Below are 57,671 nucleotides of genomic sequence, written 5' to 3' on the forward strand. Positions count from 1 at the left end.
GTGACTACCTGGCCGGGCTGGCCGCCACCGGTCCGCTGAAGTTCCCCGTGGACCAGGCCGAACTGCTTCAGGACCCCTACCTGCAGGCGTTTGTGGGGGCCAAGGGCGTGGAAGCGGACGAACGCGGCGTCGCCCTCCGCATCGGGCCCGAAACCCTGGTCCGCGGCCAGGTCACGGAGGCCCAGGATGTGACCACGGTGCTGGGGAACCTGATCGACAACGCCGTCAACGCCGCCGTGGTAGGATCCTCGACGGACCGCTGGGTTGAGCTCGAGGTGCTGGATGAGCCGGGCGACGACGGCGGGACGCTGCACATCGTGGTGGCGGACTCGGGCGACGGGCTGGCGGACGGAACCGATCCCGAAGGCGTCTTCGTAGAAGGATTCACCACCGCTGCGGGCCCGGTGCGTGCCGGTGGCGGGCAGGGCTTCGGCCTGGCCCTGGCCCAGCAGCTGGCACGCCGCCGAGGCGGCGACGTCAAAGTACTGGATCGCGGCACCGCCGGCGGGCCGGGCGCCGTCTTCATGGCGGTCCTCCCGCACACGACGGCGGGAAACCCTGCCGCGAAGACCCCCGGGGCAGCCGGAAAGGACAACAATGGCTGATGATTTTCGGGTCCTGATCGTGGACGACGACTTCCATGTGGCCAAGCTGCACGCAGCCTACGTGGACTCCGTGGCCGGGTTCCTGGCCCTGGCCCCCGTTGGCACGGCCTCGCTTGCACTGCAGGCCATCCACAGCCTGCGCCCGGACCTGGTGCTGCTGGATGTCTACCTCCCCGATGCGTCCGGCCTGGACTTGCTGCAGCAGCTGGATGTGGACACGATCATCCTCAGCGCCGCCTCGGATGCCGCCTCCGTCCGGGTGGCGTTCCGCCGGGGCGCCTTGGGGTACCTGCTCAAGCCCTTCACCGCTGAGTCGCTGTCCCAGCAGCTTCGTTCCTATGCCAGGTACCGGCGCCTCCTGGGCCAGGCCGGGGCCCTGGACCAGGAGGCCGTGGAACGCGCAAAACGGTCGCTGATCCCCGGGGACGTCACGTCGTCGTCGAAACCCCGCTCGGCAACCGAAGCCGCGGTGCTGGAATCACTGGCTCCGGGCGAACAGTATTCCGCCGCCGAGGTGGCCGCCCGGGTGGGCGTCTCCCGCGCCACGGCGCAGCGCTACCTGTCGTCGCTGGCCGACGACGGCGCCGTGGACATCCAGCTGCGCTACGGCACCACGGGCAGGCCGGAACACCGCTACGGCCTGCCGGCAAGGTAGGGCAGGGAGAGCGTCAGGCAGCTTTCCGGGCGACCAGTTCGATCTCGACGAGCATGTTCGGGTCAAGGAACGGCAGCACATGGACCAGGGAGAGGGTGGGGCGGATCTCGCCGAATACTTCGCCGTGTGCCCGGCCGGCCTCTTCCCATTTGCTGATGTCCGTCAGGTACAGCTTGGACTGCACCACATCTTCGTACGCGAAGCCGGCGTCGGCCAGGACCTTGCCGAGCTTCTGCAGGATGTACTGGGTCTGCGTGTAGAAGTCGTCTCCCACGATTCCGTCGTCGCCGCTGGCCGCGGTGGCGGAGATGTAGAGGGTGTTGTCCACCTGGACGGCGCGGGAATAGCCGAGCGTCTGCTCCCAGACGGAGCCGGTGCCGAAGGTTTTACGCATGGGTGGGCCTTTCAAAGCTGGAATGGGTCGCCACCACTGTAGGGCCGCTACAGGTCGCGCCGGTAAACCAGCAGTTTTGTGTCGGTTCCGGGAACGAACCAGTCCCGTTCAGGCACCCGGTGGAAGCCGGTCCTGCGGTACAGGCCATGCGCGCTTTCCCAGTCTTTCCCCGTGGTCAGTGCCACCGCACGGATACCCGGCAGGGTTCGGGCATGGCTGATGATGGCTTCCACCATGGCGCGTCCGGCGCCGCTGCGCTGGACGGCAGGGTCCACCACCAGCATCCGGAATTCCAGTTCGTCCGGCAGGGCAATGTCAGCGTACGGTTCACCGGCAAGTGCCAGGGTGACCGAGCCAATGACCGACCCCTCCCGTTCAGCCACCCAGATGGTGGCCTGCTCCGCGCGCGCCGCAACGTCCATGACCTTGACCATGTACGGGTGGGCGGCGTCGTCGAAGTACCCTGCGGCGAGGTAGGAGTCGCCGGTGATGCGGGCGACGTCGCCGAAGTCGGCTTCGACGGCGGGACGGATGGTTAGCTGCGGCTGCACCCGTCAATGGTAGTGGCGGTTCGGGTCCCCGCGGGCCCAAACGGGGCTTTCCGTGATCGAACTATCAGTACCGGGAGGAGTTACCGCCGCACCCAGGCCGGCCGGCGGACAGCGCGCTTGGCTCGGTACACCTAGAGCGGAAACTTTCCTGACAGTTCCAGCCCGGCCGCGCAGGTCCAGGCGTCCAGGCGTTCGTCGTCGGAGGGACCGCCGTCGAGCGGACTGGTCAACCGCGGCCGGCGCACCCAGCAGCCTGCTTCCTCTGCGATCAGGGCACCGGCCGAGAAATCATGCTCGTTCAGGCCGCGTTCGCCGTAGGCGTCGTGTGTCCCGTCCGCCACCATGCACAGGTCCAGGGCAGCGGAGCCGAGCCGCCGCACGTCGGCGAAGCCATCCATCAGCGTGGCGAACGCTGCCGCCTGCTCGGAGCGGACGGCCGGCTCGTAGCTGAACCCGGTGGCCAGGATCTGCCCGGTACGGCCCGAAACCGGCCCTTCCAGCCGGGTGAGCGTTCCCCGCTCCTCCAGCCACGCGCCCTGGCCGCGGGCGGCGTAGTACACCCGCCCCAAGGCTGGGGCGTTGACGACGCCGGCCTGCCAGACGCCGTCGGCATCGGCCACTGCCACGGAGGTGGCGTAGTAGACGATGTTGCGGATGAAGTTGGTGGTTCCGTCCAGGGGATCGATGGACCAGCGGTACCCCGTGGATTCAGCGGGGCGCGTCGTTCCCTGTTCCTCCCCGGTGACAATATCGCCAGGGCGGGCGGCGGCGATCACGGCGCGCACGGCGTCCTCGGCGGCGATGTCGAAGGCAGTGACCCAGTCCCCGGCCGCACCCTTGTTGTTGGGGTCCAGGGCGTTGCCGTCACGGCCGGACAGTACCTGCGCACCGGCCGCGGCGGCCTGGCGGGCCACATCCAACAGTTCAGACGCGGATGTCATGCGCTTTCCTCCACAGTGGTGTCGTCGGGCGTGTTGTGGCGGGCGCTGCCTTGGTCCGGGCTGCCTTGGTCCGCGGCGTGGTGGTCCGCGGCGTCGGCGTCCGGTGTGGTGCCGTCGGGTGCGGCGTCGCCCAGGGCTGCCGGCCCGCCGTCGAGCAGCTGCCTGAAGCCGTCCTCATCCAGCACCCGGATCCCCAGCTGTTCGGCCTTGTCCAGCTTGCTCCCGGCGCTTTCCCCCGCCACCACGTAGCTGGTGTTCTTGGAAACGGAGCCCGCGGCCTTGCCGCCGCGCAGCAGGATGGCTTCCTTGGCTTCGTCGCGGCTGAAGTTGGGCAGCGAGCCCGTCACCACCACGGTGAGGCCCTCCAGGGTCCGCGGCATGGACTCGTCCCGTTCGTCCTCCATGCGGACGCCCGCAGCCGCCCAACGGTCCACGATCTCCACGTGCCAATCTTCGGCGAACCACTCTTTGAGTGCGGCGGCGATGGTAGGTCCTACGCCGTCAACGTGGGCGAGCTCCTCCTCGCTGGCTGCCCGGATGCGGTCCATGGTGCCGAAGGCCTGCGCCAGGGCGCGTGACGCCCGCGGGCCCACGTGCCGGATGGACAGCGCCACCAAGACCCGCCACAAGGGCTGCGTCTTGGCCTTCTCCAGTTCCTTGAACAGTTTCTGGGTGTTGGCGGTTGGCTTGGATGGCGATTTGGCGGTGCCCTTGCTGTAGAAGTACGGCACCAGCTCGAACTCCCCGGTGGGGACGCCCTTGGACTTCTTCTCCCGGCGGATCCGTACCTCGGCCAGGTCCTCGGGGGTGAGGTCGAACAGCCGTGCTTCGGACGTGAGCGGAGGCACTTCAGGTTCGGCCGGCTGGGTCAGGGCGATGGCCGCTTCCCAGCCCAGGGCCTCAATGTCGAACGCGCCCCGGCCGGCCACGTGGAATACCCGCTCGCGGAGCTGGGACGGGCAGGACTTGGAGTTGGGGCAGCGGACGTCCACGTCGCCCTCTTTGGCGGGGGCCAGCGGGGTTCCGCAGGAGGGGCATTCGGCGGGCATCACGAAGTCCCGGACCGGCGGATCCTGCTGGTCCCGGAGGGCCAGGACCGGGCCAACGATCTCGGGGATGACGTCCCCTGCCTTCCGCAGGATGACGATGTCGCCGATCTTCACGCCCTTGGCTTTCACCACGTCCTGGTTGTGCAGCGTGGCCATTTCCACGGTGGATCCGGCCACCTTGACCGGCTCCATGACGCCGAAGGGGGTTACGCGGCCGGTGCGGCCCACATTGACCTGGATGTCCAGCAGCTTGGTGTGGACTTCCTCGGGCGGGTATTTGTAGGCCACCGCCCAGCGGGGAACGCGGGTGGTGTTGCCCAAGGCGCGCTGGGTGGCGAAATCGTCCACCTTGATCACGATGCCGTCGATTTCGTGGAGCAGCTTGTGGCGCTGGTCCCCGTACCGCTGGATGAAACCCAGAACGTCGTCGCGGGCCGCCAGCACCTCGAAGTACGGGCTGACGGGCAGGCCCCATTCTTTGAGCTGATGGTAGGTTTCCGACTGGCTGCGCGCTTCAAGCCCCTCTCGGGCGCCGATGCCGTGCACGAACATTTTCAGGGGCCGCTTTGCGGTTTCGGCGGGGTCCTTCTGCCGCAATGAACCCGCCGCCGCGTTGCGGGGGTTCGCCAGCGGGGCCTTGCCGGCCTCGATCAGGGCGTCGTTGAATTCGGCGAACGCCTTGGAGGGAATGAAGACCTCGCCGCGTATTTCCATCTCGGCGGGAAAGCCGCTGCCGTGCAGTTCCTGCGGGATTTCCTTGATGGTGAGCAGGTTGTGGGTGATGTCCTCGCCGGTGGCACCGTCGCCGCGGGTGGCCGCGCGCACCAGCTTTCCGTCCCGGTACAGGAGGTTGACGGCGAGGCCGTCGATCTTGAGTTCAGTCAGCCATGCTGCTTTGGTGCCGCCGTCACCGATCTTCGCGATGCTTGCCTCCGCCCGGTTGAGCCAGGCTTCGAGTTCCTCAAGCGAGAAGACGTCCTCCAGGCTGTACATCCGCTGCAGATGCTCCACCGGGGCGAATGCGGCGGAAACCTCGCCGCCGACTTCCTGGGTTGGCGAGTCATTGGCCACCAGTTCCGGGTGCAGGGCCTCAATCTCTTCCAGGCGGCGGAAGAGGGTGTCGAACTCGGCGTCCGAGACCAGGGGCGCATCCTCCTGGTAGTAGGCGAACCGGTACTTCCGCACCAGGTCCGCGAGGTTTTCGTATTCCTCGCGGAGGGCTTCGGTGGGGATGGCCTCGGGCTCGTGCGGGGCCGCGGTCCGGGCGGCGGTCTGTTCTGCGGGTCCTGGTCCTGTACTCACAGACCTATCTTGCCCTACCCCTCCGACGATTTCCTTGGCAGGGCGGCGCGGCACGGGACAGGGCGGCGCGGAGCCGGCGTCAGTGCGACCGGAGCCGGTTGCGGTTCCACCAGGCGAACGCGCCGGCCGCTATGGCCAACAGCACCGTTCCCAGTGCGATGGGGAGGAGCGCCGGGCCGCCGGGGCCTTCGCCCCGGGCGGGAGAAACGGCAGCCAGCTGGGTTGGCGCCGCAGACCGGGTGACCGGGCTGTTCCAGTCCACCCCGCTGGAAGGACCGGTGGGCGGGCGGTACCCGGCGTCGGCCGATGGGACTGCGGTTGGCGCGCCGTCGGATGCTGCTTCCGCGTCTGCAGCCGGCACCGAAGCGTCGGCTGGTGGCGCGGTGGCGGCCGGGGGCCCGGCGGGCTGTGGCGGCTGGACCGGAGCTTCGGCGGCGGGAGGCGCGGGCTGGGCGGTCGGCGGTACGGGGTCCTTGGACTTGCGCGGCCGCCCGGTTTGGCCGGTGTCCGGACTGCTGGCAAGGACGGGCAGGCAGAGCAGCCCGCAGTCCGGCGTCGTTTGGGTTCCCGACACCTGGGTGGATGAAGGCTGGGCAGGTGAGGCCAGGGGGGCGGCGGCCGCCGCCCCGGCCGGGAAGATGCCGAGGGCCAATGCCATGACAGCTGCTGTTGCCGTCGTCGAAACAGTGCGGAGAACCGGTGCGGACGGGGCCATTGCTACCTTTCGCTGCGCGCAGTCCCCCCACCGCGGCTTTCTGGTGTCCCCGGTAGTCTTCTACAGCGCCGTGCGGGGCCGCAAATCCGCGGCTGCGGCGGCCCCGCACATCTCCGGGCTGCTCAGTCCCGGTTTTCGGGCGGCAACGCCACCTGGATCTTCCGTGCCTTGCCGCGTCCCACCACGTAGCCCCGGCCGGGAATGAAGTCCGGGCTGACCCGGCCCAGGGAGGTGTTGAGCAGGCCGTCCCCTTCGATATCCCCGGGGTTGAGCAGCAGTCCCCGCCGGCCGGATTTGAAGGGCTGGGCAAGCTGCCAGGCCGAGGACCAGGTGGAGGACTCGGACTCGCCGATCACCCACTGGTCTGCCTTGAGGGACGCCGTGACCAGCTGGGCAATGCCGGATTCGGCGATGGTGTCCGTGAACTCGGTGAGGCCCTCGATGAAGATGGCCACCGAACCGGGGTTTCCGGTTGAGTGCTCCACCAGGTCCTCCACCACCTCGGCGAGATCATCCGGGCCCACCACGGAACGGTTCCAGATGGGCAGGGACGCGACGGCGGAGCGGCGGGAGCCGAGGTAGATCAGCTCGGTGGCGGGGTTGGACCGGCGCAGCGCGTAGGCCAGGGTGACCAGTGCAACGGTACGCCCGGACCCTGGCGGGCCCGCCAGGAGCAGCGGGCCGCGGGCCATGACCTCGGCCGGCTGCAGCGATTCGTCGTCCACGCCGATGACGGGCAGGTCCGGGCTGCCGGCGGGCAGGACGTCCAGGTCCACTTGGTCCGGGAGCCGTTCGATTCCGGGGGCGGTGTCCAGGCCCTGGCGCTGCATGGCTTCGCTGAGTTTGTGGACTTCGCGGGCCTGCAGGGCCAGGTTCGAGTTACCGCCCAGGACTGCCAGCTGGACTTCGAGGCCGTCGAGGAGACCGCGCCCAGGGGGCGAGGTGGCGGTAAGGACGTCCCTGGGCACATCCAGGGAGATGTAGTCGTCCTCGGAGGACAGTCGCAGGACCAGCCTGCGCTGGATCGAGGCCAGCAGGGAGGCCGGCACGGCGTTTGGCCGGTCGCCCGTCACCACCAGGTGGATGCCCAGGGTGCGGCCGTCGGTGGCCAGCTGGAGGAAGATGTCCCACAGTCCGGAGAGCTTGCTGTGCTCGTATGCCTCACGGAACGCCGACATGCCGTCCACCAGCACGAAGATCCGCTTCTCGTCCGGCCGGTTCGCGAGCTTCCGGTATTCGACGATGGTGGACGCACGTACCTCGGCGAACTGCGCTGACCGCAGCTCGGCGATGTCGCGCAGGAGCCGCAGCAGGCGCCCCACGCGTTCGACGTCGTCGCCGTTGATGATTTCACCGACGTGCGGAAGCTCCTCGAGCATCCGCAATCCCGCGGAGCCGCAATCGATGCCGTAAACGTGGACCGGTCCGCCGCGCGGAGTCACCGCGGCGGCAATGGCGATGCCCCGCAGTGCGGCCGACTTGCCGGAGCCGCCCGTGCCGTAAATGGCCATGTTGCCGTCCCTGTCCGGTTCGTAGAACACGGTGGGCTGCTCCTGGTGCACGGGGTCGTCGGCAACGCCCAGCAGCAGCTGTTCGTCCGTGCGGGGATTAGGCAGCTTGGAGAAGTCGTAGGTCTTGGCCAGCTCATCCAGCCACGGCTTGCGGGGCGCCCTGATGTCCAGCGAGTCCGCCGCGTGCACGATCGTGGACGTCATCCGTGCAATGTCATTGGGGCCGGCAGGCTCCTGCGCCAGGGGCTTGTCGGGCGCGGGCGCCTCCCAGCTGGGACCGGAACCGAAGGCCATCTCCACGATGTCAATCTGCGGCCGCTGCGGCTTGTCCGTGGTCCAGCCGCCCGCGTAACCGGTTTGGAACCCTTGGATCCTGCCCGGGCCGGTCTTGGCTGCGCCACGGCCCGGGATGGCGGGATCGAAATAGGCAGCGTCCGGGACGCCCAGGATGTCCGTGGCGTCCTCCTCGTCGGCCATGCGGAGGGCCACGCGAAGGTTGGTGTTGGCGCGGAGGTTGTCCTTGATGACACCGGCCGGCCGCTGGGTGGCCAGGATGAGGTGCAGGCCCAGGGACCGTCCACGGGCCGCCACGTCCACCACGCCGTCAACGAACTCGGGAACCTCGTTGGCCAGGGCGGCGAACTCGTCCACGATGATGATCAGGTAGGGCGGTGCGTCCGGGTCGGCTTCCCGCTGCAGTGCCAGCAGGTCCTTGGCCTTCTTCCGGTTCAGCAGCTGTTCGCGGTAGTGCAACTCGGCGCGCAGGGACGTCAGGGCCCGGCGCACCAGGTGCGGGGAAAGGTCGGTGACCAGTCCCACGGTGTGCGGCAGGTTGATGCAGTCCGCGAACGCGGCGCCGCCCTTGTAGTCGACGAACAGGAAGCTCACCCGGTCCGGGCTGTAGGCGGCGGCCATGCCCATGACCCAGGACTGCAGGAACTCGGACTTTCCTGCACCGGTGGTACCGCCCACCAGGGCGTGCGGGCCTTCATTCTTCAGGTCGAGGTAGAGCGGTTCGACGCCTTTGGAACCCACGAGTGCGCGGAGGGTGCCGTTGTCCTTGCGGTTCGCCACGGCGGTGGCGTGTACGGAGTTGTTTTCGGTCCAGCGCTCGGCCACCGCCTGCGGGTTGTCCAGGAAGTCCTTGCCGATCAGGGTGGCGTAGGAAACGGCCCGCGGCAGGTCGGAGTCGTCGTTGACCGGCTTGCCCACATCCACCACGGGAGCCAGCATCCGCGCGAGCTGGGCCGCCAGCTCCGCGTCCACGCTCTCACAGCTGACCGGGTAGGTGTGCCGGCCCAGGCGCACCTGTCCGGTGGTGGTGCCGTGCTCGCCGTCCACCACCATGAAGTCGCGGCAGGCGGCCGGCAGCGCCTGGATGTCCGTGGCCACCCACAGGACGTGGACGCCGGCGTCGGGTCCCCGCTCGGCCAGCCGGGTCAGCCGGCCGCGGTCGACGGGCGCGTCATCCTCCACGACCACCAGCACGGCGGGCAGGACAGGCTCTTCGAGGTCGTGCTTGTCGGGGTCGATGCCCGGGCGCAGCTCCGGGCCCGACCGCTTGGCCGCGGCTTCGCGGGCGTCCACCAGGTCCTCAAGCCGGGCCAGCAGGGAGGATCCGCCGGCCGAGCCCGCCGCAAGGTGGTCCCCGCCCAGCGGGCTGTGGCCGGAGCCGACGTGCGGCAGCCACTGCAGCCAATCCCAGCGCCCGCGCGACTGGGCGGATGTGATGGCGGTGAGGACAACCTCGGCCGGGGAATGCAGGCCTACCAGTTGCAGCACCATTCCCCGGGCCACATCGTCCACCAGGCCGCGGGCACCGGCGATGCCCAAGGCACCGGAGGTCCGCAGCTGGGAGACAACCGGAACGCCTTCGATCTCGCTGAACTGCTTGATGCAGTCTTGGATTTCGCGGCTGTACTGTACTTCGGTGTCATTGCTGGAGGGTTCCTCCAGCGGGACCCGGGACGGCGCCGTTCCCAGCCCAAACCGGAGGCCCAGGAACGAGGAATGCTCCGGGCGGTGGGTCCACAGCAGCGGGCCCAGCTTATAGATGGCATCCACCGTGTCACTGACCGACGGTGCTTCCTGCAGCCGGACAGCCCGCTCCACCTGCTGCAGTTCCGTCAGGTCCTGCCGGAACGCCGCCATGGACGCCCGGAACTGCTTGAGCTGCTCCTTCTGCTGCTTCCTGGTCCGCATCTTCTGGTCCACGTAATGGCCCACGATGAACAACGGCATCATCAGCATGAACACCATGGACAGCACGTTTTGCGTGACCGCGAAGATCACGGCGCCCATCATCAGCGGCGCCACCAGCATGATGTACGGGAAGGGGTGGTCTTCGGGGCGTTTGGGGCCGGAGGGCAGGACCCGTTTGGGCACCTCGAAGCGGGGCACCACCCGCGGGGAACGGTTGAAGTCCACCAGGGGCGACGTCGGCGCTGCCGCATGGTTGTGGCCCAGCGGAACCACGGTGACCGTGGTGTCCCCCAGCGTCACCGTGTCGGAGGAGTTCAGGGTTGCGCGCGTGACGGGAAGTCCGTCCATCAACAGGCCGTTGGCGGAGTTCGTGTCCACGATCTCGATGCCCTCTGCCACGGTGATACGGGCATGCCGCTTGGAGGTGAGGGGGTCCGTGAGGCGGATATCGACGTCCCGGTCCCGGCCGATGTAGCTGGTGCCGGTGGGCAGCGAAAATTCGCGGCCGACGTCGGGCCCTGACAGGACACGCAAGGTGGCCGCAGCCGGTCCGCGGCCGGCGCCGGGCTCATGGAATTGCTCGCTGACCTGGGCCAGCGATACCACCGAGCCGGGGCGCAGGCCTGATTCGAGCAGGTTGTCCTGGCGGGCCAGGACATTTCCGCTGATGCCGGCACCGACGAACGCTTCATCGATGCGCAGCGAGAGGTTCTCCGGAGGGGGCGTTCCTTTCCGGTCCGGATCAGCAGCCCACAACACGGTGGCGATGTCGGCCACGGTGGCCAGGCCGTCCACCGTGACGGCCAGATCCTTGGCGTCGGCGGGCTCGCGGCGGAGTGTCAGGCGGATCCTCATCCTTCGTCCACGCCCCTCATCTTCTCCAGCAGGTACAGGTCATCGGGTGTTACCAGGTGCGTGGTGACGGCGTGCTCCACCAGCCGGGCACGGCGGTTGGTGGCCAGTTTGCCGCCGCCTCCGCGCAGCCCGACGACGCCCACCCTGTCCAGCTTGTCGCAGACGTTGTCCAGCTTCCGGTTGAAGCGGGTCAGCGCCCAGCCCAGCGTCTTCGCGGCCGCGGCCGAGGACGGAATGGTGCTGAAGCCGGTGCCTTCGCGCCGGAGGACCGGCTCGGCGAGCGCCACGATCAGGGCCTTCTGGGCATCCGTGAAGACCACCGGTCCAATCGTCGTGTCGCCGCCGCTGCTGTCCTCACGGGCTTCCTGCCGGAAGGACGGCGTCTTCAGGTGCACGGCGAACTCATAGGTGGTCGGGCCGGCCGTAAAAATAATGTTCGTGTGGCTGAACACCAGCGGGATCCGGGCGCCGGGGGAAAGCCACGCCTGCATGCCACCGGAAGCGTCGGCCACCGTGGCGGAGAGCATGCTGCCGACGTTGCTGAGCCACCAGATGCCGTCGTAGCGGGCAACCTGCAGGAACTGCCGGTGCAGGTACGGGTTGTCGTCCACTTCAAGGTCGCCTTCGCGGCCGATGTTGAAGATGTCCTCGTCGGATGGCTCGTACCATTCGCCACAGAAATCTATTGCTAGATCCCCCATGATCTGTGCCTCCTCAAGGCAGAAGTGTTGCGGTAACCGTCAGTGCTGGTGGTGCGGAGCGGCCGCCCCGCCGGTTCGTGCAGGCCGCTCATTGGCCGGTGCAGGCGATGGAGCCCTCCTCCATGGGTGAAAATGCGCCGTCGGTGCGCACGATCATCACCTGGATACAGGTCTGTCCGCCGGGATTGGGCCGGATCTTGACGGGCGGGTTCGCGACGGACGTGAATTCCGCGCTGTTGCCGCCAATGGTGTACACCTTCCACTTGTAGGTGTCCCCGTCCTTGGGCTGCGGGTTGGTCCAGGTGAAGGTGGCTTGCCCGTCGGCCCCGATGGAGCCCTTGAGACCTTCGACGTCGGGGACGGTGCCGTTGTCCAGGGCGTCCGCGGGAGGTTTGCTGACCTGTTGGGTTTCCACGGCCTTGGGGGTTCCGGTGGCCGTGTTCGCCACCACGATGCCCACCACCGCCGCAAGTGCCAGCAGGGTTCCCCCGGCGAGGGCGAGCCAGAGGTTGCGTTTGCCGTGGTCGGCCTCGGGCGCCTGCTGTGGCTCCGCGGTTTTTACCGCCCGCTGGACCGTAGCGTCCGCGGCGTACGCCGGATCTTCGCTGCTCCCCGCCAGACCGGTGACGGGCGCACCATAGTGTGGTGCCGCGGCGCTGCCCCGCAGCACGGTTGACTGTGCCCACTCCCCCGCCCGGACGCCGTCGGCTGCCTCCGGTGCGGCCGGCCCGGCTGGAAGGTGGGGTACGGATGGGGCGGGCTGCCATTGGCCGGGCGCGGCGGGAGTGAAGTGCGACGGCGGGGCGGCACCTCCCCCGGGACCGGTTGCGTCAGTGCCGCCGGGCTGGCTGGGGCGGGTGCGCGCGGGAAACGTCGGTGCGCTGCCGGTCCGTTCGGGATCAATGGCGGCGATGCTGCGGACCCGGGTTTCCTCGGTTCCGTCGTCCGGGTGGCTTTCCTCCTGCTGCGGTTCCTCCAGTACTTCGAAGGGCGTGACGGAGAGGTTCAGTTCGGCCTGGATGCGCTGCAGTGCCAGGGCGAATGCGTGCGCGGAACTGTAGCGGGACTGTGCGGACTTGGCCATGGCGGTGGACAGCGCCAGTTCCAGCGACTCCGGCACGTCGGCCCGGCCCAACCGCGGAAGGGCCATGTTGCTGATCCTGTTGATCAGTTCGCGTTGGGAGTTGTCCGCCCCGGGCATGACGAAGGGCGAGCGGCCGGCCAGCAGGGTATAGAGGGTGGCGCCGAGGGCCCATACGTCCACCATGACGCCGTCAACGCTTCCATCCCGGAACTGCTCGGGCGGGGACCACGGGATGGACATCCCCGAGTCGTCGTCCGTGTCGCCTGCCAGGGTTCCGGAAATGCCGAAGTCGGTCAGGGCCGGGCGGTTGTAGTCCGTCACCAGGATGTTGGCCGGCTTGATGTCGCGGTGGGCGATGCCGGCACGGTGCGCGGTTTCGACGGCGGACGCCACCTGGATGCCGACGGCCAGGACCTCGTCAACGCTGAAGCGCTGCCGCCGGTAGCGCACGTCCAGGCTGGGCCGGGAGCAGTACTCCATGGCCAGGTAGGAATGCCCGTCGTCGGTCACTTCCGCTTCGAAAATGGTGACGATGTAAGGGTGCGAGGACAGCTGGGCCATCAGGTTGGCTTCGGACTCGAAGCGCCGGCGGGCGCCCTCGGTCTTCAAATCGGAGAGCAGCACCTTCACGGCGACTTTCCGGCGCGGCCTGTCCTGTTCGTAGAGGTAGACGTCAGAGAACCCGCCCGAGCCGAGCAGGCTGATGTACGTGAACCCCTGGATCCGGGGCGGCGGCGCTACGGGCCGTTTGGAACTCAAGGAATCTCCTCAAAACGCAGTGAGATGTTGTCGCCCAGTTCCGCGATGTCGCCATCGAGCAGGATGGCCATCTCGTTCTGGGCCAGGCGGCGCGGCGGCTGGCCCTCACGCACCAACACGGTGCCGTTGGTGGCCTTCAGGTCGCAGAGCATGACGTGCCAGCCTTCGAGCCGGACTTCGACGTGGGACCTGGAAATGTCACCGCCCGGGCTCGCCACCTGCACCAGGCGCGGCATCACACCGCCCTGGACGCGGGATACCGACGGTTGCCGCCCGATGACCATCGACTGGTCGAGGTCCAGCACGTCGCCGGTGGACAGGCGCACCCGCCCCAGCCTGGGGCGCGCCACCTGGACGGCGTCCGGCAGCAGGCTGCCCCCGCAGGCGCTGCAGAGGGCACGTGTGGGTGGGTTGGCGTGGCCCTGGGCACAGACGCGGGCCAGCACCATTGGTCCATTGGCGGGGTCCTGCTGGACGGCCGGCGCCGCTGGATGCGGAGCCATTCCGGGGAGGCTGCTCTTCATGACAGTCTCGCCGTCATGGTCGGGATCGAAGCCGGCGGCAGGGGCCTGGTCGGGAGTTCCTGCCGCAGGGGCCTGGCTTGCGGGGAAGGCCGGCGCGGGGGCACGGTTCGCAGATGCTTCAGGGCCTGCCGGTGGGGTGACGGCAGGAGGTGTCCCCAAGGATGGGCCGGACGGGGACGACGACGGAGCGGCCGCGTTTCCGCCGGTGCGCCACGGTACGGAATCGATGAGGCCGCCGGCGGGAGGCGGGGCGGGAGCCTGCGCTTCCGGCCCGGGATCCGGGGTGGGGTTGGGGCTCCGCCTGGCGCCCCAGGCTGGGTCGCTGCCCGCGGAACCGTCCGCCCCGGCGCCCGGCCCGGCGTCGGAACCGGACTGCTGTCCGGCCGTGGACGCGTCGTCGGCCGGGCCCAGGGCGGCGGGCTGTTCGGCCGCAGGCAGGGCGGGCTGCGGGCTGACAGCGATGAGGCCGGAGTCGGCGTCCGGGTCCTCACGGACTGCCGCGTCCTCGATGTTCCGCATCACGGTGCGGTCCCACAGGTGGTCGTAGGACGTGGTCATTTCCACCGCGGGACCCGCTTCAGCCGATGCGGTGTCACCGGCCGGCGGCGCATCTTCCTCCGGCCCATCGTCTTCCCCCGCGCCGGGCGCGTCCGCCGGGTCAGGGGGGATGATGGTGCCGGGGGCAATCGTGGCATCAGGGTCGGCGGCTTCCCCCACGGCCTCCGCGGCGTCTGCCGTATCCGCGGGGAGCCCCTCCTGGTCTTCGTCGATCACTGCCAGAACCGTCTCGGCGGATGCCCCGTGCTCAGGAGTGGGGGTGCCGGGGAGCTCGTCCTCCCCGGCAAAGTCGGTCACGCTGGCTTCTGCGCCCGGGTCCCCGGCCGTGCCTGGAGAATCCAGCGCAACCACGCTTTCTACGACCACGGGGTTTGCGACCGCAACCACGCTTTCGACGACAACCGGGTTGTCGGCTTGGTCCATGCCCTGTGCCTCGACAGGACTTTCCGCTGCAGCCGGGTGTTCCGTTGTTGCGGCCCGTTCCTTGGCAGCGGGGGCTGCAACGGCGGCTGGCCCGGACGGGACGCCGAGCGTCAGCGCCTGCAGCAAGACCACCCCCTCGCCGAGCGGCAGCTCGGGCTGGTCTCCGCCGGCGTCAGCGATGTCCAGCCGGCACATCCCGGGGACGACAAACCGGCGTTCGTTCCAGGTGGTGACGTCACGGCCGTCCAGGTCCACGGCTCCGCCGGGCTGCTCCACGCGAAGGTCGAGGTTGCCGCGCAGGAAGACCCTCAGCGAACCGTTGAAGTCCAGGATGCCGAAGGAGGGTATGCGGGCCAGCGACCCGCCCGAGCTGCTGGTCACGGCAGCAAGGACCTCATGCGGTTCCGGCCGGGCTGCCAGGAGTTCCCAGAGGGCACCGGCAAGTTCGGCCGGTGATTCGGGGCCCAGGAGGACGGCCGTGCCGGACCGGACGACACCAAGCCAGCTACCCGGAATGTAGCTAGCGGCGGTCATCGTCACCCTCCTCCTCGGCGTCCGTGCCGGCCTCCGGCTGCTCAGGCAAGGGCTGCGTCACCGCGCCGTTGGCCAGCGGACGCGGCAGCGTCTCCTCGTCCCGGTCCGCCGGGCTGTAGCGTGGCGCGGTGGTGCCGGCGCCGTCGTCGTTCGCCACGTTCCTGGCGTCCACCACGATGGCCGTGACGTTGTCCCTGCCGCCGCTGCGCAGGGCAGCCTGGATCAGGGCATCCACGGCGTCCTGCGGTTGGGCCACGGTGCTGAGGATGCGGAGGATGTCCTCGTCCGCCAGTTCACCGGTCAGCCCGTCCGAGCAGACCAGGACCCGGTCTCCTTCCTCGACTGGGAGGAGCCAGTAGTCAGCCTCCGTCTCATCCCCCGTGCCCAGGGCCCGGGTGACCACGTGCCGGCGGGGATGCACGGTGGCTTCCTGGGCGGTGATCTCGCCGGCATCAACGAGTTCCTGGACCTCTGAGTGGTCCACGCTGATCTGCTCGAACCGGCCCTGGCTGAGCCGGTAGGTCCGGGAGTCGCCGATGTTCAGCACCAGCCAGTACGGCATGCCCATCTGTTCCACCACCACCGCGCCAGTGAGGGTGGTGCCGGCGCGGGCTCCCGCGGCCTCACGGATCGAGTTGTCCGCCCGCACCAGGTACTGCTGCAGGACCGCGGCCGTAATGCTCCGCTCACCGGTGGCGAGCTGCGGAATCCCGGCCAAGGCCCTTACGCACAGGCCGCTGGCGATCTCGCCGGCCTCGTGGCCGCCCATGCCGTCGGCCACCGCGAAGACGGGATCCGCCGCAATGTAGGAATCCTCGTTCAGCTCCCTGCGGAGTCCCCTGTCCGTCCCGTAGCCGTAGGTGAGGCTAAGGCCCGGCCCCGGCTGGATGGTGGAGGAAACACTGGCGGGGTGCTGGTTCATGCCTGTCCTAGGTAAAAGGTGCGGTCTCCAAAATGCACACTGGAGCCGGGGGTAACAAACGTTGGGACGCCCGGCGCCAAGGGGGTGCGCAGGCCGTCAGGGGTGGTCACGGCGCTGCCGTTGGTGGACTGCCGGTCCGTAACCCATATCCCCGCACCATCGGTGAGCAGATGCAGGTGGGTTTTTGAGATGGAGCGTCCGGGATCATCCACGGCAAGCAGTTGGGCATGCTGTTCCCCGGGCTGGCCCACCGGGTTGCGGCCCACCAGGACGCTGCGGTCCAGCTGGAAGTCGCGGCCGTCGTCCAGGCGGATCCGCAGGACCGCCACGGGGGCGGGCCCGCCGGTATCCGAACGCACCTGGGTACGTTCGACGTCGTCGTCAAGGTGCGGCCCGGGCACCCGGTGGCCTGCCGTGGACGCCTGGGCGCCCGGGGCGAACCCGTGGCTGCCGGCCGCCGGCTGGGCGGCGTGCGGCGTGACGGGCTGCGGGTTCTGGGTCGCTGCGGGATAGGCGGTGGCGGGATACGGGGCGTCCTGCACGGATGGCGGCGCGAAGGAGGCAGGGCTGGTGTAGGGCATGGTCTGCGATGGAGCCGCAGCGGCCGGTGCAGGAGCCTGGGGTGCAGGAGCCTGGGGTGCCGCCGCCTGGGGTGGAGCGAATTGGGATGCCGGGGCCTGGGCGGCTGGCGGCAGCGGGACTGCCTGGGGAAGGGCTGTCTGCGGCTGGGCCGATTGCGGCAGCGGCGCCTGGGCGGCCGGCGGCTGCGGGGCCTGGGCGGCCAGCCCCGGGGCAGGCTGTGGCGTGGGCTGCCGGGCGGCCGCGGTGGTGGCCGTCCTGGCCCCGGCCACCGGAGACAGGACCTGCTGAACGGGCGGAAGGTCCAGTGGCGCGAAGCTGTACGGGCCCTGGATGCCCCCCGTGGTGATGGGGTCGCGCCCCGCCTTGACGTCGAACACGAGGGTCTTGGCGGCGGTGTCGTTCCAGGCCCGCAGCCCGCCGTTTTTGTCCCACTGGCTCGAAACCACTACCAGCACCGCCCACACAGCACCCATCAGGAGCAGCGGGCCGAGGATGAACATGGCGGCATCAAACCACTTGAACACCACCACCAGGACCGCAGCCACCAGGGACAGCAGGATGCCCGCGCCGGTGATCACGCCCCGAAGGAAGACACCTCCGGCCCCGGGCGCGTAGCCGTCCTGGTCCGCGCTGCGGATGCCCATGAGCAGGTTGCCGGGGGTCTTGCCGGTACGGGCTTCCAGGCCCAGCACCACAAAAAGGTAGGCAAGGGTCAGCCCGAGGCCGATGCCGCCGAACAGCACCAGGGACGAGGTGTCATAGACAATGAAGCCGCCGCTTCGGGAACGGGTGATCCCGGCGAAGCCGATGGCGAACGTCACCACCAGCACTGCCACGCCGGGCAGCCAGTCGATGACGGCAGCGCCCAACCGCTTGCCCGCCGCAGCCGGAACAAGCTCGAGGTTTACTGCCATTCCCGTTCCTCCCCCTGGAGCGGCCCCCACCCTGGTGGAACCGCCGGCACTGCCCGGATCGGTGCCCGCAGGAGCGGTACCCGGATATGCGATGCCCGCCGGCTGTGCTGCCGGAGGCCTTTCTACTACCGGGATAGTACCGGGAATCCCCGGCGCATGCGCGGCATGCCCGTCCCGGGCGCCGGCATGGTCATCGTGCGGGCCAGGGCCCTGGGCGCGGTTGCGGCGCGCCGCCCGGTTGGGCAGCGGCGCACCGCAGGCCGCGCAGAAGGTGGCTCCCGCGCGGACGGTTTGTTGGCAGCGCGGGCAACGGTCGACGTCGGAGGTCACTGCTGGCTTGGTCCTTGCTGGTTCGTTCCTTGCTGGCTGGTTCCCTGCTGGTTGGCCTCCGGCCGGCTGGTTCCCTGCTGGTTGGCCTCAGGCGCGCCAGGGCCCTGCGGTTCGCTTGCGGGCGCCCCGGGTCCTTGTTGGTCACCTGCCGGCGTGCCGGGCGTGTCAGTACCTCCGGTGCCGGGGCGGCGACGGCCGGCGGACAGGGCTGCCAGCGCAGGCAGTCCCGCCCGGAGGCGGCGAAGGGAAAGCCCGCCGCCGGAGTTCATCGCGGTCCGGGCGTCGCTGAGCAGGGAACGGGGCGAGAAACGTGCCTGTTGCCGGCGCCAGAACCCCACGGTGGCGGTCATCTCCTTGAGCGAGCCGTCCACGATGGTCCAGTACTCTTTGACCTCCTCTTCCGTGGGCTGGCCGGCGCCGAAGATGGAGGCATCGGCCCGGCGGGCCAGGAGCGTTGTGGTTCCCTGGCTGGCAGGGAACGCCTCGGCCAGCACGGCGGCGCTTTCCCGGCGTGTCGACCGTGTGTCGACGGCGGCGCCCATGTCCGTTGCCAGGCTCACCACTTCGCTCCAGCCTCCGCCGACGCGCTGGGCCGGATGGCCGTCCCGGAAACGCTGTTTCCGGCGTCGTGTCTTCAGCAAGGCGATCAGCAACAACGGGAGCGCAAGGATCACCACGGGGATGGCGACGACGCCCAGGGCACCCAGCAGGGCGCCCCAGAACAACCACGGATTGTTCTTCTTCTGGTCAGCGTCCAGCGCGTCCGGCGACGAGTCCGGCGGCAGGTCCGCGGGCTCCTGTGGCGGGGGCGGCGGCTGCAGCACCTGCGGTTTGGGCTTTGACTTGCTTTCCGGGTCCGGCGGAATGGGGATGTTGTCCTTGGGCGGGGTGGGATCGAAGCTGACCCAGCCGACGCGCTCGAACGCAACCTCCACCCAGGCGTGGACGTCCTTTCCGGTGATCTTCACTTCGCCGGCACCGTTTTCCGGGCTGGTGGGCTCAGGATAGAAGCCCATCACCACCCGGGACGGGATGCCCAGGTGCCGGAGCATCAGGGACATCGCCACGGCGTACTGCTCGTCGTCGCCGAGCATCTGCTTGGCGGTGAGCAGGTTCCGGATCCGGGCCGAGCCGTGGCCGGAAACGCTGGGCAGCTGTCCTTCGCTGACCAGGCCGTTACTGAACGCACCTGTCTTCTGGAAATGGGCCTCGATCTGGCGGACCCGGTCGATCGCCGTGGGGGCGTCCGCGGAAAGGTCGTTGGCCTGGGAGCCTACGACGGGCGGCACCTCCAGTGGATCCGGGAGGGAAACTTTCGCGAAGTCGTACTGGGTCAGCTGGCCGTGCTCAAGCTTGACGGGATCCGAAACCTGCACGCTGTACGAATCGCCGCGGGTGAGGCCGTTGGTGGTGACGGCGGTGTCCGTCCCGGGGTTGAAGTAGAGGCCTGCAGCCGCGGCGGAACCGGACTGGTCAAAACTGATGCCGGTGGTCTTCCGCCCGCCGGGGACGAAGAAGCCCTGGTAGTCCTCGATGTTGATGCTGATCGAGTAGTCGTTGGTGGGCACTACCCCGGCCGAATCGGCAAGGGTGTTGATGGACTTGGCGTCGCCCACCTTGCTGAAGTTACCGGAGCCGTTGGGATCCATGTTGTAGTTGGTCCCGTTGAAGGCGTCCAAGGCACCCAGCCGTACCCGGCCGTCCCGCGGCAGCCCCTTGACGACGAACAAGGTGTCGTCCTTCTTGTCTTTGACGTAGGTCCGGAAACTCGCCAGCGGCGTGACATAGTCCTTGGGGTCGAACGGCGGGACCACCACGTTGCGGAGGACTTTGCGGTCCTCGCCGGCGTTGACCAGGGGCGCAGCCACGGCGGTGACGCCCACGCTGAGGGCAATCACGCCCGCTGCCATTCCCAGCCGCCGGATTTGGGCACGCCGGGCCGTGCCGCTGTCGGCCTGCGGGGTGTTAACGGCAACCCTTCGGGTGCTGTCCCGCCGCAGGATGTCCCGGCGGAACGTGGCCCAGGCTATGCCGAGGACTGTCAGGCCGATGCCGCGTTCCAGGGTCAGGAACGCCGCGTTGGTGCTGAAGGCAATGCCGGCGACGAACAGGACCAGGACCGGCAGCAGGGGCAGGTAGGGGCTCCGCGCGCGCCACGTCAGGAGCGCGGCCACGAGTGCGGTGATAAGCGAGCTGAGGAAGGGCACGATGAGCACGCCGCCGGCAGTTCCCACCGGCACCCCGACGGTGAGCATGTCCTTCCAGGCGAACACGACGCCCAGGAGCAGGGTCCGCAGGGAATCCAGGGAGGGGACGAAACCGGCGATGGCCGAGTCCGGCACCGCCAGCCAAGTCCCGAAGACCAAGTAAGCTGCCAGCGCCAGGGCCGTGGTGATCAGCAGGCCCAGGCGCAGGTGCGCGTTGGCGGCGCCAATGCCCAGGCCAAGGATGATGCCGCCGAATCCGGACAGCAGGTAGTAGGGATCGCCGCCGAAGCTCAAACCGAAGCCGAGCAGGCCCAGCCCCAGGAGGACAACCAGGGCGCCGGCGTCGAGCAGGAAGTGCCACGGCCGGCCGTGGGCGAAGGCGGACTCCGGGCTGGGGGCTTTGCGGCGTGTACGGGTTTGCGGGATCTGGCCCGGTGCGGTGCTCATGCGGCGGCCTTTCTCAGCACGATGGCAAGGTCGGCCAGGTCGCCGAGGGTCAGGACGGTCAGGTCTGCGATGTTGGCCCGGGTGGGCGCTGCGCCGGCTTCCACCCGGACGGCCAGGCTGCGGACTCCCGGCGGGACGGAAGCGGCTGCGGAGCGGAGCTGGGTGGCGGTCACGTTGCTTCCCACCACGAAGAACACCACGGACGCGTTGGGGACGGTGTCCGCCAGGGTCCGGGCAAGGTCGACGGCGGTGCGGCGCATCGGGGCGCCGACGATCCGGGTCATGTCATCCAACAGGTTGCGGCCGGTTTCGCAGCGCAGCGGGCCTTTCTGGGTGAGGACATCCAGTTCCCGCTGTTCGCGGATGGCCTGCCGGCCGATGGACCCTGCCACCGAGATAGCCAGCTCGAATTCGTTCTCGGAGGCGTATTCCTCCGTGTTGATGGACAGCGATATGGCCAGGTGGGCGCGGCGGGTTTCCTCGAACTGGCGCACCATCAGCTTGTTGGTCCGGGCGGTGGTCTTCCAGTGGATGTGCCTGCGGTCGTCCCCGGGCACGTAGTCGCGTAAGGCGTGGAAGGAGACGTCGGCGCTGGACAGGTCCGTGGTTGGCATGCCCTCCAGGTCGCGGATGAAGCCCGCCGCCGAACCGGCCAGGGCTACGGTCCGGGGATGCACGAACAGGTCTTCCGGCTCGGTCCAGAGGACCTGCCGGCGCAGGAGGTGCAGCGGGTCGGCCCGGACGGAGCGGACCGGTCCCACCACGATGACGGCGCGCCGGGCGGTGGGGATGGTGAAGAGGTCCTCGTGGACCTGGCCTGGCTTCATCCTGGGCAGGTGGAACACGGCGGTGGTGCTGCCCACCGGAAGTTCCAGCGCGGCAGGCAGCAGCGGCCGGGCGGAAGTATTGGAGACGGCGATGCTTCCGACGGCGCTGTCCCCCACAGCCACGCGGGTCCGGGCAAGGTCCAGGACCACGCCATAGGAGGACCGGCCCAGGATGAAGGCGACCGCGATCACGAACATGGCGAAGGCGGCGATGGCGGCTGCCGTGGCTTCCTGCCAGCCGAACGCCTGGCCGGTAATCCACAGCAGGACCGAGGCGGCGAGGACGGACCAGCCCAGGATGCTGACCACGGACAGCACCGGCCAAACGTACGTCAGCCAGGTGGTCCGGATGGTCCGCCAGGCCGGGGTAAGGGCAAGGAGGGCCGTGTTGCTGGCTTCTGACCACACCGCTGCAGGGTGCAGGCGGGTGGGGCGGCCGTTCCGGTGGAAAAGGAGCCGGAACCGCTCCGCGAACCGGGTCAACGGGGTGCCGGTGGACGTGCCGTCGGACATGTGGGTGTGCCTTCGTTGTTGCGTTGGAAAGGAAAAGGGGCCGGCGTGCAGCCATTGGTTGCGCGCCGGACCGGTCAGGCGTTGGTGCGCTGCTGCGGGGCGGCGACGTCGGCCAGGATCCTGGCCAGGACGGCCTCGGCGGTGGCGCCGGAGAATTCCGCCTCAGGGTCCATCACGAAGCGGTGCGTCCACACCACTGGTGCCAGTTCCTTGATGTCATCCGGCAGGACGAAGTTCCGTCCCTGCGAGGCAGCCCAGACCTTGGCGGCCCGGACCATGGCCAGCGCACCGCGCACGGACACGCCCAGCCGGGTCTCGGGGGCGCTGCGGGTTTCCTCGCACAGCCGCGAAATGTACTCCAGCACCGCGGTGTCCACGTGCGCGGTGGCGGCGAGGTCTGCCATATCCGCCACGGCCTGGGTGGTGATGACGGCGGACAGTTCCTTGGAGCGGTCCTTCAGGTTGTTGCCGCCAAGCAGACGGACCGTGGAGGCGTGGTCCGGATACCCGATGGAGGTCTTGATCAGGAACCGGTCCAGCTGGGCTTCGGGGAGCGCGGTAGGTACCCGCCTGCTCGATCGGGTTCTGGGTTGCCATGACCATGAACGGCCGGCCGGCGGAGTAGGTCACGCCGTCCACGGTGACCCGTGACTCTTCCATGACTTCCAGGAGCGCGGACTGGGTCTTGGGCGAGGCGCGGTTGATTTCGTCAGCCAGGACGATGTTGTTGAAGATCGGGCCCTTGTGGAACTCGAACTTCTGCGTCTTCTGGTCGTAGATGGTCACGCCGGTGACGTCGGAAGGAAGCAAGTCAGGGGTGAACTGGATGCGGTTGTTGGACCCCTGCACGGTGGCCGCGAGGGCCCGTGCCAAGGAGGTCTTGCCGGTTCCGGGCGCGTCCTCGAACAAGACGTGGCCCTCGGCCAGCATGGCCGTGAAGGTCAGCCTGATGACGTGTTCCTTGCCCAGCACCGCCTGCCCCACGTTGGCAACCAGCTTTTCGAACGTACCGGCAAACCATTCGGCCTGCTCCATGGTCATGGTCATGAAATGTGCTTCCTTTAGATGGATCGAAAGTTGCCTTGTGGGCCCGGGAAACCCGGGCCCACAAGATGGATGCGGTTGCTAGCGGTTCGGCATGCCGTTCGGCGGGTTGCAGCCCACGTTGGACGTGTCACAGCGGAGCCAGTTGCCCGAGGCCATACCGGAGTTCAGGTGGTACCAGATACCGCTGGGGTTGTTCGAGGTCTTGTACCAGACCTGGTAGCGGTCGGCCGTGGACGGGGCACCGGCGTCGAGCCATTTGCCCGCGCCCGTGCACTGGGAGGGGTTGCCCGCCACGTAGCTGTCCGTCCCTTGGCGAGGCTCCGTGCAGCTGCGCACCGGGCTGGCCGTGACGTTCCACTCCGTGGGCGGCGGCGGGGTTGGGTCTGCACCGGACTTGGAGGTGGCCGACCCGATCGCGCCGTCGGTCACCGTGACCGCCCGAACCCGCAACTGACGGCTTTGGTTCCAGCCACCAGCGTCGCGGTCATAGCGGTTGGCCTTTCCAACGTTGATCCAGCCACCGCCTTCGTAACTGACCTCGTAGTAGCTCAGGGGCCGGCCGTTCGTGCTCGGATCGTTCCAGGTCCAGTGCACCTGGCCGTCGCCCTTCGTTGACGTGGTGCCGTTGACGCTGGGGGCGCTTGCCGGCCCATACGGGTTGGCTGTCCCGATCGCCTTGGCATCGCCGGACATGGTGTTTTTCGTGGACGTCGCGATGATGGTCACCGTGATGTCCCTGCCGTTGGTCATGCCGCCGATGGTTCCACCGCCGGCTGGGATCGGGCCGCTCTTGCCGTCAGCGTTGTACGAATAGGTCATTTCACTCGCGGTGGACCCGTTCCGCTGCGCCTCGCTCAGCGGCGTGAACGTCACTTTCAGCTGTCCGCTGGTTCCCGTTTCCGCGACCGTCCCGCTGCTCACCTGGCCCGGTTTGCCTGCTGCCCGGATGGGGGCGGACTGGGCACTCGTGCCGCCTGTTCCGGCCTTGTTGGTGGCCGAGACCGTGAAGGTGTAGTTCGTTTCCGAATTATCCACGGTGACGTTCTGCGACGTTCCGGATACCTGCTGGCTGGCCACCGCCGCACCGCCGCGGAGAGTGGTCAAGGTGTAGGACGAGACAGGGTCACCATTGTTGTTCGGCGCGGACCAGACAACCCGCAGCTGGCTCTGCGAGCCCACCGGAGTTGCCTGCGACACGCTCGGCGCGGTGGGCGTCGCGGGAACACCCGCGGGCACCTCGGCGGCCGAGTACGGGCTCCATTCGGAGGGTTCCTTGGCATCGTTGCGTGCCAGGACCCGGACCTTGTAGGAAACGCCGTTCTGCAGCCCCTTCCAGACATAGCTGACCGACGTCAGGTTCTGGATCTGTGCGTTCTGGCCTGCCGGTGCCGGCGAGATTTCCAGGTCGTAGGACTTCACCGGCGATCCCTTGCTGGCGGGCTGGGTCCAGTTGACGGTCAGCTGCTTGTCGCCAAATTTCAGCGAGGGCGCCAAAGGGGTATCCGGCTTCACGTCCGGCCGGACGTCGGCCGAGGCCGGCGAGCGGTCGGACTCACCGAACTCATTCGTGGCCGTCACCTGGAAGTGGTAGGTGGTGTTGTTGGTCAGGCCATTAAGGGTGCAGGTGTTGGCCGGGCAATCCTGGCGGAACCCGCCCTCGCCATACACCGTGTACTTGGTGATGGGGGAGCCCCTGTCGGCCGGGGCGGTCCAGTTCAGCAGCGCCGTGCGGTCACCCACGCTCTGTGCCTGCGCCGTGGTGGGGGCCGCGGGCTTGTCCTTGACGGTCAAGCGGATGCGCGCCGTGGCGTGCCGGGACGCGTCACCGGTCTTGTCCTCCACGGTGTAGGCCACCACCATGGTCCCGGTAAAACCGGGCGCCGGAGTGACGGTCACCGAGTCGCCATTGACGCCGACGTTGCCGCTGCCCGTTTCGGTGTTTGCGGCAATGATCTTCAGCGGGGTCTCCGGGAACGGGTTGGCGTCGTTGGCGAGCACGTTGATGGTGACGGGCTTGCCCGCGGCGGCGTTCGCTTCGACGTCGTCGTTGGCCACCGGCTTGGGCCGGTTCGAGGCCGTCACCGAAAGCTGGTACGTGGCCGTTGCCTCGAGCCCGCGCGGATCCCTTGCCTTGACCTGGACGGCGGCCCTGGTCCCGGTGGCGGTGGAGTCCGCCGCCGAAGCCTTGAGGGTCTTGCCGTCGATGCTGACGTTGAAGCCGCCGGGCGCTCCGCCCACCAGTTCATACTTCATCTTCTCAACGTCATCCTGGTCCGGATCGGAGGTCAGCTTGCCCAGGTCGGTGCTGGCCGTGTCGCCCTTGGGAACGTCCACGTCCGAGCCAAGCAGCTCGGGCGGGTTGTTCTTGTTGGGGTCCGGGAGCACCTTGGTGCGGATGCTGAGGGTGGACTTCAGGCCGGCGGGATCGTCCGGTCCGGTTCCGTCCGTCACCTCGAACGTCAGGGACCCGGGGCCCACGTAGTCTGTCCCCGCGGTGTATTTCAGGCCGGTGCCGTCGCCAATGACGGGGTTGCCGCCGTCGGCTCCGATGAGCTTGATCCGGTCCGCCTGGGTCAGCCGGGGCGACCTGCCCTCGCGGACCTTCACCCATTCGTTGAGGTTTACGTCGACGGACTGGCCCGCTACCACCTCGATGACCTCGTCCTTGGCCAGGGTGGGAACCTGCTGGCCGAGGCCCGGGACCCAGATAACCGCGGTGGACTGCAGTCCGTCCACGTCTTCCACGGTGTATGGGATGAGCTGGGGATCCTTGGTCAGGTCTACCAGGACGTTGCCGTTGCCGCCAGGCCTGGCGGTGGTGGCCTCCGTGCTGATCTTGAGGTTCTCGCCCACGCCGTCCGGGTCCTCGTCGTTCTTCAGGACCGGGACATCAACGGCGGTCTTGCCCATTGCCTGGGCTGAGGTCACCCTGTCGTCACGGGCGATCGGCGCCTTCAGGGGCACGTTGTTATCGACGACCAGGCGGATGGTGGCCTGGGCGGTGGCGTCCCGGTCATCGGCGATGGTGTAGCGCACGTTGACGGTTCCTGCCTCGTTCGGGGCCAGGAGGATGATGCGGCCGCTGTTCCTGCTGACTGTCGCCTGGAGTGCAGGATCGGCTTCGATGCCGTCGGTGAGGATGCGGATGCGGTCGCCGTCGGGGTCGGTGTCGTTCGCGGTGGCGTCGACGGCGATCTGGCGGCCGGGACGGACCCGGACTTCGTCGTCCACGGGCGTGGGCTTCTGGTTCACCTCTCCGCGCGGGGCGATGCCAACTGTTACTGTGCCTGTGTTCACGGCACCCTGGCGGTCAACCACCTTGTAGCGGAACGTGTCCGTACCCGCGCCGTCGCCGGCCGCGGTGAAGTCGATGAAGTTGCTGCCCACCGTAGCGGTGCCCATGGCGGGGGTGCTGTCGATGCCCGTGAGCTGGACGGAGTCACCGTCGGGGTCGATGCCGTCCAGGGGAACCGGGATCCGGACCGTCCCGGCAGCCACCACCCGGGCGGTGAGGTTCCGCGGCTGGGGCCGGGAGTTCTCCGCACCTTCCAGCGGAAGGATGTGGATGGTCACCGCGGCGGCACTCTTTTGGCCCTGCGGATCGACGGCGTTGTAGATGGCGCGCACCGTCTTGGGCTGGCTGCCCGCGATAAAGCGAACGGTGTTCTCGGAAACAAAGCTCTTGCCGTCAGCCGGGTCCACGGCCTGCGGCAGGACGGGGTCCACGGTCAGTTCCTGCCCCTGCGGGTGGGTGTCGTTGTCAAGGACGGGGATGGTGACGACGTCGTTGACCCGGACGTTCACCTCGTCCGGTTTGGGCTGGGGTGCTTCGAGCACGGCGGGCGCCGGGACGGGCACGACCGAGACACTGCCCGTGGCGGATTTCTTGCCGTTGGACATGGTGTATTCGAACAGCAGGGGGTCCTTGGTGCCAAGGATGTCGGTGATCCGCAGGACGCTGTGGTTGATCACGCTGACCGAAACCGGGGCGTTGTCCGGGATTTTGACGGACTGCAGCACCAGGACGCCGCCGGAGGGGTCGGAGTCGTTGGCCAGGGGGTCCAGCAGGACACTGCCGCCAGTAGGCATCAGTGCCACGTCGTGGACCGCCACGGGATCGCCGCCGTCGTTGCCGGATTCGACGTCCACGCGGATCAGCCCCTGGCTGCTCTGCGGCCCGTTGCTGGCGATGTACGTCAGGTACACCGGCCCGGGGGTGCTGCTGCGGAACGTGAAGGTGCCGCCGTCCGTGACGGGGCCGAGTTCGGCCGGTCCGTTGGCTTCCACCTGGGCCAGCCGCAGGGCCCCGCCGTTCGGGTCGACGTCGTTCTTCAACGGCGAGATGACCAGGTCCTGGCCCACGACGGCGGTGACATGGTCCGCGTTGACCACCGGTGCCAAGGCGCCGGGTGGCTGGACGTTGACCACCACCTTGCCAGTGACCGTGGCGCGGCCGTCCCAGATGGTGACCTGGACGTTCTTCTTGCCGGCGGTCGCACCGGAATCCTGGAAGGTGAGGAGGCCGTCGCGCCGGACCTTGACCTGGTCCTGGTCGTTGTCGGCCTTCGCGTCGAGCAGGACCAGATCATCGCCGTCGGGGTCGATCCAGTCCGTCAGGATGTTCTGGCTGACCGTCTTGCCCTGTTCCACGAGCATGGTGGTGTCCTCGCCGCGCTTGAACTTGGGCGGCTTGTTTTCGTCGGGCCCCACGACGCTGAGCGTGACCTGCCCGGTGGCGGAGAGCCCGCGGCCGTCGGAGGCGCTGTAGTTAAAGGTCTCCGTGCCTGGTTTGGCATCCGCCGGAACGGTGATCTGGAAGGCAGTGCCGCCGTAGATGCTTTCGAGGGTGCCGGATTTGGGTGCGGCTTCCGGCGCCACGGCAGCGGTCAGGACGTCGCCGTCGGGGTCCGAGTCGTTGTCCAGGACGCTGAGGATCGTGGTGCGGCCAGGCCGGACGCCGATGGCGTCGGGCTTGGTTTCCGGCGGCCGGTTGGGTTTGGTGCGGTCCGGCAGGACGTTGATGGTGTTGTTGTCCGCCGATTCCTGGTCCTGGTCATCGGACTGGTTCTTGGGCGGGACGACGTCGTCCCAGTTGTTGACCAGCTGCATGTTCTGGTTCACCAGCCACACGTTGCCCGAATTCACATCATTCAGGACCACCAGGTCCCGGTTCACCCGGAACACATACGACGGCGACGCACTCGCCTTCGGCACCGCAACATTCTTATCATCCGCATCATTGGTGCAGTCCCGGATGTACTTGTTCGCACCCGACCACGCCGCATGCACACACCCGCCCAACTGCACCGGAGCCGCAGGCACGCCCTCACCATCAAACGAGACCGTCTTCGCCGCCGCCCCGTCCAGAGGCTGCTTCAACAACGCCTTCCGCGTCGCAACGGCAACAAAATCACTGCCCGGCCCCGCCTGCTGCAACTTCGCATCCCGCGCATTCTCCAACACCAGCCGCTTACCACCAGGCAAGAACAGGTTCCCCGCCGCGGCATCCAACACCACCGGCTTGTCCCCCACCACCGTCATCTGCAGATCCCCGGAACCCTTCAACCCCTCCCAGGTACTGGACTCCGAGGACATCACCGCACCATTGGCATCCACCCCCGTCACGGACACCACCCCGGACTTCGGATCCGCCGAATAAATCCGGTCATCAGACCCCACCGCGGAAACAATCCCCTCAGAACCCACCATGACAGGCTCCGACGCTTCCTCATCAAAACCATTCACCGTCGACGGCGACACCGCCCACACCTTGCCCGACGCCGGATCCGTCACCGAAATCGTCTGCGCCCCAAAACTCACCGCAGCAGAACCCGGCAACCGCTTATCCCCACCCAGGCGCATATTCGCCGGCGACACCTGGTTCAACGTCGAACCAGTCGCATCATCAACAAACACCTCACCCGCATGCTGCAACACATCAAACGTCGTCGACGCCGGCGTCACCGCACCATCAAGCACCCGCGAAGGATAATTCAACCGCCCAACAGCATTCTTGGACTTCGACACCACCCACACGCCACCATCATTCAACTCAACCTCAGTGGTCTTAAACCCCGGATACAACACCGCACCCGTCACCACCACAGCCACCACCACACCAAACGCAGTCCCGGCGGCGGCCTTCTTATGTCGCTTCTTCAGCCCAAGCTTCCCCAGCAGAGTTGTCACAGCGTTACTTTTCCCTCAGATTGTGTTGCCAGATACGGTCCTGTTCGCGGGACAGGCAGTAGGCTTTCTTTCCCCGGGCCAAGCCTACCGAAGCCCCGCAAGACCCCGCGATGGGGACCTCTATCCCGTGTACCGCTCATTCCGGGGCACTTGCCCGGCGCCGCGGCGGCTATGGCGTTGCCCCTGTCGGGAAGGTGCACAGCGGTACACCGCTTTGCGCGGGAGAGCCCAGGGTGGTGTGCAGCGACTGGATCCAGCGGGTGGCGTTGGGCGAGCCGCGCATGATGTAGTACCACTGTCCGTCTCCGCTGTATGTGGTGCCGTGCGGCTTCCAGCACATGACATCGAACGTGTCCAGGTGCGACATCCAGGGCCGGTCGTAGCCGCCTTGGCCATCGCAGGTATTCCTCGACGGGTCATATGACGTGGCGCCGGGCAGGTCGGTACAGCTGCGGTCCATGCCGGGACCAAGCCGCGTGGTCCAACGGGTTTTCGCGGCACCCGACTGCGCGGAGGCAGACGCGACCGGGCCACCGGTGCCGCGCGAATTGACCGTTTGTACGTCGATCGAATGCCGCTCGTTGAATCCGGCGGTGTTGATGGTGCGGTTGCCAGAGGCAGCCACCCGTTCCCAGCCCCCGCCGTCGATCCTGATCTGGGTGTAGGCGATGTCGTGGCTGCCCGCCGCCGGGGATGCCCAGCTCAAGGTGAGGTTCTTCTGGTTCTCCGCGCCGTCCTGCCCGGCGGCCGACGGCGTGCCAGCAGAACCGTACGGGTTGGCGGTGGCCGGCGTGCTGGCGTCGGAACTGGGGGCCACCGAAGAGTTGGCGATGACGGTGATGGCCGTGGAACTGCCGTTGGCGAATCCTCCGACGGTTTGCCCTGGCCTGATCGGACCGGCCTGTCCCGTGCTGGCCCGGTAGGTGTAGCTGACTTCGGCGTACGTTGAGCCGTTGCGTTCGGCGGCGGTAAGTTCGCGGAAGTCGATGGTGACGGAGCGCCCGGCTCCGCCGGTGTTGGCTTCCGTGGCGCTCACGCCGGAGACTTGCGCGAGCTTGCCGGTGGCGCGGCGCGGGGCGGACGCCGCACTGACCGCGCCCTTCCCGGCCTTGTTCTCGGCCTGCACGGTGAAGGTGTAGGCCGCTTCGGAGTTGTTGGCGGTGAAGTTGGCTGTCCGGACGGTGCCGGCCACCATCTGGGTTTGGGCTGCCCCGCCGCCGCCGCTCATGGTGACGTAGTAGTTCCTGATGGCGTCACCGTTGGTGTTTGGCTCGTTCCAGTCCACCTTGAGCTGGTTGGAGGTTCCCACGGAAGATGCCACGGACGACGTCGGAGCGGCGGGTGCGGCGGGGACACCGGCAGGATTGTCCTCGGCGGAGTACGGGCTCCAGTCTGAGGGGCCCAGTTCGTTGACTGCCTGGGCGCGCACCTTGTACCGGACGCCGTTGGTCAGCCCGGGCCAGGTGTAGTTCAGCCCGGTCACGCCGTTCTTGACCGCCGCCCCATTCGCGGGCGGCGGTGAGATCTCAAGGTTGTAGTTCTTGACGGCCGAACCCTCGGTTTTGGCTGCCGGCCACGTGATTTCCATGGTCTTGTCGCCGGCCTTGACGGCAGGCGCGTCCGGCGGCGACGGCTTTTCGTCCGGCCGGATCTCATTGGAGGCCGGCGACGGGTCGGATTCCCTGACCTCGTTCGTGGCGGTGACGGTGAAGACGTACTTGACGTCGTTGGTCAGGCCGGTCAGCGTGCAGGTGGTGGTGGCACACTCCTGGCTGAAGCCGCTGGTGGAGTGCACGGTGTATTTGGTGATGGCCGCGCCGTTATCCGACGGCGGTGTCCACTTGAGCACGGCCGTCCGGCTCCGGACATCCGTGGCCGTGGGCGCGGAGGGCGCGTCGGGCCGGTCACGGACGGTGATCCGGACCCGTCCGTCGGTCTGCCGGGATACGTCTCCGGTCTTGTCCATGATGGTGTAGCGAACCACCATCACGCCTTTGAACCCGCTGGCCGGTGTGACGGTGATCGAGTCCCCCGCCACGGCGGGCTGCCCTGCGGCCGATCCGGTCTCCACGGTGGCGGAGGTGATCCTGAGGGGCGTCTCCGGGAAGGGGTTGTAGTCGTTGGCGAGGACGTTGACGGTCTCGGACGTGCCGGCGTTCGCTTTGTCCACCACGTCCTCGTTGGCTGTGGGAAGCGGCCGGTTGGAGGCCACCACGGTGGCGGTGATGGTGGCGCGGACCGGATCTGAGCGGCCGTCGGTGACTTTGAGCGGGATGCTGCCTTTCCAGCCGGCTGCCCGGGCTGAATCGGGGGTGACCTTGACGGTTGCCTTGTCCACTGTTGCGTTGAAGCCCTCGGGGAGCGCGCCGTCGAGAGCGAAGGCGAGCTTGTCCTGGTCGCCGGCGTCAACGTCCTTGGCCAGGTTGCTCAGGTCCAGGGTGGCCGACTCGCCCGCGGGAACGTCGAGGGTGGCTCCGCTGAAGGTGGGCGGATGGTTGGCGTTGGGGTCCGGGATGACTTTGGTGATGATGCTCAGCGTTGACTTGAGGCCGGCGGGGTCGTCCGGCCCTGTGCCGTCCGTCACCTCGAAGGTGATGGAGCCTGGACCCACGTAGTCCTTGAGGGCGGCATAGCGCAGGGCGTTGCCGTTTCCGGCCACCACGTTGTCCGGTTCCCCGCCCAGGATGCGGACCTTGTCCACCTGGGTGATCCGGGGCGTGCGGCCTTCCCGCACCCGGACGTAGTCCGCCAGGTTGAGGGTAATGTCCTTCCCGGACATGACTTCCACGGTCTCGGTCTTGGCCAGCGTGGGGTGTTGCTCCCCCTGCCCGGGCACCCAGATGACCGCCGTCGCGCTTTGGCCGTCAACATCGGTGACAGTGTAGGGAACCAGCTGGTCGGCCGGCCCAAGCGTGACGCGCACGGTGCCGTCGCCGGTGACGCGGGCGTTGGGGTTCCCGTCCGGCAGGCCGATCTTCAGTTCGGAGGCCACGCCGTCGGGGTCTGAGTCGTTCTTGAGGACCGGCACGTCCACGGCGGACTTGCCCAGCGTCTCTGCGGGGGTGACCACATCGTCCTTGGCAACCGGGGCCTTCAGTGCGGCATCAGGGCTGGCCTTAACCCGGATCACTGCACCGGACTGGGCTTTCTTGTCGTCCTGGATCTTGTAGCTGACGCTGTCATTGCCGGCAGCGTTCGGGGCCGTGAGCAGCACCTTGCCGCCTTCGGCTGCCTCCACGGCGAGGTCCGGGCGGCCCTCGAAGCCGTTGGATACCAGGGTGATCGGGTCACCGTCCGGATCTGAATCGTTGGCGAGGGCTTCAACGGCGATCTTGCGTCCGGGCCGGACTTCAATGGCGTCGTCGACTGCGATGGGCTTCTGGTTGGTGGCTTCCGCGGGTGCGATGCCGACGATCACAGTTCCGGTGTTCTCGGCCCCGATCCGGTCGCGGACCCGGTAGGTGAAGGTGTCAGTGCCGGCTGCATTGCCCGCTGCGGTGAATTCGAGGTAGCCGTCCTTGACCACGGCCGTGCCCATGGCGGGAGCCTTGTCCACCCCGGTCAGCTGGACGGAGTCGCCGTCGCTGTCCACGCCATCGAGGGGTACCGGGATGCGGACGGTCATGCCCGCCACCACCCGGGCGGTGAGGTTTCTTGGTTCTGGCCGGGTATTGAGTTGGTCGTCGCGGGCCCGGATCCGGACAGTGACCTGCTGTGAGTCGGACTGGCCTGATTCGTTGGTGACCTTGTAGATCGCGTAGACGGTTTTGGGTACGTCGCCGGCGATGAACCGCACAGTTCCGCCTGCCGTGAAGATGCGCCCGTCCGCCGGGTCCGGCTGCTGGGCCAGCTGCGGGTCAAGGGTGAGGGCGCCGCCGTTGGGATCGGTGTCGTTGGCCAGCACGGGGATGGTGACGACGTCGCCGGCACGAACGGTGGCCTCATCCGGCTTGGCCTGGGGGGCCTGGAGTTTCGCCGGTGCGGGGACCACCAACACGGCGATCTCGCCGGTGGCCGAGGCTTTGCCGTTGGAGATGGTGTATTTGACGGTGAGCTGGCCCTGGGCGCGGATGTCGGTGATCCGGACAACGGAATGGTCCAGCACGGAGACGCTGATGGGCAGGCCGTCCGCGGCCGTCACGGACTGGACCACCAGCACGCCGCCGGAGGGGTCGGAGTCATTGCCGAGCACGTCCACCAGCACGTTGCCGCCACTGGGCAGCAGTGCGGTGTCGCGCACGGCGACGGGGGCGCCGTCGCCGTTCCCGGGCACGACGTCGACACGCACCAGTTGCTGGGCGCTGGCCGGTCCGTTGGTGGCCAGGTAGGTGACGTAGTGCGCGCCCTCGGCGGTGGAATTGAACGTGAAGGTTTGCTGGTCGGCGCCCATGGTGGCGGTGGAATTACCGTCCGGGCTGGCCTGGGCCAGGCGCAGCGCCCCGCCTTGCGGGTCTGAGTCGTTCTTCAGCGGCGCGATCACCGTATCCACCCCGGCGACGGCGACCACGTGGTCCGCGTTGGCGATCGGCGGCAGCGCCCCGGGCGCGCGGACGTCGACGGTGACCTTTCCCTCGGTGGTGGCCCGGCCATCCGAGACGGTGACGGTGACGGTTTTGCGTCCCGGTTCAGCACCGGAATCCTGAAAGCTGAGCAGGCCGTCAGGCCGGACCCGGATCTGGTCGCGGGGGTCGCTGCCGCTGGCACCGACCACGAAGAGGTCGTCGCCGTCGGGGTCGATCCAATCGGTGAGGATGTTTTGGCTGACGACCTTGCCTGCCTGCACCACCAGGGTGGTGTTGCGGTTGGGCTTTTGCCGCGGTGCCGAGTTCTCCCCCGGCGGGACGACGTTCAACGTGACATCGGCGGAACCGGAAAGGCCGCGGCCGTCGTCCACCGTGTATTTGAACGCCTCAGAGCCCGTTTTGTCGGCGCCGACGCTGACCTGGAACCCGGTGGCGCCGTAGATCGGCGCGAGCAGGCCTGACTTCAGGGGGTCGGGCGTGCGAACGGTGAGGACGTCGCCGTCGGGGTCCGAGTCGTTGTCCAGCACGGGAAGGACGGTGGTCTTGCCGGCGCGCACGCCGAAGGTGTCCGGTTTGGCCACGGGGGCGTTGTTGGGTTTGGTGCGGTCCGGCAGGACGGTCTGCTGCACCTCATCGGCCGAGTCCTTGTCGGCGTCGTCCGAGGTCTGTTGCGGCGGGACGACGTCGTCCCAGTTGTTGACCAGCTGCATGTTCTGGTTCACCAGCCACACATTGCCCGAATTCACATCATTCAGGACCACCAGGTCCCGGTTCACCCGGAACACATACGACGGCGACGCACTCGCCTTCGGCACCGCAACATTCTTATCATCCGCATCATTGGTGCAGTCCCGGATGTACTTGTTCGCACCCGACCACGCCGCATGCACACACCCGCCCAACTGCACCGGAGCCGCGGGCACGCCCTCACCATCAAACGAGACCGTCTTCGCCGCCGCCCCGTCCAGAGGCTGCTTCAACAACGCCTTCCGCGTCGCAACGGCAACAAAATCACTGCCCGGCCCCGCCTGCTGCAACTTCGCATCCCGCGCATTCTCCAACACCAGCCGCTTACCGCCGGGCAAGAACAGGTTCCCCGCCGCAGCATCCAACACCACCGGCTTGTCCCCCACCACCGTCATCTGCAGATCCCCGGAACCCTTCAACCCCTCCCAGGTACTGGACTCCGAGGACATCACCGCACCATTGGCATCCACCCCCGTCACGGACACCACCCCGGACTTCGGATCCGCCGAATAAATCCGGTCATCAGACCCCACCGCGGAAACAATCCCCTCAGAACCCACCATGACAGGCTCCGACGCTTCCTCATCAAAACCATTCACCGTCGACGGCGACACCGCCCACACCTTGCCCGACGCCGGATCCGTCACCGAAATCGTCTGCGCCCCAAAACTCACCGCAGCAGAACCCGGCAGCTGATTGTCTCCACCCAGGCGCATATTCGCCGGCGACACCTGGTTCAACGTCGAACCGGTCGCGTCGTCAACAAACACCTCACCCGCATGCTGCAACACATCAAACGTCGTCGACGCCGGCGTCACCGCACCATCAAGCACCCGCGAAGGATAATTCAACCGCCCAACAGCATTCTTGGACTTCGACACCACCCACACGCCACCATCATTCAACTCAACCTCAGTGGTCTTAAACCCCGGATACAACACCGCACCCGTCACCACCACAGCCACCACCACACCAAACGCAGCCCCGGCGGACCACCGCGAGCGCAGCAGCCGGCGTGTCGAGGGCATGGCAAAACCAGGGTTTTCAGCGCGCGATTGGTCGCGACGTTCCATGAAGTGTTATCCCCCGATAGCTCTCTGCCCCTGCCGGCAGCCGGTGGCACAGGACCCCGGGCATCACAACCATACCGCTATCCGCCAACAAGTGGACAAATTGTTTTCGGGCAGCCCCGGGTCACCCGTCGCCGGGTGGCGCCCCTAGTCCAGGACCAGGCCCTTGCCGCGTCCGCGCGTGAGGCGGACGGGTTTGATTTCGCCGAAACCGCGGACATTTTCCGGGTCCTGGGGAATCATGACGAACCGCTCGTCGTGCTCCAGGGCGGAGGCGGTCATCGAGTCCACCAGCACGGTCCCCGGGTCCGCGAGCGTGGTGAGGCGGGCCGCCAGGTTGACGGTGGGGCCGTAGATGTCACCGAGGCGGGACAGGATCCTTCCCCACACCATGGCCACCCGGGCTTCCGGGAGGATTTCGTCTGCGGTGAAGGCTTCGGCGAGCGCCAGGGAGATCTCGGCACCGGCGGCGGGTGTTTCGGCGATGTACAGGACTTCGTCGCCCACGGTCTTGACCAGCCGGCCGCCGCCTACCGAAATGATTTCAGCGCATTTGTTTTCGAACCGCTGGACCAGGCGGGCCAGGGTTTTTTCGTTCATCCGCCGGGACAGGCTGGTGTAGGACACCAGGTCGGCGAAACCAACCGCGCGTGCCAAGGGCAACGGCGCATCGTCTTCGTCGCCTTCCCGGCCTTCTTCGCTGGCCTGGAGGCCGGCCTCGGCGCGGACCGCGAGCCGCTGGACGCCTGCGTTGAGCTGGCGGCGCCAGGAGTACACCAGCACTTCCTCGAGCGCGTCCACGAGGGCGGGAAGTTCGTTGACCAGGCGCTTGCGGGCCACGGCGTCCGTGACGCCCTGCTCGTGGACCATGTCCTCCACCAGGGCCTCGATCTGCCAGACGACCATGCGGTCCGTCATTTGGCCGATTGCCCGGGTGACTGAAATCGCCGCTTCCTCGGTGAGTTTGCCGGCGCGGACCAGGTCCACCACGGTGGACAGAGCCGCCTGGTCGCGTTCGGTGAAGGCAACGTCTTCGTCGCCAAAGTTCGGGAAGCCAAGGGCGCGCCAAAGTTTGCGGGCGGAGAGGAGGGAAAGACCGGCGCCGGCGGCCACTTCACGACGACGGAGCTTGCGTTCCCCGCCAAGGAGCCGTGCTTCCAGGGCCTTCATGGCGAGGCGCTCGGCGGACATGGCACCGGTGGGCGGGTGCCTGTCTGCGCCGGTGTCGGGAGCGGAGGTGCCGGGTGCGGAGGTGCCGGGCGCGGCCGCGTCGACGGCGGCAGCGGTGTCGGCGGCGGTGTCGATGGCGCCGATGCCGGGATCGATGCTGTTGACGCGTTCCTGCTGGTCCTCATCGGTCATCCCGTCCACCTTCTCTCATGTCCTCCGGAAAAGCACCGGCGGGATAAAACGTCGCATCCGGCAGGGCATCGGCCTGGTCCGGCAGTTCCCCGATGGCGTCGAGGATAAAGTCGCGGAACCGGGCAACCTCGGGCACGTCCGGAAAGGTCACCACGCCCTGGTACCCGGTTTCCAAGGATATATTCCCGGAGCGCACCAACCGCTGAAGGAGCGATTCACGGACGGTCAGGTTACGCACGGATACCAGGTTCACTTGTTGGTCACGCCTGTTCAGCATGCCGTACCGGGCCACCATCCGCTGGCTGGTCAGGGTGTACCGGGTTCCCTGCCAGCGGAGGAGCCGCGGCAGGCAGTAGCCCAGCCACACGGCGGCGACAGCCAGGACGCAGCCGGCCACGAGCCATGATGTCGATTGCCGGTTCAGGACCGGCGCCACCCGGGCAGCGCCGCCGCGGATGATCCAGGCGCTGGCAAAGGCTGCCAGCGCGGGGGCGAGCACGAAGGCTGCGGCGGCACCGGCGAGCTTCCTGGGCTGCGGGCGGGTGGTGACGATGACTTGTTCCCCGGGAAGGAGGCTCTTACGCATAACCGCCTTGGCCGGAGTCTTCCGGTGCTGTCCACGGCCTCAGGTGCACCACGTCGCCGGCCGTCACCACATGCTCCCGCCCATCGCGGTCCACCACCAGCAGGGAGCCGTAGTCATCCAGCCGGGAAGCGTGTCCAATGATCTCGTGGTCGCCGGGCAGCTGTGCACGAACCTGTTTGCCCAGCGTGACCATCACCGCCTCTATCCGCTTGTGCAGGGAAGGGCCGCCGGCCATCCCGGCCGTGGGGTCGCCGTCGGCGTTGCAGAAACTGCGGTACAAGGTGGCGAAGTGGGTGAGGTAGCTCTTGAGCAGGACGGTGCGGTCGGTGGTCCGGGCGCCTTCAAGTGCCACCGATGTTGCGGTGGGGACCGGGAGTTCGCGTTCGCGGAGGGTGACGTTCAGGCCGGTGCCCAGGACCACCGCGGGCACCTTGCCGTCAGCCATCGGACCAAGCTGGGCCAGGATGCCGGCGATCTTCCGGCCGCGCACCAGGACGTCGTTGGGCCATTTGAGCTCGGCCGGGATGCCGGCGGTATCCAGCAGCGTCTCGCGCAGTGCGAGGGCGGCGATGAGGGACAACCAGGAGTAGCTCTGGGTGGGGAGCGGCCGGCCCTCCGCGTTGACGGGACGCAGCACCACGGAGACGGACACCGAGCTCAGCGGCGGCGCTTCCCAGCGCCTGTCCAGCCGGCCCCTGGCGGCGGTCTGGTATTCGGCCGTCAGGACTGAAAGGTCCGGCCAGGCCGAAGGGTCCACCGTGACGGCACGAAGAAGGTCAGCGTTGGTGGAGCCCGTCGAGTCCACGACGTCGATCCGGGAAATGCCTGTGGCGGAGAGGAAACGCTGGTCGGCCAGGTCCACCCGGTTCAGGGGGGTGCCCGGTACGTGCGTGTCATCCATACCTGAATCCTACCGAGCGAAGCTGGAGACTACCCATCAGCACGGATTCCTCCCGGGACCGTCCACCACCCGCAACAACAGGGAGGTGGCCGGGCGGTCCGGGCGGGACCCAACCGGCCCTAGAGGAAGATGTCCGGAACCAATTGGTCCTCGGCCGCACCGAGGCTGTAGGGCCGGAAATCAGTGACGCCGGCGCCCGCCAGGACCTGCTCGTCCGTGTAGAAATTGCCCGATTCCGCATCTCCTGCGGCAAGGTGGCCTCCGGTCAGGACGGCGTGGGCGGCATCGGCCATGATCTGCGGGCCCCGCGCGGCCAGCACCATCGTCGAGCCGTGGGGCATGTTGCGGATGGCGGCCGTATCGATCAGGGTGCACGGCCAGAGCGAGTTCACCCGGACACCGTCGGCCTTCAATTCCTCGGCCAGGCCCAGCGTGGTCAGGCTCATCCCGTACTTGGCCATGGTGTAGGCGAGGTGCTTTCCCGCCCATGAGGGGTGGAGGTTCAGCGGCGGGGACAGCGTCAGGATGTGCCCGTGCGCCGAGGCCCGGAGCGCGGGGAGCGCCAGCTTGGAGAGCAGGAAGGTACCGCGGACGTTGATGTCCTGCATGAGGTCGTACTTTTTCATGTCGACGGCGTCCGTGGTGGACAGGTCGATGGCAGAGGCGTTGTTGATGACGACGTCGATGCCGCCGAAGCGCTCCATGGCGGCAGCGACGGCTCCGGCCACGTCCTCGTCCCGGCGGACGTCGCCCACCAGGGGCAGCGCCTGGCCGCCGGCCTCCACCAGTTCCTCGGCGGCGGTAAAGACCGTGCCCGCCAGCTTGGGATGGGGCGTGCCGGTCTTGGCCAGGAGCACGATATTGGCGCCGTCCCGGGCCGCCCTCTTGGCGATGGCCAGGCCGATTCCGCGGCTTCCGCCGGAGATGAGGATGGTGCGTCCTGCCAGGGAACCGGCTGCCCGGTAGGGGCTCCGGGGTGCCTGCAAAGCCTCGTCGCTTGAAGTCATGGAAACACTGTAGCCCAACTAAGTTACTGGCGGGTAACATAACGGAGAGGGTGCTGGAACCGCAGAAAATTGTAGGTTCCCTACAGCTGCGGGCGCACAAACCGTCATTAGACTTGCCACCAGGGTCCTTCTTTTGTGTGGATGCTACTTAAAGCTCCTGCGAATGCGGACCGACTGCCAACAGAACTGACTTGCTACAGAGCCGGAGACACTTGATGAGCCACGATCTGACAACGACAGCGGGAAAGATCGCAGATTTCCGCGACCGCCAGGCGCGTGCCGCACAGCCCTCCGGCCCCGAGGCCATCGAAAAGCAGCATGCCCGCGGCAAGAACACGGCCCGCGAACGCATCGAGCTGCTGCTGGACGAAGACTCGTTTGTTGAATTCGATGCCCTCGCCGTGCACCGCTCCACGGCATTCGGCATGGAAAAGAAGAAACCGCTGGGCGACGGCCTGGTCTCTGGCTACGGCACCGTGGACGGCCGGCTGGTGGCCGTCTACAGCCAGGACTTCAGCGTCTACGGCGGCTCGCTGAGCCAGGTCAACGGCGAAAAGATCGTCAAGGTCCAGGAATTTGCCCTCCGCAACGGCTGCCCCGTGGTGGGGATCCTGGACGGCGGCGGCGCACGCATCCAGGAAGGCGTGGCATCCCTTGCCATGTTCGCGGACATCTTCCGCAACAACGTGCACGCCTCAGGCGTCGTGCCGCAGATCTCGCTCATCATGGGCCCCTCCGCCGGCGGTGCCGCCTACTCCCCCGCCCTCACCGACTATGTGGTGATGGTGGACAAGACGTCCCATATGTTCATCACCGGCCCGGACGTCATCAAGACCGTCACCGGGGAGGACGTGGACATGGAAACGCTGGGCGGTGCCCGGCAGCACAACGCCACCACAGGAACGTCCACCTACCTGGCCTCCGACGAAACCGACGCCATCGAGTTCGTGCGCGAACTGCTGGACTTCCTGCCCTCCAACAACCTGTCCGAGGCACCCGTGCTGGGACACCAGCAGGAGTTGGAGGTCGACGACGACGACCTCGCCCTGGATGCGCTGGTTCCGGATTCCGCCAACCAGCCCTACGACATGCGGGCCGTCGTCGAACAGATCGTGGACGACGGGCACTTCCTGGAGATGCAGGCCCTGTACGCCCCCAACGTGATGATCGGCTACGGCCGCGTCGAGGGCCACACGGTGGGCATCGTGGCCAACCAGCCGCTCCAGTTCGCCGGCACCCTGGACATCGCCGCCTCCGAAAAGGCGGCCCGGTTCGTGCGCCACTGCGACGCCTTCAACATTCCCATCATCACCCTGGTGGACGTTCCCGGCTTCCTTCCGGGCAAGGACCAGGAGTTCCAGGGGATCATCCGCCGCGGCGCCAAGCTCCTCTACGCCTACGCCGAGGCGACCGTCCCCAAGCTCACGGTGATTACGCGCAAGGCCTACGGCGGCGCCTACATCGTGATGGGCTCCAAGAAGCTCGGCGCCGACCTGAACCTTGCATGGCCCACCGCGCAAATCGGCGTCATGGGCGCCCAGGGTGCCGTCAACATCCTCTACCGCCGCGACCTTGCCGCCGTTGCGGAAAACGGCGGGGATGTCGAAGCGCGCCGCGCCGAGGTCATCCGCCAGTACGAGGAAGAACTCCTCAACCCCTACCAGGCGGCAGAGCTGGGCTACGTGGACGCCGTGATCGCCCCCTCCGACACCCGGGTCCAGATCATCAAGGGACTGCGGGCACTGCGCGACAAACGCGCCAGCCTCCCGGCCAAGAAGCATGGGAACATCCCGCTGTGACGCCCGACCAGATGCCGGTGGTTGAGCCTGCCGAAACCCCGACCGCGCCGCTGTTCTCTGTCGTCAAAGGACAACCGAACGCCGAGGAACTCGCCGCGCTGGCCGCCGTCGTCCTGACCCTCGGCGGCCCGGCGCCGGCCAAGCCTGCCGCACCCAGCGTGCGGCACTGGGTGCGCCGGCAGCAGTTGCGGCTCGCGCCGTCGCCCGGCCCCGGCGCCTGGAAGCGCAGCCACGGCTGACGCTCCCCAGCGCCTGCCTCACCTCGCTTCGCTCGGCCAGGGAACCCGCGGCCGCGTGGGCCCGCCCTGTCCGCCCGGCCGGGTAGTCTCGGAATGTGACTACAGACACTGCACCCGCCGCGCGCCCGCATACCCGCATCGACGCCGTCGCCGATGACTACACCGACACCCTCACCAGGCTCAACCCGACCTTCGCCACGACTCTCGGCCTGCCGGGCCACGAGACGGAATACCAGGACTTCTCTCCTGCCGGCATCGCAGGTTTCGCCGAGGCCGCGCGAGACGCGCTGGCCGCACTGGAGGGCCTGCAGCCGGAAGACGACGTCGACGCCGTCACCCTGGACGCGATGCGGGAGCGGCTCGGGCTGCAACTGCTGATCCACGCCTCCGGCTGGGAGTATGCCGAGCTCAACAACATCGCCTCCCCCGCCCAGGACATCCGGGCCATCTTCGACCTCATGCCCACCGCCACCGCGCAGGACTGGGAGCATATCGCGGGCCGCGCCGGCAACGTGCCGGCGGCCATCAGCGGCTACATCGAATCCCTCCGCGTCGCCAGGGACGCCGGCAAAGTGGCCGCCGCGAGGCAGGTCCGGATCGTCATTGAACAGGTCACCAAGTACGCCGCCGACGACGGATTCTTCGCCAAGCTGGCCGCCGGTGCAGCCACCGCCGGCGGCCCCCTGCCCTCGCCGCTCCAGGAAAAGCTCGACGCCGGAACCGGCGCGGCCCGGAGCGCCTACGTGGGGCTGGCAGAGTTCCTGCGCACCGAACTGCTCCCGGCAGCACCCGAAAAGGACGCAGTGGGCAGGGCGCGGTACGCGCTGGCTTCGCGTGCATTCCTCGGCGCCGAAGTGGACCTGGAAGAAACCTACGCCTGGGGCGTCCAGGAACTGGAGCGCCTCATCGCCGAACAGGAACGCGTCGCCGACAGCATCAAGCCCGGTGCCACCATCGCGGAGGCCAAGGAAATCCTCAACAACGATCCCGCCCGGCAGCTCAAGGGGACCGATGCCCTGCAGGCCTGGATGCAGGATCTTTCGGACAAGGCCATGGCCGGGCTCGCCGGCGTCCACTTCGACATCCCCGAGGCCATGAAGACCCTCGAATGCCGGATCGCCCCCACGGACGAGGGCGGCATCTACTACACCGGCCCGTCAGATGACTTCAGCCGCCCCGGCCGCATGTGGTGGTCCGTCCCGGCCGGCGAGGACACCTTCACCACCTGGGCCGAGACCACCACCGTCTACCACGAGGGCGTCCCCGGCCACCACCTCCAGGTAGCCACTGCCACCTACCGCCGCGAACTGCTCAACAAATGGCGGCGCAACGTCTGCTGGACCTCGGGCCACGGGGAAGGCTGGGCCCTCTACGCGGAGAAACTGATGCAGGAGCTGGGGTACCTCACCGATCCCGGCGACCACCTGGGAATGCTGGACATGCAGCGCATGCGGGCTGCCCGCGTCGTCTTCGACATCGGCGTCCACCTCGAACTGGACATGCCCGGGCGCTGGGGATCCGGCACCTGGACAGCAGAGACGGGCTACGGCTTCCTCAAGGAAAACCTCCCCATCAGTGAGGGCCAGCTCAACTTCGAGTTCACCCGCTACCTTGGCTGGCCCGGCCAGGCACCCTCCTACAAGGTGGGCCAGCGGCTCTGGGAACAAATCCGCGCCGAGCTCGAAGCCCGTCCCGGGTTCGACCTCAAGGAGTTCCACACCAAGGCCCTCAACATCGGCTCCGTAGGACTGGACACCCTCCGCCGGGCGCTCTTGTCTTGACCCTGAACTGCGCGGCCCCAAGGGGCCTATCCTCTGCGCGCTGCTCGTTCCTCGCTTTGACACGCGCTGCCGGATGGGCCGCTTGCTGGCTCCGCGGGAGACATTAAGCACACCCATCGTGGGAATAAGTAACAAATACCGCTGCCTGCCTTGTGTTCACGGGTGTTTCCAGCGCATAGCACAATTGTTGCCGCGTAATATTTCTCAATATTCTTTCGACGTGGTATGCGGTGCAGGTCTAGCTTGTTCTGGTGACCACTCAGACAAGCACCCCATCCTCCGCGGGGAAGACCGGATTCCAAGTGCCCAAGTGGGCTTCCTCCTTCGGCTTCCAGATCATCGCCGCCCTCATCGTGGGCTTGGGCCTCGGCCTGCTCGCCAAGTACACCGGCAGCACCAAGACCAACCCGAACGCCCTCGGCGCCACGCTGCAGACCATCGGCTCGAGCTACGTCTCGCTGCTGCAGACCGCCGTTGTTCCGCTGATCTTCACCGCCGTCGTCAGCTCCATCTCCAACCTGCGCCAGGTATCCAACGCGGCAAGGCTGGCATGGAACACGCTCCTGTGGTTCGCCATCACGTCCCTGATCGCCGTGCTGATCGGAATCGGCCTGGGCGTGCTGCTGCAGCCCGGCGCCAACACCGGCATCACCGAGGAAGCCAAATACACCGGCAAATCCGGTGACTGGTGGGCATTCCTCGTGGGCCTCTTCCCGAAGAACTTCCTTGGCCTCGGCGCCAGCTCCACGGTTGCCGACTCCGGCGCAGTCACCACGTCGGTCAGCTTCAATGTCCTCCAAATCCTGGTGATCGCGATCGCCGTGGGCGTTGCGGCCCTCAAGGTGGGCAAGGCCGCTGAACCCTTCCTGAACCTGAACGCTTCGGCCCTTGCCGTCATCCAGAAGGTGCTGTGGTGGATCATCCGCATCGCCCCGCTTGGCACCATCGGCCTGATCGGCAACGCCGTCGCAGTCTACGGCTGGGACACCATCGGTTCCCTGGGCAAATTCGCCGTCGCGATCTACGTGGGCCTGGCCCTGGTCCTGTTCGTGGTCTACCCCATCCTGGTCCGCAGCCACGGCCTGTCCATCAAGCAGTACTTCTCCGGTGTATGGCCGGCCGTGCAGCTGGCCTTCGTGTCCCGCTCCTCGGTGGGTACCCTGCCGCTGACCCAGCGCGTCACCGAACGCAGCCTTGGCGTCCCCCGGGCCTACGCTTCCTTCGCAGTGCCGCTGGGCGCCACCACCAAGATGGACGGCTGCGCCGCCATCTACCCGGCCGTTTCCGCGATCTTCGTGGCACAGTTCTTCGGCATCCACCTGGACTTCAGCCAGTACGTGCTGATCGCCCTGGTCTCCGTGCTGGGTTCCGCAGCGACTGCAGGCACCACCGGCGCCGTAGTGATGCTCACGCTGACGCTCTCCACGCTGGGACTCCCGCTGGCCGGCGTCGGACTCCTCCTCGCCATCGACCCCATCCTGGACATGGGCCGGACCGCGGTGAACGTGGCGGGCCAGGCGCTGGTTCCCACCATCGTGGCCAAGCGCCAGGGCATCCTCGACGAGTCGCTGTACAACGCACCGCGCAACGGCACCCCGTTCGTGGACGACAACGAAACCGCAGCCGGTGAGCCCACCGACGGCACCACTGCCGACACGGCACCGCGCGAACTGCAGGACGCCAAGGCGTAAGGGCAGCCGCACAGCATGAAGTCCCCCGGGAAAACTTCCCGGGGGACTTCATGCCGTTAAGGGCTTCATGCTGTTAAGGGTTTCCTACTGCCCGGGGCGTCCACCGGCCAAGGGAAACGCAGGGCCGCCCGACCGGAGGAATCAGTCAGCGCCCGCCGCCACCGATCACACCATTCTGGACCGCCTTGGTCACGGCATCGGCTTCAGCCTGCGTCAGCTTCCCGTCCGTCACAGCCTTGTCCAGGCGGGTCTTGAGCTCAGCAGCGTGCTCAGACTGCTCATCGCTGCGGATCTCCTGGAGGGCCGCCGTCACCTTCGCTTCGTCGATGCCCAACGCGCCGGCCAGCGACTTGGCCAGCGCCGCTTCCCTGGCGGCCGGGTCCGGCTTCTGCCCCTCGGCCGGGGCAGTGGGCTTGTTGGCATCGCGGAAGGCCTTCAGCGCGTCCTGGACTTTGGTTTGGTCCACGCCGAGCTTCGCGGCCAGCGCAGCAGCCCGGTCCTCGCCGTGTCCGCCACGGCCACCATGCCGGCCCATGCCGTCGGGGGCCCCGCCGTTACTTGAGTCAGCCGGGGCGCTTGAGCTCGCGCTGGGCGCGGGCGCGGGTGTCGTGGTGGTTGCGGAGGCCATGCCGGCCACCCCGATCCCGGCGCCGAGGACCAGCGCAGCCGCTGACAGGCCCAGGGTCATCTTCTTGGTACGTGACATCTTTCGTCTCCTGATTCGCCGCCCTGCGACGGCTGTAGGTTTATGCCTCTCTCACTGAGACACACCAAGCATCCACCGCGAGCTTCAGGAAAGGCTGTTGGGAACCTTTCGATCTCCTGTGAATGCACGTGAAAAATACTTGCATGTAGTGCAAAGTTGCACGTAGTGTAATCCTGTGCCAAACGCCTCCCCCCACGACCAGCAGGCACCCCCATCACGGAGGGAACTGAACAAGGCAGCCACCAGGCAGGCCATCACGGACGCCGCCCTGGAACTGCTGCGCGCAAAAGGTCCGGGAAACTTCACAGTGGAGGATATTGCCGACGCCGCCGGGATCTCGCGCCGCACCTTCTTCAACTACTTCAGCAGCACCGACGCCGCGCTGGCGTCCATCGTGCACGGCTTCCTGGACACTGCCATCCAACAGTTCCGGCTCCGCCCGGCAGAGGAGCCCATGCTCGAATCGGCCCAGGCAGCCCTGTCGGCCCTGGCCGATCCCGAGGCCGTCGCTCCACTGGCGGAACTGTTTACCCTGACCCAGCAAAGCCCCCTGATGGCCCACTCCGAACTGGAGGCATGGGACCACTGCCGGGCGCAGGTCTTCGCCGTCGCCCGCGAGCGCCTCGCCGGCACCCCGGGCGGGCAGGACGAACTCTATGTCCATGCCTTGGCCGGCTCCATCATCTCCTGCGGCAAGGCTGCCATGGAGGTCTGGTTCAGCCGGCGCGGCCCCGACCTCACAACAGGGTCCCTGACCGAGCTGCGCCAACTGTTAATTGATTCGATTGCCCTGCTGGGCACAGGCTTCGCTCCCCCTGCTTCACCTTCCGCTGTCCGCTCCTCCTGATCAGATCGGTTCCCGCATGGCACTCCTCCTCTACCGCCTTGGCAAGTTCTCCTACCGCCGGCGCTGGCTTGTCATCTCCTTGTGGCTCGCCGTGCTGGTGGCCGTTGGCGGCTCGGCCGCAGCGTTCCACGGCACGCTGTCCAACAACTTCCAGATCCCGGGCACAGAGACCCAGCGGATCGCTGACAAGCTCAAGCAGGACCTGCCGTCGGCTTCAGGCGGCAGCGCCACGATCGTGTTCGAAGCCCCGCCCGGCGGGTTCACGGACCAGGGCCGCGCAGCCGTCACGGACGCGCTGAAGAAGCTCCAGGCCCTGCCCGAGGTCCGCGGCACGGTTGACCCGTTCGCCACCCAGGCCCAGGTGGACCAGGCAGCCAAGGCGATCACCGACGGTGAACAGCAATTGGCCGCCGGCCAGGCCCAGCTGGACTCCTCACGGGCACAGCTGGAGGCAGGCAAGGCCCAGCTGGCCGCGGCCGAGCAGCAGCTCACGGCCGCAGGGGCACCGGCTGCGGTGATCGACGCGCAACTGGGCCAGCAGAAGGCGGCACTGGCAGCAGGCCAGGCCAAGCTCGACGCCGGAACCCGGGACCTGGAGGCCAGCAAGGCCAAGCTGGAGCTCGGCAAACGCCAGGCCCAGGCGGCCTCCGCCATCCGCTTTGTCTCGGAGGACAACCAGGCCGCCGTCGCCCAGGTCCAGTTCAACACCTCCATCAACGGGCTCTCCCCGGCGGTCCGGAAACAGGTCCAGGACATCGCCCATGAAACGTCCTCAGCCGGCGTCACGGCACTGGCCAGCAAGGAGATTACGGAGGACATCTCGGCCCTGTTCGGCACGGCGGAGATCGTGGGCATCGCCGTCGCCGCGCTGGTCCTGATCCTCATGCTGGGTACCCTGATCGCCGCCGGCCTCCCGCTGCTGATGGCCATCATCGGCGTCGGAGTTGGCGTCGGCATCACCTTCGCACTCTCCGGCCTGTTCGACATGAGCTCCATCTCCCCCATGCTGGCCCTCATGCTCGGCCTCGCCGTCGGCATCGACTACTCGCTGTTCATCGTCAACCGGCACCGGACCCAGCTCCTCGCCGGGATGGACGCCGAGGAATCGGTGGCCCGGGCCAACGGCACCTCGGGCAACGCGGTGGTCTTCGCCGGCCTCACCGTGATCATCGCCCTCGCCGCCCTGGTGGTCCCCGGGCTGCCGTTCCTCACCGTCATGGGCCTTGCCGCAGCAGGGACCGTAGCCGTGGCCGTGCTCGTGGCCATCACGCTGACCCCCGCCATGCTGTCCCTGATCGGCCGCCGCATCATCTCCCGGCGGGCGTGGGCCAAGGCCGAGGCGCACAACGCCGAGCCGGGCCATGAAGCCGCGGACCTCGCCACCGACCGCCAGCGCAGCACCCGCGGCTGGGGCGGACTCGTCACCCGGCACCCGTGGGTGGCACTGGTGGCCGGCGTCCTGGTACTCGGCACCCTGGCGCTGCCGGCAACCCAACTCCAGCTGGCCCTGCCGGACGGCGGCTCCGAGCCCGTCGACTCGGAGGCCTACCAGGCCTACGACCTGACGGCGCGCAGCTTCGGCGAGGGCGTGACAGGTCCGATCGTGGCGGTGGGCGAGTTCCCGGCGAACCTCGACGCGGCCCAGGCACAAAAGCTGCAGTACGACATCGCGGACAAGCTCCGCGCCGTGGACAACGTGGTGGCCGCCGTGCCGGTGGCCCTCAGCGATGACCGCCGGACCGCCGTGTTCCAGGTCATTCCCAAGGAAGGCCCCGCCAGCGCCAGCACCGTCAAGGTGGTCGCCGAACTGCGCGGACTCAACGGCGAAATCCAGTCGGACTACGGCGTGGCCATGGGCCTGACCGGGCAGACGGCCGGCAACGTGGATGTCTCCACGAAGCTCGGTGCCGCCCTGCCGCCCTACCTGGCGATCGTCGTCGGGCTTTCCCTGGTCCTGCTGTTGCTGGTCTTCCGCTCCATCGTTGTCCCGCTGCTGGCCACCGGCGGCTTCCTGCTGTCCCTGTCCGCGGCCTTCGGCGCGGTGGTGGCGGTGTACCAGTGGGGCTGGCTGGGCAGCGTCTTCGACGTCGCCAACCCGGGAGCCGTGCTCAGCTTCCTGCCCATCATCCTGATCGGCGTGTTGTTCGGTCTGGCCATGGACTACCAAGTGTTCATCGCCTCCGGCATGCGCGAGGCGTACATGCACGGCTCCGAAGCCAAGGAAGCTGTCCGGGTGGGCTTCCGGCACGCAGCCGCCGTGGTCACGGCCGCCGCGATCATCATGGTCAGCGTGTTCTCCGGCTTCATCTTCAGCCACCTCACCATGGTCCGCCCACTGGGCTTTGCCATGGCCTTCGGCGTCCTGTTCGACGCCTTCGTGGTCCGCATGACCATTGTCCCGGCCGTGATGTACCTGCTGGGCGCCAAGTCCTGGTGGCTGCCGCGCTGGCTGGACCGGATCCTGCCGGACGTGGACGTCGAAGGGGCCAAGCTCAACCGCGGGCAGGCCGCCCCCACCCCGGGCGAACTGGTCCACTAGGCTGGAACCGTGCACCACCTGATTCTCGCGTCCCAGTCCCCCGCCCGCACCAAGCTCCTGGCCGAGGCCGGCATCCGGCACACGGTCCTGGTGTCCGACGTCGACGAGGAAGCCGTCCAGGAGCGGTACGGCGTCACCGACCCGCATGACACCGCGCTGCTGCTCGCCAGGGCCAAGGCCGAGGCCGTGGCGTCCCTGCCGGAAGCGGAGGGCGCCCTGGTACTGGGCTGCGATTCAGTCTTCGAGTTCGACGGCGAGGCGCACGGCAAGCCCTACACGGCCGACGTCGCCCGGGACCGGATGCTCCGGATGAGCGGCAGCGCGGGGGTGCTTCACACGGGACACTGGCTGGTGGACTGCAGGGACACGGACGACGACGGCCCGGGCGGCCGCGGTTCGGGCGCCACGCTCGGGGCGGTCGCCTCTGCCGAGGTCACCTTCATGGACATGGAGCCGGCGGAAATCGACGCCTACATCGCCACCGGCGAGCCGCTGCACTGCGCCGGTTCGTTCACCATCGACGGCCTGGGTGGGGCCTTCATCCGGAAGGTCGACGGCGACCCGCACGCCGTCGTCGGCCTGTCCGTCTCCACCCTCCGTGGCCTCCTGGCCGCCGCCAATGTGCGCATCACGGATCTCTGGCCCGCGCGGTAAGTCCTCCATTTTCGGGACGCCTTGTAGCTTCCCTACAAAGGAAGCCTGGTTTACACGCGGATTCCGCAAGTAATATCGGCGGAACCCTCAAAACCGCGCTAGGCTCCCTGAAGGAAAGAAGGAGACGCCTTGTCAGCAAATTTGGAGCAGTCCGCAGGTCCCACGCAGTCGACGACCCTCACCAAGGTGCTGATCGCCAACCGCGGGGAAATCGCCGTCCGCATCATCCGTGCGGCCCGGGACGAAGGCATCGCCTCCGTGGCCGTCTACGCCGACCCCGACCGGGACGCCCTGCACGTCAAACTCGCCGACGAGGCCTATGCCCTGGGTGGCACCACGGCCGCCGAGTCGTACCTGGTGATGGACAAGATCATTGACGCCGCCCGCCAGTCCGGCGCCGACGCCATCCACCCCGGCTACGGCTTCCTGGCCGAGAACGCCGACTTCGCCGCCAAGGTCATCGCCGCCGGCATCACCTGGGTCGGACCCTCCCCAGAGGCCATCTCCGCCCTGGGCGACAAGGTCCGGGCCCGCCACATCGCCGAGAAGGTCGGCGCCCCGCAGGTCCCCGGCACCGCCGACCCCGTGGAATCCGCCGAGGAAATCCTGGAATTCGTGGACAAATTCGGCCTGCCCGTGGCCATCAAGGCGGCTTTCGGCGGCGGTGGACGCGGCATCAAGGTGGCCCGCACCCGCGAGGAAATCCCCGAACTCTTCGAGTCCGCCGTCCGCGAAGCCACCGCCGCCTTCGGCCGCGGCGAGTGCTTCATCGAGCGCTTCCTGGACGCTCCCCGGCACGTGGAGACCCAATGCCTCGCCGACGCACACGGCAACGTCGTGGTGGTCTCCACCCGCGACTGCTCCCTGCAGCGCCGCAACCAGAAACTGGTCGAAGAGGCGCCCGCCCCGTTCCTCACCCCGGAACAGAACCAGCGGCTCTACGAATCCTCCAAGGCCATCCTGAAGGAAGCCGGTTACCTGGGCGCGGGGACCTGCGAGTTCCTGGTGGGCCAGGACGGCACCATTTCCTTCCTTGAGGTCAACACCCGCCTCCAGGTGGAGCACTGCGTCTCCGAGGAAGTCACCGGAATCGACCTGGTCCGCGAGCAGTTCCGGCTGGCCCGCGGCGAGGAACTCGGCTACGGCGACCCCGAGGTTCGCGGCCACTCCTTTGAATTCCGCATCACCGGCGAGGACCCGGGCCGCAACTTCCTGCCCTCCCCCGGCACCATCAGTGCCCTCAAGAACCCCACCGGGCCCGGCGTGCGGATCGATTCCGGTGTGGAGCAGGGCGATGTCATCAGCGGCAACTTCGACTCGATGCTCTCCAAGTTGATCGTCACCGGCGCCACCCGCACCCAGGCACTGCAGCGCTCCCGGCGTGCCCTGGAGGAAATGGTGGTCGAGGGCATTCCCACCGTCATCCCGTTTGATCTCGCCGTGGTCAGCAACCCCGACTTCGCCCCCGCGGAGGGCCCGTTCAAGGTCCACACCCGCTGGATCGAGACCGCCTTCGTCAACGACATCCCCGCCTGGACACCCAGCGGCACCGCGGAAGAAGAGTCGGAGGCCGGCGAACGCCAGCGCGTCGTCGTCGAGGTGGGCGGCAAGCGCCTGGAAGTGGTGCTCCCCGCATCCCTCGGCGTCCCCGGCACCGCCGCAGCCGCCGGCAAGCCCGGCAAGTCCAAGAAGCGCTCACGGTCAGCAGGTCCCGCCGCAGCCACGGGCAATGCCCTCACTTCCCCGATGCAGGGAACCATCGTGAAGGTCGCCGTTTCGCACGGTGACGTGGTGTCCGAGGGCGACCTGGTGGTGGTCCTGGAGGCCATGAAGATGGAACAGCCGCTGACGGCGCACCGTTCCGGCACCATCACGGGACTGACGGCAACGGCGGGCGAAACTGTGTCCGCCGGCGCGGTCATCGCCACGATCGAAGACTAGAAAGCGCTGCGCCGGACATGCTCGCACCAAGCTTCCAGGAAGAAGTGGACCGCTACCACCAGGCGGTTCCCGAAATCACCCGGGGCAACCCGGCCCCGATCAAGGACCTGTACTCCCGGCAGGACGATGTCACCCTGGCCAACCCGTTCGGCGGCATCGCCCGCGGCTGGGCCCAGGTGGAGGCCCGCCTTGACCAGGCGGCCCGGCAGTTCCGCGACGGCGAGATGCTGGGCTTCGACACTGTCACCTCCTACACCGCCCGCGACACCGCCTACCTGGTGGAAACCGAGCACTTCCGGGCGCGGCTGGACGCCGCGTCCGCCACGGAGGAATTTGCCCTGCGCGTCACCAGCATCTTCCGCCGCGAGGAAGGCTACTGGAAGCTGGTGCACCGGCACGCGGACCCCGCCGCCCGGCCCCAGTCCCGGCGCTCCCTGACCCAGCCCGCCGCCTGACCTGCCGCCGCACCCGGTTCGCCGTCGGGACGGTCCGGGTGCTGGCAGGGCGCGCCGCCAGCAGGCAGACTTAGCAGATGCTGCCTTTCCTGCTTCTCGCATCCCGGGCCGAGGATGCCGCCGCCGACGACGAATATGCGGCCTACCTGCGGTACGGCGGACTGGAAGAGCGCGAACTTCACCGGGTCCGGCTGGAGGCCGCACCGCTGCCCGCACTGGACCTTTCGCGGTACTCCGGGGTGATCGTCGGCGGCAGCCCGTTCACCTCCAGCGATCCGCCCGGGAACAAGAGCGCGGTGCAGCACCGGGTGGAACGGGAACTTTCGGGCCTCCTGGACCAGCTCGTGTCGCTCGACTTTCCGTTCCTGGGTGCCTGCTACGGGGTGGGAACCCTGGGCACACACCAGGGCGCGGTGATCGACCGGACATACGGCGAGCCGCTGGGCGCCGTAGAAATCGAGCTGACGGAGGCGGGAATGCAGGATCCCCTCCTCCACGGGCTGCCCCGGATCTTCACGGCCCTGACCGGCCACAAGGAAGCGGTCAGTTCCCTGCCACCGCACGCGGTGCTGCTGGCGCGCTCCGCCACCTGCCCGGTCCACATGTTCCGGGTCAAGACCAACCTCTACGCCACCCAGTTCCATCCCGAACTGGACGCGGAGGGGCTGGTGACCCGGATCGACATCTACCGGCACGCCGGGTACTTCCCGCCGGAATCCGCCGGGGAACTGATGGCGGCGGCACGCCGGTCCACCGTGACCGAGCCCATGACCGTCCTGAAGAACTTCGTGGCACGCTACGCCCGCTGAGCATGACAATGCCCGGCGGGCCGGATGGCCGCGCCGGGCATTGTGGCGTTGGAGAAATCAGGCCACGTTGTTCTCGTAGTCAAGGTCGCGGGTTTCGCGCGTGAGGAACAGCGCGATCAGTGTCAGCACGGCCATGGACGTCAGGTACAGGCCCACCAGGACGGGGCTGCCCTTGGCCGCTTCCCAGAGCGCGACGGCGATGAACGGCGCCACTGCTGCACCCAGGATGCTGGAGAAGTTGTAGCTGATGGCAGAGCCGGTGTAGCGGACGTTCGTGGGGAACAGTTCCGGCAGCAGCGCCCCCATGGGCCCGAAGGTCAGGCCCATCAGGGAGAAACCAAGGATCAGCAGGCCCATGGTGCCCACGAACCCGCCGCTGAACAGCGGGACGAACAGCAGGCCGAACACGAAGATGCCGGCGGTGACGGCCATCAGCATCTTGCGGCGGCCGTACTTCTCGGCGAGCGGGCCGGAGACCAGGGTGAAGATGCCGAAGAAGACGACGCCGGCGATCAGCATCCAGAGGAAGTCGTTGCGGGTGTAGCCCAGGCCGGGGACGAACGCGGCAGCGGCCGCCTCCGTCATGGGCTTTCCGGCCTTTTCGGCGGCCGCCTGCGCACCGGCCAGCGTGGGCTTGGTGCCGTAGGTGAGGGTGAACGTGGTCATCAGGTAGAAGAGCACGTAGGTGGCCAGCATGATGAAGGTGCCCAGGATCAGCTGGCGCCAGCTGGTCTTGAAGACGCGGCCCAGCGGAAGTTTCGCCACTTCGTTGGATTGCACCACCTTGGTAAAGGCGGGGGTTTCGATCAGCTTGAGCCGGACGTACAGGCCCAGGATGACCATGACGGCGCTGAGCAGGAACGGTACGCGCCAGCCCCAGGCCGCGAAGGCCTCCGGCGAGAGCGTGTAGCTGGCCACGAGGAAGATGACGTTGGCGATGATGAAGCCAATGGGGGCGCCCAGTTGCGGGAAGGTGCCGTAGATGGCGCGCTTGTTGGCGGGCGCGTTTTCCGTGGCCAGCAGGGCCGCGCCGCTCCATTCGCCGCCCAGGGCCAGGCCTTGGGCAAAGCGCATGATGACGAGCAGGGCCGGTGCCCAGAATTCCCAGCCCGGTACCAGGGCGGTGGGGAGGCAACCGATCAGGAAGGTCGCAATGCCCATGGTGAGCAACGACGCCACAAGGGTTCCCTTGCGGCCAAACTTGTCACCGAAGTGGCCGAACACGATGGAGCCAAGTGGACGTGCGACGAACGCCACGCCAAAGACGGCGAAGGAGCTCAGCAGCTGGGTGGTCTCGTTCTGGCCCGGGAAGAAGAGCTTCGGGAAGACGAGCACGGCGGCAGTGGCGTAGACGTAGAAGTCGTAGAACTCCACGGTGGTGCCGATCAGGCTCGCCACGATGACGCGGCCGCGGGAGTTCACCGGCTGGTGCGAACCGGGCACCGTGGTGGTATCGGGGGATGACATAGGTAAGCGCTTTCGTGAGACCGGCCGGGCACAGGCGGGGCCGCCTCCCGGCTCGAATAATTAGAGTTCGATCTTACTTCGCTGCGTCCAGTCAATGGACGAATCGTCCATCATGCGGACACGTGTTGTGCGTCTCACCATGCGGGCCTCCACACCGGGCCTCACGCCGACGTACAGGCCCGGATAGGCAAAAGTCACAGCGCGTTAACAAACATCGTCCGTCCGCGAAACGAGCCGTCCCTACCTTGGAGGAACAACATCCCCTGAAGGAGGTAACCCGTGACTGTTGACCGCACCGTTGATGCCGGCGCCGGAAATACCCTTGACCTCGAAGAGGCCACTGGACCGGCAGCCGTTGCCGCATCCGCCAGCGCACAGCCCGGCCGTACCCGCACCACAGACGCCCCTGCCCTTGAATTCCGCCCCGGCCGCTGGATCGCCAACTGGGATGCCGAGAACAAGGAGCAGTGGGAAACCGCCGGCCGCGTTATCGCCCGCCGCAACCTGAACTGGTCCATCTTCGCCGAGTTCCTCGGCTTCGTGGTGTGGCAGCTGTGGTCCATCGTGGTGGTCCAGCTTCCCGCCGCCGGCTTCACCTTCTCCACCTCGGAGATCTTCTGGCTCATCTCGATGCCCAGCCTCGTGGGCGCCACCCTCCGCATTCCCTACACGTTCATGGTCCCCCGCTTCGGCGGACGGAACTGGACCATCGTCTCCGCACTGCTGCTCCTGATCCCCTCCACCGGACTGGCGCTGTGTGTCTCCAACCCGGACACGCCGTTCGGCGTCATGCTCCTGGTGGCTGCCCTCGCCGGCTTCGGCGGCGGCAACTTCGCCAGCTCCATGGCCAACATCACGTTCTTCTACCCGGCGAGGGAAAAGGGCTGGGCGCTGGGCCTGAACGCCGCCGGCGGAAACCTGGGCGCCGCCGTCGCACAGCTTGCCGTCCCGATCGTCATCACCCTCCTCGCAGCCGGCACCGTCAACCTGCCTATGGCCGGGTGGATGTGGGTCCCGTTCATCCTGCTGGCAGCATTCGGCGCCTTCAAGTACATGAACAACCTCACCAGCGCCAAGGGCGACGTGGCCGGCTCGGTCGCGGCGCTGAAGGAACCGCACCTGTGGATCATGGCCCTGCTGTACATCGGCACCTTTGGCTCCTTCATCGGCTTCGCCGGCGTGTTCCCCAAGCTCATCAAGGACTACTTCCCCGCGTTCTCCTCCATCGGAGTGGGGACCGTGGCCCTGTCCCTGGCCTTCCTGGGCCCCCTGGTGGGTTCGCTGGCCCGCCCGTACGGCGGACGCATGGCGGACCGGATGGGCGGCGCCCGGATGACCGTTGCCGCCTTCGCCTCCATGGCCGTGATCACGCTGACCATGGTTTGGACCCTCCCGCTGAAGAACTTCCTGCTCTTTCTGGTCCTTTTCCTGATGCTGTTCACCGCCAGCGGCTTCGGCAACGGCGCCACCTACCGGATGATCCCGGTCATCTTCGCCACCTCCAGCCGGGCTGCCCGCAACGGTGCCAACCCGGTGGCCACCCAGCGCCTGGCGTCCTCGGCCCTCGGACTGATCTCCGCGATCGGAGCCTACGGGGGCTTCGTGATCCCCCAGGTGCTGAATGCCTCCAGCACCGCCAGCGGCTCCTACACTCCGGCCTTCTACGGATTCGTCGGCGCGTATGTCCTCATGCTGGTGGTCTGCTGGACCTGCTACATCCGCAACGCCGGCCGGAACGCGATGGGGCACGTCTAACATGACCAAAAGCGCCGACACGCACTGCCCCTACTGCGCCCTGCAGTGCGCCATGACGCTCACGTCCCCCGCGGACCTGGCCCCGGCTGAACAGCCGGGGCCAGGCCCCGTGCCTGCCCTGAACCCCGCGGCAGCCCTGGAAGTTGCCGGCCGGGACTTCCCCACCAACCGCGGCGGACTCTGCCGCAAGGGGTGGACCTCCCCCACGCTCCTGAACCACGCGGGCAGGATCACCGAGCCGCTCCTGAAGGGTCCCGACGGCGTCCACCGGCCGATCGGCTGGGACCAGGCCCTGGACCTGGCCGCCTCGGCAGTCCGGGATGCCCGCGCCCGCCACGGGGCCGACTCCATAGGTGTTTTCGGGGGCGGCGGACTCACCAACGAGAAGGCCTACCAGCTGGGCAAGTTCGCCCGGCTGGCACTGGGGACCTCCCGGATCGACTACAACGGCAGGTTCTGCATGTCCTCGGCAGCGGCCGCCGGCATGCGCGCCTTCGGCGTGGACCGCGGCCTGCCCTTCCCGCTCGAGGCCCTGGATGCCGCCGGCACCATCCTCATGCTGGGTTCGAACGTCGCCGAGACCATGCCGCCTTTCGTCCAGCACCTGCAGGGTGCCCGCAATGCCGGCGGACTGATCGTGGTGGATCCGCGCCGCTCCGCCACGGCAGCCTTCACAGCCGACGGCGGCGGCATCCATCTCCAGCCACTGCCGGGCACTGACCTGGCCCTGCTGCTCGGGCTCTCGCACGTGGTCATCCACGAAGGCCTGGCGGACACCGGCTACCTGCAGGAGCGCACCACGGGCTACGACGCCGTAGCCCGCAGCGTCAACGCCTTCTGGCCCGAGCGCGTGCAATCCCTCACCGGCGTGCCCGCGGACCTGATCCGGGAAACCGCCCGCAGGCTGGCCGCCGGAGCACAGGCAGGCGGCAGCTACATCCTGACCGGCCGCGGCGTGGAACAGCACGTGGACGGCACCGACACCGCCACCGCCGCCATCAACCTCAGCCTCCTGCTCGGCCTGCCGGGCTCGGCCCGCAGCGGCTACGGAACGCTCACCGGGCAGGGCAACGGCCAGGGCGGCCGCGAGCACGGCCAGAAGGCGGACCAGCTCCCCGGCTACCGCAAGATCACCGACCCCGCCGCCCGGGCCCACGTCGCCGCTGTCTGGGGCGTCCCCGAAGCGTTGATCCCCGGGCCCGGCCTGCCCGCCGTCCAGTTGCTGAAGTCGCTGGGACAGCCCGACGGCGTCTGGTGCCTTTTCGTGCACGCCTCCAACATCGCCGTGGCCGCCCCCGACGCCAACGCCGTCATCAAGGGTCTGCGCAGCCTGGACTTCCTGGTGGTGTGCGACTTCTTCATGTCGGAGACCGCCGCGGAGGCCGACCTCATCCTTCCGGTCCTCCAGTGGGCCGAGGAGGAAGGCACCCTGACCAACCTGGAAGGTCGCG

At 67.8% G+C, this 57,671-nt stretch carries 35 protein-coding genes and 1 pseudogene (2 of these 36 cut by a window edge); 14 read left to right on the forward strand and 22 right to left on the reverse strand.

Going from position 1 to position 57,671, the window contains the following annotated elements; genetic code table 11:
• Both AC4EEO_RS12625 and AC4EEO_RS12630 read left to right on the forward strand, forming a co-directional pair.
• A protein-coding gene (locus tag AC4EEO_RS12625) for a sensor histidine kinase (protein WP_491338959.1) crosses the window boundary here: on the forward strand, window positions 1-605 show its end. It extends 1,165 nt beyond the left edge of the window; 605 of the gene's 1,770 nt are visible here — the last part of the coding sequence; its start codon lies beyond the left edge, outside the window; its stop codon occupies window positions 603-605.
• A complete protein-coding gene (locus AC4EEO_RS12630) occupies window positions 598-1,260 on the forward strand; it encodes a response regulator (protein WP_018763015.1) in 663 nt (220 codons plus the stop codon). Before AC4EEO_RS12625 ends, AC4EEO_RS12630 begins: the two co-directional genes overlap by 8 nt.
• 13 nt (window positions 1,261-1,273) lie before the next feature.
• Here AC4EEO_RS12630 and AC4EEO_RS12635 read toward each other — a convergent pair whose 3' ends face one another.
• From AC4EEO_RS12635 to AC4EEO_RS12730, 20 genes and pseudogenes are all read right to left on the reverse strand, one after another.
• Window positions 1,274-1,654 carry a RidA family protein gene (locus AC4EEO_RS12635; protein ID WP_018763014.1) on the reverse strand — a complete coding sequence of 127 codons (381 nt, stop codon included), beginning with the start codon at window positions 1,652-1,654 and terminating at the stop codon, window positions 1,274-1,276.
• A 47-nt stretch (window positions 1,655-1,701) separates the two neighbouring features.
• Entirely contained in the window at window positions 1,702-2,205 is a 504-nt protein-coding gene (locus AC4EEO_RS12640; protein WP_018763013.1) for a GNAT family N-acetyltransferase, read from the reverse strand.
• 131 nt (window positions 2,206-2,336) lie between these two features.
• Window positions 2,337-3,146 carry an inositol monophosphatase family protein gene (locus AC4EEO_RS12645; RefSeq protein WP_018763012.1) on the reverse strand — a complete coding sequence of 270 codons (810 nt, stop codon included), beginning with the start codon at window positions 3,144-3,146 and terminating at the stop codon, window positions 2,337-2,339.
• On the reverse strand, window positions 3,143-5,497 hold the full coding sequence (gene ligA / locus AC4EEO_RS12650; RefSeq protein WP_491338960.1) for an NAD-dependent DNA ligase LigA: 2,355 nt from the start codon (window positions 5,495-5,497) through the stop codon (window positions 3,143-3,145). Before ligA ends, AC4EEO_RS12645 begins: the two co-directional genes overlap by 4 nt.
• Before the next feature lie 79 nt (window positions 5,498-5,576).
• A complete protein-coding gene (locus tag AC4EEO_RS12655) occupies window positions 5,577-6,155 on the reverse strand; it encodes a hypothetical protein (protein WP_491338961.1) in 579 nt (192 codons plus the stop codon).
• Between the two features lie 179 nt (window positions 6,156-6,334).
• The gene (locus AC4EEO_RS12660) at window positions 6,335-10,780 is read right to left on the reverse strand and encodes a type VII secretion EssC family protein (RefSeq protein ID WP_491338962.1); all 4,446 of its coding nucleotides are present in this window, start codon (window positions 10,778-10,780) and stop codon (window positions 6,335-6,337) included.
• On the reverse strand, window positions 10,777-11,481 hold the full coding sequence (locus tag AC4EEO_RS12665) for a hypothetical protein (protein WP_018763009.1): 705 nt from the start codon (window positions 11,479-11,481) through the stop codon (window positions 10,777-10,779). Before AC4EEO_RS12665 ends, AC4EEO_RS12660 begins: the two co-directional genes overlap by 4 nt.
• A gap of 88 nt (window positions 11,482-11,569) precedes the next feature.
• Window positions 11,570-13,324 (reverse strand): serine/threonine protein kinase, encoded by a 1,755-nt coding sequence (locus AC4EEO_RS12670; protein WP_491338963.1) that lies wholly within the window; start codon window positions 13,322-13,324, stop codon window positions 11,570-11,572.
• The gene (locus AC4EEO_RS12675; protein WP_491338964.1) at window positions 13,321-15,363 is read right to left on the reverse strand and encodes an FHA domain-containing protein; all 2,043 of its coding nucleotides are present in this window, start codon (window positions 15,361-15,363) and stop codon (window positions 13,321-13,323) included. Before AC4EEO_RS12675 ends, AC4EEO_RS12670 begins: the two co-directional genes overlap by 4 nt.
• A complete protein-coding gene (locus tag AC4EEO_RS12680) occupies window positions 15,350-16,285 on the reverse strand; it encodes a PP2C family protein-serine/threonine phosphatase (protein WP_491338965.1) in 936 nt (311 codons plus the stop codon). The genes AC4EEO_RS12675 and AC4EEO_RS12680 overlap by 14 nt, the downstream gene beginning before the upstream one ends.
• Window positions 16,282-18,111 (reverse strand): RDD family protein, encoded by a 1,830-nt coding sequence (locus AC4EEO_RS12685; protein ID WP_491338966.1) that lies wholly within the window; start codon window positions 18,109-18,111, stop codon window positions 16,282-16,284. The genes AC4EEO_RS12680 and AC4EEO_RS12685 overlap by 4 nt, the downstream gene beginning before the upstream one ends.
• Window positions 18,108-20,765, reverse strand: coding sequence for a transglutaminaseTgpA domain-containing protein (locus tag AC4EEO_RS12690; RefSeq protein ID WP_491338967.1), 2,658 nt, complete (start codon window positions 20,763-20,765; stop codon window positions 18,108-18,110). Before AC4EEO_RS12690 ends, AC4EEO_RS12685 begins: the two co-directional genes overlap by 4 nt.
• A complete protein-coding gene (locus AC4EEO_RS12695; RefSeq protein WP_018763003.1) occupies window positions 20,762-22,105 on the reverse strand; it encodes a DUF58 domain-containing protein in 1,344 nt (447 codons plus the stop codon). The genes AC4EEO_RS12690 and AC4EEO_RS12695 overlap by 4 nt, the downstream gene beginning before the upstream one ends.
• A gap of 74 nt (window positions 22,106-22,179) precedes the next feature.
• Window positions 22,180-23,152 (reverse strand): annotated as a pseudogene (locus AC4EEO_RS12700) (AAA family ATPase).
• Between the two features lie 78 nt (window positions 23,153-23,230).
• A complete protein-coding gene (locus AC4EEO_RS12705; RefSeq protein ID WP_491338968.1) occupies window positions 23,231-29,341 on the reverse strand; it encodes an Ig-like domain-containing protein in 6,111 nt (2,036 codons plus the stop codon).
• A gap of 169 nt (window positions 29,342-29,510) precedes the next feature.
• Entirely contained in the window at window positions 29,511-35,639 is a 6,129-nt protein-coding gene (locus AC4EEO_RS12710) for an Ig-like domain-containing protein (RefSeq protein WP_491338969.1), read from the reverse strand.
• A gap of 189 nt (window positions 35,640-35,828) precedes the next feature.
• Window positions 35,829-37,043 carry an adenylate/guanylate cyclase domain-containing protein gene (locus AC4EEO_RS12715; RefSeq protein WP_491338970.1) on the reverse strand — a complete coding sequence of 405 codons (1,215 nt, stop codon included), beginning with the start codon at window positions 37,041-37,043 and terminating at the stop codon, window positions 35,829-35,831.
• Window positions 37,033-37,629, reverse strand: coding sequence for a PH domain-containing protein (locus AC4EEO_RS12720; protein WP_491338971.1), 597 nt, complete (start codon window positions 37,627-37,629; stop codon window positions 37,033-37,035). Before AC4EEO_RS12720 ends, AC4EEO_RS12715 begins: the two co-directional genes overlap by 11 nt.
• Window positions 37,622-38,530, reverse strand: coding sequence for a biotin--[acetyl-CoA-carboxylase] ligase (locus AC4EEO_RS12725; RefSeq protein ID WP_018762996.1), 909 nt, complete (start codon window positions 38,528-38,530; stop codon window positions 37,622-37,624). The genes AC4EEO_RS12720 and AC4EEO_RS12725 overlap by 8 nt, the downstream gene beginning before the upstream one ends.
• Before the next feature lie 119 nt (window positions 38,531-38,649).
• Window positions 38,650-39,537 carry an SDR family oxidoreductase gene (locus AC4EEO_RS12730; protein WP_491338972.1) on the reverse strand — a complete coding sequence of 296 codons (888 nt, stop codon included), beginning with the start codon at window positions 39,535-39,537 and terminating at the stop codon, window positions 38,650-38,652.
• A 215-nt stretch (window positions 39,538-39,752) separates the two neighbouring features.
• Between AC4EEO_RS12730 and AC4EEO_RS12735 the strand changes: the two genes are divergently transcribed.
• From AC4EEO_RS12735 to AC4EEO_RS12750, 4 genes are all read left to right on the forward strand, one after another.
• On the forward strand, window positions 39,753-41,336 hold the full coding sequence (locus tag AC4EEO_RS12735; protein ID WP_018762994.1) for an acyl-CoA carboxylase subunit beta: 1,584 nt from the start codon (window positions 39,753-39,755) through the stop codon (window positions 41,334-41,336).
• A gap of 11 nt (window positions 41,337-41,347) precedes the next feature.
• A complete protein-coding gene (locus AC4EEO_RS12740) occupies window positions 41,348-41,575 on the forward strand; it encodes an acyl-CoA carboxylase epsilon subunit (RefSeq protein ID WP_043424302.1) in 228 nt (75 codons plus the stop codon).
• Between the two features lie 95 nt (window positions 41,576-41,670).
• Complete coding sequence (locus AC4EEO_RS12745; RefSeq protein WP_491338973.1) at window positions 41,671-43,356, forward strand: DUF885 domain-containing protein; 1,686 nt, start codon at window positions 41,671-41,673, stop codon at window positions 43,354-43,356.
• A 251-nt stretch (window positions 43,357-43,607) separates the two neighbouring features.
• The gene (locus AC4EEO_RS12750; RefSeq protein WP_491338974.1) at window positions 43,608-45,047 is read left to right on the forward strand and encodes a dicarboxylate/amino acid:cation symporter; all 1,440 of its coding nucleotides are present in this window, start codon (window positions 43,608-43,610) and stop codon (window positions 45,045-45,047) included.
• Between the two features lie 145 nt (window positions 45,048-45,192).
• Here the strand turns inward: AC4EEO_RS12750 and AC4EEO_RS12755 are convergent, their stop codons facing one another.
• A complete protein-coding gene (locus AC4EEO_RS12755; protein ID WP_491338975.1) occupies window positions 45,193-45,753 on the reverse strand; it encodes a hypothetical protein in 561 nt (186 codons plus the stop codon).
• A gap of 175 nt (window positions 45,754-45,928) precedes the next feature.
• Between AC4EEO_RS12755 and AC4EEO_RS12760 the strand changes: the two genes are divergently transcribed.
• The 6 genes from AC4EEO_RS12760 (at window position 45,929) to AC4EEO_RS12785 (ending at window position 52,998) form a co-directional block, all read left to right on the forward strand.
• A complete protein-coding gene (locus AC4EEO_RS12760; RefSeq protein WP_133832172.1) occupies window positions 45,929-46,600 on the forward strand; it encodes a TetR/AcrR family transcriptional regulator in 672 nt (223 codons plus the stop codon).
• A 16-nt stretch (window positions 46,601-46,616) separates the two neighbouring features.
• The gene (locus AC4EEO_RS12765) at window positions 46,617-49,139 is read left to right on the forward strand and encodes an MMPL family transporter (protein WP_491338976.1); all 2,523 of its coding nucleotides are present in this window, start codon (window positions 46,617-46,619) and stop codon (window positions 49,137-49,139) included.
• Between the two features lie 9 nt (window positions 49,140-49,148).
• Window positions 49,149-49,793 (forward strand): Maf family protein, encoded by a 645-nt coding sequence (locus AC4EEO_RS12770; protein WP_018762987.1) that lies wholly within the window; start codon window positions 49,149-49,151, stop codon window positions 49,791-49,793.
• A 129-nt stretch (window positions 49,794-49,922) separates the two neighbouring features.
• Window positions 49,923-51,734 (forward strand): acetyl/propionyl/methylcrotonyl-CoA carboxylase subunit alpha, encoded by a 1,812-nt coding sequence (locus tag AC4EEO_RS12775; protein WP_491338977.1) that lies wholly within the window; start codon window positions 49,923-49,925, stop codon window positions 51,732-51,734.
• 17 nt (window positions 51,735-51,751) lie between these two features.
• Complete coding sequence (locus tag AC4EEO_RS12780) at window positions 51,752-52,189, forward strand: YybH family protein (RefSeq protein ID WP_018762985.1); 438 nt, start codon at window positions 51,752-51,754, stop codon at window positions 52,187-52,189.
• Between the two features lie 77 nt (window positions 52,190-52,266).
• On the forward strand, window positions 52,267-52,998 hold the full coding sequence (locus tag AC4EEO_RS12785; protein ID WP_491338978.1) for a glutamine amidotransferase: 732 nt from the start codon (window positions 52,267-52,269) through the stop codon (window positions 52,996-52,998).
• 57 nt (window positions 52,999-53,055) lie between these two features.
• On the opposite strand, the gene AC4EEO_RS12790 is transcribed toward AC4EEO_RS12785, so the two are convergent.
• Complete coding sequence (locus AC4EEO_RS12790; protein WP_018762983.1) at window positions 53,056-54,465, reverse strand: MFS transporter; 1,410 nt, start codon at window positions 54,463-54,465, stop codon at window positions 53,056-53,058.
• A 279-nt stretch (window positions 54,466-54,744) separates the two neighbouring features.
• Between AC4EEO_RS12790 and AC4EEO_RS12795 the strand changes: the two genes are divergently transcribed.
• The gene (locus AC4EEO_RS12795) at window positions 54,745-56,220 is read left to right on the forward strand and encodes an MFS transporter (RefSeq protein WP_491338979.1); all 1,476 of its coding nucleotides are present in this window, start codon (window positions 54,745-54,747) and stop codon (window positions 56,218-56,220) included.
• Window position 56,221: 1 nt separating this feature from the next.
• On the forward strand, window positions 56,222-57,671 hold the 5' portion of the coding sequence (locus AC4EEO_RS12800) for a molybdopterin oxidoreductase family protein (protein WP_491338980.1). Its footprint extends 758 nt past the window's final position; 1,450 of the gene's 2,208 nt are visible here — the first part of the coding sequence; its start codon is at window positions 56,222-56,224; its stop codon lies beyond the right edge, outside the window.

The sequence above is a fragment of the Pseudarthrobacter sp. MOO13 genome, from assembly GCF_058267655.1.

Bases quoted from the DNA above. Each gene is read 5' to 3' on its own strand.
- AC4EEO_RS12630 (WP_018763015.1), top strand. From the start codon at position 598: ATGGCTGATGATTTTCGGGTCCTGATCGTGGACGACGACTTCCATGTG.
- AC4EEO_RS12635 (WP_018763014.1), bottom strand. From the start codon at position 1,654: ATGCGTAAAACCTTCGGCACCGGCTCCGTCTGGGAGCAGACGCTCGGC.
- AC4EEO_RS12645 (WP_018763012.1), bottom strand. From the start codon at position 3,146: ATGACATCCGCGTCTGAACTGTTGGATGTGGCCCGCCAGGCCGCCGCG.
- AC4EEO_RS12655 (WP_491338961.1), bottom strand. From the start codon at position 6,155: ATGGCATTGGCCCTCGGCATCTTCCCGGCCGGGGCGGCGGCCGCCGCC.
- AC4EEO_RS12660 (WP_491338962.1), bottom strand. From the start codon at position 10,780: ATGAGGATCCGCCTGACACTCCGCCGCGAGCCCGCCGACGCCAAGGAT.
- AC4EEO_RS12665 (WP_018763009.1), bottom strand. From the start codon at position 11,481: ATGGGGGATCTAGCAATAGATTTCTGTGGCGAATGGTACGAGCCATCC.
- AC4EEO_RS12675 (WP_491338964.1), bottom strand. From the start codon at position 15,363: ATGACCGCCGCTAGCTACATTCCGGGTAGCTGGCTTGGTGTCGTCCGG.
- AC4EEO_RS12680 (WP_491338965.1), bottom strand. From the start codon at position 16,285: ATGAACCAGCACCCCGCCAGTGTTTCCTCCACCATCCAGCCGGGGCCG.
- AC4EEO_RS12690 (WP_491338967.1), bottom strand. From the start codon at position 20,765: ATGAGCACCGCACCGGGCCAGATCCCGCAAACCCGTACACGCCGCAAA.
- AC4EEO_RS12695 (WP_018763003.1), bottom strand. From the start codon at position 22,105: ATGTCCGACGGCACGTCCACCGGCACCCCGTTGACCCGGTTCGCGGAG.
- AC4EEO_RS12710 (WP_491338969.1), bottom strand. From the start codon at position 35,639: ATGCCCTCGACACGCCGGCTGCTGCGCTCGCGGTGGTCCGCCGGGGCT.
- AC4EEO_RS12715 (WP_491338970.1), bottom strand. From the start codon at position 37,043: ATGACCGATGAGGACCAGCAGGAACGCGTCAACAGCATCGATCCCGGC.
- AC4EEO_RS12720 (WP_491338971.1), bottom strand. From the start codon at position 37,629: ATGCGTAAGAGCCTCCTTCCCGGGGAACAAGTCATCGTCACCACCCGC.
- AC4EEO_RS12725 (WP_018762996.1), bottom strand. From the start codon at position 38,530: ATGGATGACACGCACGTACCGGGCACCCCCCTGAACCGGGTGGACCTG.
- AC4EEO_RS12730 (WP_491338972.1), bottom strand. From the start codon at position 39,537: ATGACTTCAAGCGACGAGGCTTTGCAGGCACCCCGGAGCCCCTACCGG.
- AC4EEO_RS12735 (WP_018762994.1), top strand. From the start codon at position 39,753: ATGAGCCACGATCTGACAACGACAGCGGGAAAGATCGCAGATTTCCGC.
- AC4EEO_RS12740 (WP_043424302.1), top strand. From the start codon at position 41,348: ATGCCGGTGGTTGAGCCTGCCGAAACCCCGACCGCGCCGCTGTTCTCT.
- AC4EEO_RS12755 (WP_491338975.1), bottom strand. From the start codon at position 45,753: ATGTCACGTACCAAGAAGATGACCCTGGGCCTGTCAGCGGCTGCGCTG.
- AC4EEO_RS12765 (WP_491338976.1), top strand. From the start codon at position 46,617: ATGGCACTCCTCCTCTACCGCCTTGGCAAGTTCTCCTACCGCCGGCGC.
- AC4EEO_RS12780 (WP_018762985.1), top strand. From the start codon at position 51,752: ATGCTCGCACCAAGCTTCCAGGAAGAAGTGGACCGCTACCACCAGGCG.
- AC4EEO_RS12785 (WP_491338978.1), top strand. From the start codon at position 52,267: ATGCTGCCTTTCCTGCTTCTCGCATCCCGGGCCGAGGATGCCGCCGCC.
- AC4EEO_RS12790 (WP_018762983.1), bottom strand. From the start codon at position 54,465: ATGTCATCCCCCGATACCACCACGGTGCCCGGTTCGCACCAGCCGGTG.